Genomic DNA, 57352 nt, shown 5'->3' with positions numbered 1-57352 from the left:
CGTCTGGGTGAAGGTGCCCACGACGTTGTCGGTGTAGCCGGCGCCCGCGATCTCGGCGAACTTCTTGTCGACGCTGCCGTCGCCCACCAGGATCGGGCCGCTGTAGCCGGCGTCGATCAGCTGGCGGGTGATGAGCGCACCCTCCTGGTAGTAGCCGGTCCAGACGACGAAGTCGGGCTTGGAGGTGATCACGTTGTTGACGTTGGCCGAGTAGTCCTTCTCGCCCGGGGTCACCGACTGGTCGAGCACGACCTCGATGGTGCCGTCGGCCTTGGCCATCTCGACAAAGGTGCTGGCGAGGTCCTTGGAGTAGTCGGTGTTGTCGTTCAGCACGGCGACGCGGGTGGCGCCGGACTTCAGCGCGTACTTGAGCGTCGCGGCTGCCTGCTGGGTGCCGGTGCCGTTGATCAGGAACACGCCGTCGAGGCCCGCCTCCACCAACTTGTTGGAGTTCGCGGCGGGGATCACCATGGGGATGCCCGCATCGTTGAAGATCGGCAGCGTCGGCAGGGTGGCGCCGGAGCAGTACCCGCCGACCGAGGCGACGATGCCCGCGGTGACGAGCTTGTTGGCGGCGGCGACGGATGCCGTTGCATCACAGGCGTCGTCCTCGGTGATGAGCTCGAGCTGGCGCCCGTCGACCCCACCGTCGGCGTTGAGCTCGTCGACGGCCATCTGCGCGCCGTTCTCCATGTACACGCCGAACGCAGACTCGGAGCCGGAGAACGGGGCCAGCATGCCGATCTTGATGGGGCCGGAGCTGTCGCCGCCGGCCTCGCCGCCGCCGCCGAGCCCACCGGAACAGCCGGTGAGGACGAGGGCCGCGCTCGCGAACAGGGCCGCGGGAATCAGGACGCGTGAGATACCGCGTGAGCTGCGAAGAGTCATGAAGTTCCTTCCGGGATACAACTTTGGATCGTCGGATTCGATGGGCCCGAGGCACATCTACTGTGTGACATATTACATTTGTGGGCGCTTTCCGGCATCCCCCGTTCGCGCCTCATGGTCACGTTTCGATGACGTTCCCGACGAGCGCGCCCTGCTAGCCGACCCGGCCGGCCAGACGCCCGAACAGGCGCTCCGCCACGTCGTCGCCGTGCAGGCCGTCGTGCTCGAACTCGTTGGTGACCCAGGCGTTCAGGGCGCCGACCCGGCCGGCCGTCTGCAGCGAGAGGCCGGCATCCACGTACATGTCGTCGTGGTAGACCACGGCCTCGACCGGCACCTCGTTGGCCGCGAGCCGGGGCAGCGCGTACAGCTCGATCGGGTCCTCCCTGGCCATCAGCCGCTCGACCGCGGCCTGGAACGGGCGGAGCGCACGGATCTGCTCGAACATCCAGGGGTACATCATCTCGCCCGTGAAGTGCAGCGGCCGGGCGGACGGGTCGAGCTGCGGGTGCGCGGCGAGGGCACGCTGCGCGGCCCAGCGGGCCGGTTCCCCGCCGTAGATGCTCTCCTGCAGAACGGCGAAGAGCGGGTTGGTGTCGAAGGCCGTCCGCGCGCGGACGGCCGAGAGGAACGTCTCGGACAGCCGGGTCTCCGCCGTGTCCGACCACGCCTCGTCGAAGATCCAGTGCAGACGGTCGGCGCCCGGCTTCATGCCGAGGTCGAGCCCCAGGCTCTGCAGCCGCGGCACGGTGAGGGTGTCGCCGTCGGGCAGCAGCACGCCGCCGGCCGCGACGGCATCCGCGACCCTGGCCACCCGTTCCCGGTCGCCGGGGAAGCGGGCGTAGAAGCGCTCGTTCTTCTCGAGCACGCGCGGGTAGGTGCGCCGGTAGACCTCGTCGGCCGAGGGCTCAATGCTGGGCAGCCCGCCGGCCACGGCCGAGGCGATGATCGCCTCCGGCGCGGTGGAGAGGTAGTGCAGCGTCAGGAACCCGCCGTAGCTCTGGCCGAGGGTCCACCAGCGCTCGCCGCCGAACACCTGCGCGCGCAGCGCCTCGAGGTCGCGCACGATCGAGTCCGCGCGGAAGTGGCGCAGGTAGTCTGCGCCCTCCTCGCCGCCGGGGAACCGCTCCATGGTGTGCGCGGTGACGGCGCTGCTGCGCCCGGTTCCGCGCTGATCGGGGAGGATGACGCGGAAGCGGCCGAGCGCGGCCCGCAGGAACCCTTCCCTGCCGGTCGGCCGCGGAGACTTGCCGCCCGGCCCGCCCTGCAGGTACACCAGCAGCGGCAGCTTCTCGTGCCGCCTGGCACCGTCGACGAGCTCGCGGGCGAAGAACTCGATGCTCTCCCCCGACTCCGGGTTGCCCCAGTCCACCGGCACCGTGATGCGGTGGTCGCGCACGAGGATGCCGTCGGCGATCGTGTACTCGGCGGCTGTGGCCGCGGCCGTGGCGTGTGCTGCGGTGCTCATGCGTGCTCCGATCAGGCCCGGCCGGAGGTGCGCACGCGCGAGTCCATCAGGGCGTAGAGGGTGTCGATGATGATGTTGACGGTCACCACGAAGACGCCGCCGAGCAGCACGATCGCGATCACGACGGGTCGGTCCTGGTTGTTCACCGAGGTCACGGCCAGGCTGCCGAGCCCGAGCAGGCCGAAGACCTGCTCGATCACGATCACGCCGCCGAGCAGCAGCCCGATGTCGATGCCGAGCTGGGTGACCAGCGGGGGCATGGCGCTGCGGAAGGCGTGCCGGTAGATCACCCGGCGCTCGCTCAGCCCCTTGGCCCTGGCCGTGCGGATGTAGTCCTGGCCGAGCACCTCGAGCATCTGTCCCCGGGTGAGCCGGGCGTATACGGCCGCCACGACGAGCGCGAGCGTCGTCCACGGCAGGATCAGGTGCCACGCCCACTGCCCGACCCCCGCCGTGAGCGGCACGTAGCCGCTCGGCGGGAACAGCATGACGCCGAAGCGGGTGGGCAGGAAGTACAGCGTGTACAGCGCGACCATGCCGAGGACGAAGGTGGGGAAGCTGATGCCGATGATGGCGAACGACTGCCCGATGCGGTCGCGCAGGCTGCCGGGCCGCTTGGCCGAGCTGATGCCGATCGGGATGCCGATCGCCAGCCAGAGCACCATGCCGCCGAAGACGAGCGACAGCGTCGCCGGGATGCGCGCGACGATGAGGTCGGCGACGGGCACGTTGCTGCGGTAGGAGTAGCCGAGGTCGCCCTGCAACAGCCCGCCGACGAACTTCAGGTACTGCACGTAGATCGGCTGGTCGAGCCCGAGCTTCACGCGGATCTGCTCCATCAGCGCCTCGGTCGCCTTGTCTCCGGCGATGATGCGGGCCGGGTCGGACGGCGAGACGTAGAACAGCACGAACACGAAGATGCTGAGCAGGAACAGCACCAGCAGGCCGAAGCCGATGCGGGGCAGAAGGAAGCGGAACAGCATTACTTGCCGCCTCTCGCGCTGGTCGGGTCGAGGGCGTCGCGCAGCCCGTCGCCCAGGAGGTTGAAGGAGAGCGTCGTGACGAGAAGGGCCGTGCCGGGCACGATGACCATCCACCAGGCGACCAGGTAGAGCGAGTTGTTCGCGGCGTCCGCGAGCATGCCGCCCCAGCTGGGCGTCGGCGGCACGATGCCGAGCCCGAGGAAGGACAGCGTCGCCTCGAAGACGATCGCGCTCGGGATCATCAGGGTGGTGTAGATGAGGATCGGCACGATCAGGTTGGGCAGCACGTCGCGGTACATGATCGAGAACCCGCTGGCGCCGAGCGAGCGCGCCGCCTCGACGAACTCGCGGTGCTTGAGGGCGAGCACCTGGCCGCGGATGACGCGGCCGAGGCCGGTCCAGCTGAAGAAGACGATCACCGCGATGCTGAGCGTCAGGCTCGGCCCGAGCACCGAGACGAGCGCGATCGCGCAGAGCAGGAACGGGATGCTCATCACGAGGTCCATCACCCGGCTGAGCACGGTGTCCGTCGCCCCGCCGAAGAAGCCGGCGGTGAGCCCGACGGTGATGCCGATGCCGGCCGCGAAGAGCGAGGCGACCACGCCGACGAGCAGCGAGATCTGCGCGCCGTAGGCGAGTCGCACGAGCATGTCGCGGCCGAGCTGGTCGGTGCCGAGCAGGAACTCGCTGTTCGGGGCGACCGGGATCCCGGCCGGGCTCAGACCGGTCTCGCGGAACTGCTCGGTCGGGCCGTGGCCGGTGAGCTCGGCGATCAGCGGGGCGGCCAGCGCGAACGCGAAGATCAGCACGATGACGAGCATCGAGACGAGGCTCGCCGGGTCGCGCACGAGCCGGCGCAGCGTCAGCGAGGTCGAGCTGCGCTGGACGACGGCGGCCGCCTCCCGGGCGGCGCGGCTGGGCGTCTTCGGGAGGATCGTCATGCCGCCACCCGCTCTCCGGCCGGGATGCTCTCGACGAGGCTGCGCACTGTGCCCCGCTCCGGTGCCACCTCGCGGGCGGCGGCGGCGAGGAGCACCTTGGTGAACTCGTGCTGCGGCCGCTCGTAGATGCTCTGCGCGTCGCCGAGCTCGACGATCCGCCCGCCGTCCATGACCGCGATCCGGTCGCAGACGTGCCGCACGACGGAGAGGTCGTGGGAGATGAAGAGGTAGGTCAGGCCGAACTCCTTCTGCAGGTCGTCGAGCAGGTTCAGCACCTGCGCCTGGATCGACACGTCCAGCGCCGAGACGGGCTCGTCGAGGATGATCAGCTCGGGGTTCAGGGCGAGTGCGCGGGCGATCCCGATGCGCTGCCGCTGGCCGCCGGAGAACTGGGAGGGGAAGCGGTTGTAGTGCTCGGGGTTCAGGCCGACGAGCTCCATCAGCTGCTGCACGCTGCGCAGCCGCTCCTGCCCGGAGGAGACCTTGTGGATGCGGAACGGGTCGCCGATGATCGAGCCGACGCGGCGCCGGGGGTTCAGCGAGCCGAACGGGTCCTGGAACACCAGCTGCACCTGGGTGCGCAGCTGGCGCCACTCCCGCTTGGAGAGCGAGGAGACGTCCCGACCGTCGAAGGTGACGGTGCCGCCGGTCGGCAGTTCCAGCCCGGCGATGACGCGCGCCAGGGTGGTCTTGCCGCAGCCGCTCTCGCCGACCAGCCCGAGCGTCTCTCCCCGCCTGACCGTGAGGTCGATGCCCTTCAGCACGTGCGCCTCGGCGCGCTTGCCGACGGCGAAGCTGAGCTCGAGGCCCGAGACCTCCGCGATCGGCACCTCTGCCGGGGCCGCGGCGTGCCCGAGGTCGAGGTCGATGGCCGTCGAGATCGCGGATGCCGGTTCGGCGAGTTCGCTCGGGGCCTCCTCGAGCCAGCACTGTGCCTCGACGCCGTCGTCGTAGCGGCGGGTGGGCGGCGGCGCGGAGCACGCCGCCGACACGTCGGGGCAGCGCGCCGCGAACGGGCAGCCCGGCCCGGGAGCGAGCAGGCTCGGCGGTTTGCCCGCGATCGGGATGAGCCTCGTCCCCGGCTCCCGGTTGAACGAGGAGGAGCGGAGCAGGCCGGCCGTGTACGGGTGCGCCGGTGCGGCGAAGACGGCCTCGACCGCGCCGGTCTCCATCCGCCGCCCGGCGTACATGACCATCACCCGGTCGGCGACGCGCCGGAGCACGCCGAGGTCGTGGCTGATCATGAGGATGGTGGTGCCGAGCTCGCGCCGCATCTCGTCGAGCAGGTCGAGGATCTGGGCCTGCACCGTGGAGTCGAGCGCGGTCGTCGGCTCGTCGGCGATGACCAGCGCCGGCTTCAGGACGAGGGCCATCGCGATCATGACGCGTTGCCGCATGCCCCCCGAGAACTGGTGCGGGTAGGAGTCGAAGCGCTTCTCGGCGTTGGGGATCTTGACCTTCTTGAGCATCTCGATCGCGCGGGCCTTGGCATCCGCGTGGCTCACCTTCTCGTGCGCCTGGATCTGCTCGACGATCTGCCAGCCGATCGTGTACTGCGGGTGCAGGCTGCTCAGCGGGTCCTGGAACACCATGCTGATCGCGCGGCCGCGGATGCTGCGCAGGCCGTTGTCGTCGAGTGCGAGCAGGTCGACGCCGTCGAACAAGACCCGCCCGGACGTCTCGGCGGCCGGGACGAGGCCCATGACCGACTGCACCATGACGCTCTTGCCCGAGCCGGATTCGCCGACGATCCCGAAGAACTCGCCGGGCTCGACGCTGAACGACACGTCTTGGACGGCGTGCACCGTGCCGTCTTCCGTCGGGATCCGTACGGTCAGGTTCTGTACTTCGAGAATCGGCATCGCTAGCGGCCTCTTTGCTGATAGTGCGGTGCCGGGCGGGGGTCTCCCGCCCGGCACCAGGTGTACTCAGACGATCCGGTTCGACCGGGCTACTTCTTGAGCTGCACGTTCGTCCAGTCACCGTTCTGGCTGAGCGCGTACGGCGTGAAGCCGACGACCCGGTCGCTGTGGTAGTTCGCCTTGAGGCGCGACGCGATCGGCAGGATCACGGCGTCGGCGAGGACGCTCTCGTCGACCTTGTGCCAGAGCGCGGCAGCCTCCTCGGGGCTCGTCGCCAGCAGGGCCTGCTTGGCGTACTCGTTCGCCTCGTCGTTGTTGTAGTCGAGGTAGTTGTACGCCTGCGGGGTGCCGTTGAAGGTGAACTGCGGCTGGAAGACCGAGCGGGCCGCGCCGCCCTGCCAGTCCGGCGACCAGCCGACCAGTGCGATGTCCCACACGCCGTTGACGGCGTTGTCGTGGTTCGTCATGAGGTTGGCGTAGTAGTCGGTCGGCGGCACCGGGGTGAGCTCGATCGTGAAGCCGGCCTTCTCGAGGCTGGACTGCACGGTCTGGGCGATGTCGGGCTGCAGGCCGAGGTTGCGGTACGGGAACTTGAGCGTGAGGCCGTTCGGGTAGCCGGCCTCGGCGAGGAGGGCCTTCGCCTTCTCGGGGTCACCCTTGGACCCGGTGGTGGGGTACGGCTCGTACGGCAGGTAGCCGACGATGCCAGGCCCGAAGATGCCGTTGTTGACCGCGGCCAGCTCCTCGCCGCCCATGGTCTGGATGACGGCTGCCTTGTCGACCGCGTACTGCAGTGCCTGGCGCACGCGGATGTCCTGCAGCGCCCCGCCGTTGTTGGAGGTCTTGGTGTTGATCCACATGAACTGGTCGACGCCGCCGTTGGGCATCGTGCTCAGCTTCGTGTCGTTCACGGCCTTGAGCTGCTGGATGTTGGCCGGGCTCGGCTGGATGTCGAAGAGCAGGTCGGCGGAGCCGGCCTGCAGCTGCTGCATCGCGGAGTCGCCCTCGACGCCCATCGTCATCTCGATGCGGTCGACGTATGCCTTGCGGAGCGTGTCGGAGTCGGCGCTCCACGCGTCGTTGCGCTTCAGCACGAGGAGCGCGTCCGGGCTGTGGCTCTCGACCGTGTACGGGCCGCTCGCGACGAAGTTGGCGCGGTACTCCGGCGAGTCGGGCAGGTAGTCCAGCGCCTCGATCGGCGCGGGGGCCGCTGCGTCGAGCGAGACCATGTAAATGAAGTCGCTCGCCGGCTCGGTGAGCGTGACGACGATCGTCTTCTCGTCCGGCGACTCGATTCCGCTGATGTCGTTGTTCTCGATGTAGTCCTTCATCGAGGCGGCATCCGGTGCGACATCGGCGAAGCCGGTGCAGAAGGTGTCCATGCCCTCGATCAGGAACTGGAAGTAGCCGAGCATGGCGCCGGACATCAGCGGGTTGCACAGGCGCTTGATGCCCCGCTCGAAGTCGTTGGCGACGAGGGGGCGGGCGCCGTCAGGGGCACCCCAGCTCACGCCGTCGCGGAGGGTGAAGGTGTAGGTCAGGCCGTCTGCGCTGGCCTCGGGGAGCGCGGCGGCGAGGTCGCCCTCCGGCACGATGCGGGCGTCCGGGTCCTCGACCGTCGGGTATCCGATCAACGAGCGCGAGATCGCGTGCATGACGCCGGCCACGGGGACGTAGGCCGTGAGCTGCGGGTCGAGGTGGTCGACGTCGCCGTTGGCGAGGACCTTGAGCGTCCCGCCGGTCGCGCCCTGGCTGTCTGTGCCGCCGTCTCCAGGTGTCGAACAGGCCGCGGTGGAGAGAATCGCGACTGTGCCGACGATGGCAATTGCACTCTTGAAAAGCTTCGTCATCTTTCACCATGTTCATCGTTGAATATGGGCACCCGGTTGGCACCTGTAGTAAGTGACATGTTACATATTTGGACCGAGGCTGGCTAGCATCCGGGCCGAATCGTGACCTAGCCAGCCTGGGCGCGCCGCTACGAGGCGGAGCCCCAGCTGCGCGACTGCCCAGCGGGCGCGAAGGACTGCGGCACGTTCCAGGGGTTCGCGTCCTGCAGCGGCGCCGGCAGCAGCGCCTGCGGGGTGCCCTGGTAGGCGACGCCGCGCAGGAAGCGCGAGATGGCCGCAGTGCCCACCGAGGTGCTCGAGTCGTTCGTGGTGGCCGGCCACGGGCCGCCGTGCTGCATCGCGGGGGTGACGGCGACGCCGGTCGGCCAGCCGTCGAACAGCACCCGGCCGGCGTGGCCGCTCAGCACACGCACCAGCTCGCGCAGCTCGGCCGAGTCCTCCCCCGCCCCGATGTGCACCGTGGCGGTGAGGTTGCCCTCGAACAGCTCGGCGACGAGGCCGGCGAGGTCCGCGTCCGCCGGGTACTCGACGAGGATCGACAGCGGGCCGAAGGCCTCCTCGAGCAGCCGCTCGCGCTGCGCGCGCAGCGTCTCCGCCGAGACGGAGACGATCGTGACGGTGGCCCAGCCCTGCCCGTCCTGGTCCTCGTTCAGCTCGCCCTCGGCCAGCACGCTGACGCCCGGCGTCTGGAAGATCTCGGCGCGCCGTGCGCCGAAGCCGGCCGCGATGCGCGGGTTCAGCAGGCGGTGCGGGGCGACGGATTCCGCGGCATCCGAGAGGGCGGCGGCCAGGCCGTGCCCGGCCGGCACGAAGACGAAGCCGGGCTTGGTGCAGAGCTGCCCGGCCGAGCCGGCGACGCTCGCGACGTAGCCGGCGGCGATGGCCGCGCCCCGCTCGGCGATGGCGGCCGGCGTGACGAACACGGGGTTCAGGCTGCCGAGCTCGCCGAAGAACGGGATGGGAGCCGGGCGGGCGGCGGCGATGTCGGCGAGCAGGCGGCCGGCCGGGATCGAGCCGGTGAACGATCCGGCGCGCACGCGCGGGTCCTGCAGGATCGCGACGCCCTCCTGCTGGCCGAGGATGAACTGGAAGGTGCCGTCCGGCATCCCGGCGCCGTCGAGGGCGGCCGCGACGAGCTCGGCCGTGCGCGCGCCGAGGCGCGGGTGGCCGGAGTGCCCCTTGAGGATCACCGGGCAGCCGGCCGCCAGGGCCGCGGCCGTGTCGCCGCCGGCCACGGAGAACGCGAAGGGGAAGTTGCTCGCGGCGAAGTTGACGACGGGTCCGAGCGCGGTGAGCACCCGGCGCACATCGGGGCGCGCGCCGAGCACGAAGTCGCCGTCTGCCGCGTCGATGCGGGCGTCGAGGTAGCCGCCGTCTCTGACGACGTCGGCGAAGAGGCGCAGCTGCACCGCGGTGCGGGTGAGCTCGCCGTTCAGCCGCGCCTCGGTGAGGCCCGTCTCCGCCATGCCGAGCGCGACGAGCTCGGCGGCGTGCGCGGCGAGGGTGCCGGCCACGGCCACGAGCGCGGCGGCCCGCTCGCCCGGCGCGGTGGCGGCATAGGGCGCGGCCGCCGCGTCCGCGCGGGCGGCGACGGTGTCCAGTTCGGCGCGACGCGCCTCAGAGAGTGTGTTGGTCATGGGATTCTCCTAGAACTGGAAGCCGGTGGGGAAGGGGTCGCTGGGGTCGAGCATGTACTGGCCGATGCCGGTCACCCAGGCGCGGCCGGTGATCGTCGGGATGACGGCCGGGCGGCCGTCGACCTCGGTCTCGGCGATGAGCCGGCCGACGAAGCGGCTGCCGATGAAGGACTCGTTCGTGAAGTCCTGGCCGAGCGGCAGCTCGCCGCGCGCCCAGAGCTCGGCCATCCTGGCCGAGGTGCCCGTTCCGCACGGGGAGCGGTCGAACCAGCCGGGGTAGATCGACATGGCGTGCCGCGAGAGCGTCGCGTCAGAGCCGGGGGCGATGAACTCGACGTGGTGGCAGTGGTCGACGCCGTCGATGGACGGGTGCCGGGGCGGGTCCCCCGCGTTGATGGCCTCCATGATGGCGAGGCCGGCTGCGGTGACCTCCTGGTGCCTGCTCCGGTCGAAGGGGAGGCCGACGTCGTCGAGGTTGACCATGGCGTAGAAGTTGCCGCCGAAGGCGAGCGAGTACGGCACGGTGCCGAGGCCCGGCACCTCGATCGTGGCGTCGAGCCGGTCGACGTAGCTCGGCACGTTCTCGATCGTGACCGAGTCGGCGTGCCCGTCGCTGACCGCGACGCGGGCGATCACCAGGCCGGCCGGGGTGTCGAGGCGGATCGTCGTGACCGGCTCCTGCACCGCGACCATGCCGGTCTCCACGAGCACGGTGGCGACGCCGATCGTGCCGTGGCCGCACATCGGCAGGCAGCCGGAGACCTCGATGTAGACGACGCCCCAGTCGCAGTCCTCGCGCGTCGCGGGCTGCAGGATGGCCCCGCTCATGGCGGCGTGGCCGCGCGGCTCGTTCATCAGGAACTGCCGGATGTGGTCGAGGTGTTCCATGAAGTAGAGGCGTTTCTCGTTCATGGTCGCGCCCGGGATGACGCCGACGCCGCCGGTGACCACCCGGGTGGGCATGCCCTCCGTGTGCGAGTCGACGGCGCTGATCAGTCGAGTGGAACGCATGTGTCCTCCAGGGGCTGGTTCTGTTGCGGTGTGACGTCGGGGGCGGATGCCGGCCGGGCGCGTGCCCGGCCGGCATCCGTGTTGCTGGTGTTAGCGGCTGGCGATGTAGTCCAGTGCCTTCTGGGTGTCGGCACGCACCTGTGCCTCCTGCTCGGCGCTCAGCGGGCCGCGCGGCGGGCGGGTGACGCCGCCGTAGCTCTGCCCGGCGATGTCGATCGAGAGCTTGATGGCCTGGACGAACTCGATCTTGGTGTCCCAGCGGAACACCGTGATCAGGTGGCGGTACAGCTCGAGCGCCTCGGCGATGTTGCCGGCCTTGACCTGGTCGTAGATCTCGACGGCCTCCTTCGGGAAGGCGTTCGGGTAGCCGGCGAACCAGCCGTCCGCGCCGGCGACGAGCGACTCGAAGAGCAGGTCGTCGGCGCCGCAGATGACGTCGAGGTCGCAGAGTTCCTTGATCTCGAGCACGCGGCGGATGTCGGTGGAGAACTCCTTCACGGCGACGACGCCGGGGATGGTGGCGAGGCGCGCGATGAGCTGCGGCGACATGTCGACCTTCATCGAGAAGGGGTTGTTGTAGATCATGATCGGCAGGCCGACCTCCGCCACCTTCTTATAGTGCAGGAAGATCTCGTCGTCGTTGGACTTGTACATGGTCGGCGGCAGCAGCAGCACGCCGTCCGCGCCGTCCTCCTTGGCGTACTGGGCCCACTTGACGGCCTGGTGCCAGCCGACGCCGTGCACGCCGGCGACCACGACGCCGCGGCCGGCGACGGCCTCGACGGCGACCTGGATGACCTTGCGGCGCTCCTCATCGGTGAGGGCCTCGTACTCGCCGAGCGAGCCGTTCGGGCCGACGCCGCGGCATCCGTTCTCCATCAGGAAGTTGCAGTGCTCCGCGAACTTCTCCCAGTCGACGGCGAGGCCGGCGGGGGCAGAGGCGTCTTCCTTGAACGCGAGGGTCGTGGCGACGACGACGCCGCCCAGATCGATTGTTGTGTCGGTCATGGTTGTCCTTTCTACGGACGTTCTGTGCTGATGAGCGTGGGTGAAGAGGTCTGGTCCGCCGCCGCTGCGGCGAGCTCGCCGATGCGCACGGGGGCGACGATGGGGCGGCGGTCGGTGCTCGCCCCGTCGCGCATGCCGCCCGGCCGCTCGGCGGCGAGGATCTGCTCGACGGTGCGGCCGCACACCCGGCCCTGGCAGATGCCGAGCCCGGCCCGGCTGCTCAGCTTCTGCGAGCGCAGGCTGGCCGAGTCGGTGGCGCTGGCCGCGCTGCAGAGCCGGCCGTAGCTGACCTCCTCGCAGCGGCAGACGAGGGTGTCCTCGTGCAGCCAGGCGGTCCAGCCGGGGCGGATGCCGTGGGCGGCCTCGATCCGGGAGGCGAAGTCGGTGAAGGTGGCTCGCGCCGCTACCGCCGCCTTCACGACCGGGTCGCCTTGGTGCCCTCCCGCCGCGCAGTGCCCGGCGATCTGGCCCTCGGCGAGGGCGGCGTCGACGCCGCCGATGCCAGTGATCTCTCCGGCCGCGTAGACGCTCGCCGTCGTCGTGGCCTGGCGGCCGTCGACGGTCACGAAGCGGTCGGCGTCGAGGGCGCAGCCGGCAGCGATCGGCAGCTCGAGGCGCGGGGTGAAGCCGTGGCTGACGCAGACGGCGTCGGCGCTCACGCGCCTGGCCGTCGACGGGATCGGGCGCCACTCGGCGTCGAGTTTGGCGATGGTGACCGCCTCGACCCGGTCGGTGCCGTGCGCCGCGATGACGGCCTGGCCGGTGCGGTACGGGATCCGGTTGCCGAGGTGGTTGCGCAGGTAGCCCAGCGCCTCGCCGGCCTTCTTCGACGCGCCGAGCAGGCGCCAGGGCCGGGGCAGCCAGCCGCGCAGCAGCCGGCCGATGCCGTTGGCCTCGTAGACGCCGAGCACGCGGGCTCCGCTCTGCGTGAGCGACGCGGCGACGGGAAGCAGGAACGGCCCGGCTCCGGCGACGACGACGCGACTCCCGACGGCCACCCGCTCGCCCTTGGCGAAGGCCTGGGCGGCGCCGGCGGTGAAGACGCCGGGCAGGTCCCAGCCGGGGAACGGCAGGGTGCGGTCGTGTGCGCCCGTGGCGAGCACGAGCGCGTCGGCGGTGAAGCTGCGGCCAGAGCGGCGGATGCCGTCAACGGGGCCGATCAGGGCGTGGACGGTGGGTGCCTCGGCTCCGTGGGCGGTCTCGAGCGCCCAGACCTGCGCGCCCAGGACGATCTCGCAGCCGGCATCCGCCTCGAGCTCCCGGCGGAGCGCGGAAAACGTCGACCAGCCGTGGTGCAGCACCTTCTCGTTGCCGGCCGGGCGGGCCGCGGGCAGGTGCCGCCAGTACTGGCCGCCGAGGTAGTCGGAGGAGTCGAGCAGCGTGACGCTGGCGCCGGCCGCCCGCGCGGCGCGCGCTGCGGCCAGCCCGGCCGGGCCGGCACCGATGACGAGAACGCTGCGGTGGCTCATGCGCGCACCTCCGGCAGGGCGTCGTGTTGGCTCTGGACCACGTCGCCGTCTGCGGCGCGGCGCTGGCAGGCGCGCACGTCGCGCTCCCCGTTCACGGTGACGATGCAGTCGAAGCAGACGCCGATGCCGCAGAACAGCCCGCGCGGCTTGCCCTCGCTCGAGGTGCGCCGCCAGCTCAGCCGGCCGGACGCGAGAATGACGCCCGCGATGCTCTGCCCCTCGACGCCGTCGATGGGCTCGCCGTCGACGGAGAGGGAGAGGGCGCGCGTCGCGCCCGGGCGGATCGGGTCGTTGCCGGCCGGCAGCAGTCGGGCGGCCATCAGGCGGCGCTGCCGAGGTGGGGGGCGAGCGATGCCCGCGCCAGCGAGAACGGCGCGGCATCCGTCGGCGGTGTCGTGCCGAGCAGCTGGGCGGCGAGGATCTCGGCGGTCGCGAGGGAGAGGCCGATCCCGGCGCCCTCGTGGCCGCTGGCGTGCCAGAGGCCCGGGGCGCGGTGGTCGGCGCCGATCACCGGCAGGTGGTCGGGCATGAACGGCCGGAAGCCACCGTAGGTGCGCATGATGCTCGCATTCTCGAGAAAGGGGAACAGCCGCAGCGACTTGGCCGCGATGCCGCGCAGCACCTCGACCCGCAGGCGCTCGTCGAAGCCGATCTGCTCGCGGCTGGAGCCGATCAGCACGGTTCCGGCCGCGGTGGACTCGACGACGCTCGACGTCTGCAACGCGGCGTCGCTGGACTGCGTGGCCCCGAAGTAGTCGCCGTCGTAGACCTTGTGGAAGATGCGGTGCGGCATGCGCGTGGTCACGAGCACCATGCCGCGCCGCGGGCGCACAGGGAGGCTGACGCCGAGCGCCTCTGCGACCTCTCCGCTCCAGGGCCCGGCGGCCACGATGACGTGGGGGGCGTGGAACTCGCCGGCGGTGGTGCGCACGCCGGTGACCGTGTCCGGGTGGAGCTGGCTGCGGATCGCCCCGGTCACGCGGGCGTCGATGTGCACGGTGGCACCGGAGCGCCGGGCGGATGCCAGCAGCGCCTCGGTGGCCGCGACGGGCTGCACCTGGGCGTCATCCGGGTAGAAGACGGCGGCCGTGGCGGCCGGGTTGAGCTCGGGCTCCAGCTCGAGGGCCTCCTCGATGCCGACGGGGAGGGCGTCGACGCCCGCGGCACGCTGGCCGGCGGCGAATGCGAGCAGCGGCGCGGCTCCGGCATCCGTCGTCGCGACGACCAGGCCGCCCTTGCGCTCGTACTCGAGGCTGGGGAAGTCGGGGCCGAGCTCCGTGCGCAGCTCGGCGACGACGCTCGGCCAGAGCGAGCCGGCGTACTGGGCCAGGCGCAGCTCGGCGCCCGGGCCCTTGTCGGAGACGAGCAGGTTGCCCTCGCCCTTGGCGCTGGTGCCGCTGGCTGCGGCGGAGCGCTCGAGCACGATCACCGAGAGGCCGGAGCGGGCGAGAGAGCGAGCACAGGCGGCGCCGATGATCCCGGCACCGATGACGATGACGTCGGCGGAGCGCGCACCCGCGTGGTGGGCGGTGGCACGGAGGGTACCGAGCGGCATTGCGCCTCCTCTCTGAGGCTTGTCGTTCTCTGCGACCCGCTGCTGCGACTCGTTTTAGTAATATGTCACATATTGTTGATTTTGCCAATGGGGAACGTGAGAACGACCTGCTGTCCCTGGTATCCCGCCCAAAACGGCGGGCGGAATCGGTCTAGGAGCCCTGCTCTGACTCGGGGTTCCCCGACCACCAGCCGGTCGTGTGCGCGATGTGGCGGCGCATGAGATCGCGTGCGGCCTGGGCATCGCCGGAGGCCAGGTAGCCGAGCAGCTCGGCGTGTTCGGCGGCGGAGTCGCCGAGCTTCTTGCTCTCCAGCATCGAGGCCAGACCGAGCAAGCGGGTGCGCGAGCGCAGCTCCGCGACGGTGTCGACGAGCAGGGTGTTGCCGAGCAGCCGGGTGAGGTCGAGGTGGAACTGCATGTCGGCCTCCAGATAGGCGCGCAGATCGCCCGCCTCGGCACCGGCGGTGATCCGCTCGGCCAGCTCCTCGAAGGCGGCGAGCTGCTCGAGCGGGAAGCTGCCCGCGAGCCGCTCCATGGCCGGCGGCTCGAGCAACAGGCGCACCTCGGCCAGCTCGCGCAGCGCGTCCTCGCTCATCTCGGTGACGCGGAAGCCCTTGTTGCGGGCCGACTCCACGAAGCCGCGCCCCTCCAGATCGAGCATCGCCTCGCGCACCGGGGTCGCCGAGACGTCGAACTGCGCGGCCAGCGTCGGCACGGTCAGCATGGTGCCCGGCGCGAGCTCGCCCGAGATGATCGCAGAGGACAGCGCCTTCTCGACGTGCGCGCGGAGGCTGATTGGCTGGCCGACGGGCTCCATTGCTGGGATGCTCATCTGTGCTCCTTCGTCTCTCGGCTGGGGTGGATCACGCGAGTGCGCGCATCCACTGTTCAAGGCCAGACGCATCGATGGGCAATGCGTCAGAAAGAATATCGGAGCCGGAATCCGTCACCAAAATATCGTCCTCGATGCGCACCCCGATACCCCTCAACTCAGGGGGAACCGTCTCGTCCCAGGCGTGGAAGTACAGCCCGGGCTCGACGGTGAGCACCATGCCGGGCGCCATCGGCGCCCCCTGGTAGGCCTCGTAGCTGGACTGGGCGCAGTCGTGCACGTCCAGGCCGAGGTGGTGGCCGATGCCGCAGACGATGTAGCGCCGGTGCTGCTGCCCCTCGGCGCTGAGCGCCTCGTCGACCGAGACGGGGAGCAGGCCCCAGTCGTGCAGGCCGCGCGCGATGACCTCGAGCGACGCGGTGTGGAAGTCGCTGAACTGGCGACCAGGGCCGACCGCCGCCAGGCCGGCGCGGTGCGAGGCCTCGACGAGGTCGTGCACGGCGCGCTGGGCGGTGGAGAAGGTGCCGGATGCCGGCAGCGTGCGGGTGACGTCCGCAGTGTAGAACGAGCGCGCCTCGACCCCCATGTCGAGCAGCAGCGCCGCGTCGGGCAGCACGGGGCCGTCGCAGCGAACCCAGTGCAGGATCGGCGCGTGCGCGCCGCTGCCGACGATCGTCGAGTAGCCGGGGCCGTTGCCGACCGTGCGCGCGTGGCGGTCGAAGGTTCCCTGCAGCCAGCGCTCCCCGCCGAACGCGATGGCGTTCGGGATCTCGCGGGCGACGGCGGCGAAGCCGTCGACGCTGTCGTCGACGGCACGGCGCAGCTCGGCGAGCTCCCACGCGTCCTTGATCATTCGCAGCTCGGCGAGCGTGCGGCGCAGCGGCACCGAGACGGGGAACTCGGCGAGCTCGCGCGGCGCGGCCACCGTGTTGCCGGCGAGCAGCACCTCGGAGGCGCCGCGCAGCGCGGCGGCGAGCTGACTGAGCGGTTTGGTCTCGATGTCCAGCGCCGCACTCCACTCCGGCATGCCGGGTGCCGAGCCGACCCAGAGCTCGCCGTGGGCGGCGTCAGCGAAGAAGCCCGCCTCGCCGGGGTATGCCGGCGCCGGAACGTAGAGGGTCGCGTCGTGGCCGCTGGAGGCGGGCGTCATCACGACGACGGCGTCCTCGGCCGAGCAGCCGGTCAGCCAGAAGAAGTCGCTGTCCGGGCGGAAGTCGTAGTAGGTGTCGTTGGCCCGCACCGGGGCGCGGCCGGCGAGCACGACGATGGTGCTGCCCGCGCTGACCGCGCTCAGCCGCTGCCGGTGCGCCGCCGCCGCGCCGGCCACTCCCGGCACCGTCACCGGGGTGCGGTCCGGGGTTGCCCACCCGGTGCCCATGTACTCGATGAACCCGGCCGACTCGGCGAGGCGCGGCAGGCGGGGGTCCGGCTCACTCGGGCGCGGCATCGACGAGGCCGGTTGTTCGTGCGGGTGCGCGTCGGTGTGCGTGTGCATGAAGTGGCCTTTCTGGCGGGGCAACGGCGAGGATTCCAGAGTGGATCGTAGTGGGTGACATATTACCGCACGAGGCTCCAGATGCCCTGTATCCGCGCCGATTTCACAGACGAGCAGGTGCTGGCTTAGTCTCTGGTCATGAGCACCAATGCAGTTGCTGAAGCGATTATCCGCCCCGTCCGGGACGTGGACACCGAGGCCCTCGGCCGCGTTCACGCCCAGTGCTGGCACGAGACCTACGATCACCTGATCAGCGAGGCCACCCTCGCCAAGCTCTCCCCCCGCCGCATGGCCGAGCTCTGGACCCACTGGGTCAGCCAGGGACCGGACCACCACCTCTACGTCGCGCAGGTCGATGGCGAGATCGTCGGCTTCGTCGGCTCCGGCCCCGCCCGCGACGAGGACGCCCCCCGCGAGCGCGAGCTCTACTTCATCTACCTGCTCGAGGCCTTCCAGGGAACCGGCCTCGGCCAGCGCCTGTTCGACGCCGCCTGCGAGGCCCGACCCGGCTACCTCTGGGTCGCCGAGGACAACCCGCGCGCGCACGGCTTCTACAAGCGCAACGGGTTCGTGCCGGATGGCGCCACCCAGCTGCAGCCGTTCCTCGGCGAGGAGATCAAGGAAGTCCGGCTCGTCAGATAGGCCGAACGTCGCGGCCGCCTCGCAGCGAAAGCGTCGGCGCGGCGGCCGTATCCTTGCTAGATGCCTACGATCCCCGTCATCCTCGATGTCGACACCGGCGTCGACGACGCCCTCGCCATTCTGTTCGCCGTCAAGCACCCCGCGATCGAGGTGCTCGCCATCACGTGCGTGGCCGGCAACGCCTCACTCGAGCAGGTCGTCGAGAACACCCTCAAGATCCTGGATGCCGCGGACGCCCCGGCCATCCCCGTCGCCGCCGGAGCCACCCGCCCGCTGATCGAGCCGGCCCGCTCGGCCTCGCACGTGCACGGAGAGGACGGCCTCGGCGGCATCCAGCTGCCGCCCACCGACCGCGTCGCCGAGACGGTCAGCGCCGTCGAACTGATGCGCCGCACCATCATGGACGCCGAGCGCCCCGTCACGCTCGTGGCGCTGGCCCCGCAGACCAACCTGGCCCTGCTGCTGCGCACCCACCCCGAGGTGGCCGAGAAGCTCGAGCGCATCGTGTTCATGGGAGGCTCGGCCTCCGTCGGCAACGCCACCGCCGTCGCCGAGTTCAACGTCTGGCACGACCCGGAGGCCGCCGCCATCGTTCTCGACTCCGGCGTGCCGACGCTCATGTACGGCCTCGACGTGTTCAACCAGGTCGCTGTCGAGCAGGATGCCGCGGCCGCCCTGGCCGCCGGCGACGACCCGGTCGGCCGAGTCGTCGGCGCGCTGCTCGGCAACCGGATCGCGCTGAGCGAGGACTCGACGGCCGAGTACACCGGCCTGATCGGCGACGCCGGCGCCGTCTGCGCGCTCGTCGAGCCGGAGTCGCTGCGCATCGAGCACCGCCCGGTGCGGATCGAGCTCGGCGGCTACGGCCGCGGTCAGACCCTCGTCGACATGCGCCTGTTCGGTGGCGAGGACATCGTGCACGGCCTGGCCGACGAGTGGGCGACCATCGACATCGCACTCGACGTGGACGCCCCGCGCTACGCGGAACTGTTCCTGGAGACGCTCGGGCTCAAGTAGCCGGCTCCCCCGCCCGCCGCAGCCACGCCAGTTGCACCGGAACCGCGCCAGCTGAACTGGCGCGGTTCCACCGGAAGTGGCGTAGGACCCGATCGCGTGCACTCCGAGGCTTCGGGGGCTGCGCTGATCCTTCGTCGCGGCGCGGCCCCCTCCGGCCGGCGTGAATCCCCCGTTGGCTCGAGGGAGCGCCAGCGACCGAAGCCACCACCTCGCCGACCCCGCTGGTCGAGTAGCGAGGAACGAGCGTATCGAGACCTCGCACTGCGGACGGTTCCCAGCGGGGAGCCGGGTCTCGATACGGCCCTGGTGGGCCTACTCGACCAGCGCGGCTGCGCGCGCGCTCTCCACCGCGGCGAGCAGCCGCACACGCAGCGCGTCGCCGCGCTCGGCGAAGCCGCGCTGGGCGCGGACGTACTCCGCCTTGCCCTCCGCGGTCTCGATGGCGACGGCAGGCGCGCCCCACGTGCTCACGTCGTACGGCGAAGCCGCCATGTCGAGCCAGCGGATGTCGCGGGCCAGCTCGAAGGTGTCGAGCAGCAGCGCGCCCGGCACCAGCGGGCCGAGCTTCACGGCCCACTTGTAGAGGTCCATGCCGGCGTGCAGGCAGCCGGACTGCTCCAGCTCCGGCTGGTTCTCGCGCGTCGGCGTCAGCGCGTTGCGCGGCACGGCCGCCGGCGTGAAGAAACGGTACGCGTCGAAGTGCGTGCAGCTGATGTTGGCGGCCTCGACAACGGCGTCGGTGCCGGCCTGGCCGAGCCGGAGCGGCACCTCGTGCCGGTGCTCGCCCTGCTTGTAGACCATCGCCCACTCGTGCAGACCGAAGCAGCCGAAGCGCGCGGTGCGATCCGCCGTGCGGCCGAGCAGCCGCGCGATGAAGTCGACGGTGGCGCCGCGCGCGGCGAGGAGCCCGGCGGCATCCACCTCGAGGTCGCCGCCCGCCGCGCGGTACCAGCGCCACTCGGCGCGGTGCTCGGCGGCGGCGCCGCTCAGCACGGTGCCGGCCCCCGGGTGCCAGCGGCGCAGCGCCGACGGCTTGTTCGGGTAGTAGGTGAAGAGGAAGTCCTCGATCGGGTGCGTCTCGCGGCGCTGCACGCGCTCGCGCCGCCCGAGCGTCAGCGCATCGGCGCGCTCGACGTGCGCCGCCTCGAGGGCGCGCCACTCCGCGGCGGCGAGCACGACGGGAGCCGTGGCAGGCGCGGGGGCGAGGGTGGCGGGAACGGGCACCGTACGAGGGTACGCGCTTCTGCTGGGCGGCGAGCGCGCGAACCGGCACGAGGCACTGGCGCAACGCCGCCGACGCTCCTAGGCTCGATTCCGCGTCACACCCTCGCTCGACACGGAGGAGGCCGGCATGGCCGCGTTGATCTACACCAGCTTGTGCTCTCTCGACGGATTCACCGCCGATGCACACGGCAGCTTCGAATTCGCGATGCCGGATGAGGAGGTGCACCGCTTCGCGAATGACCTCGAGCGCTCCGTCGGCACCCACCTCTACGGGCGGCGCATGTACGAGGTGATGACCTGGTGGGAGACGACGAACGACCTCTCCGAGATGCCGGGTTTCATACAGGAGTACGCCGCAGTCTGGCAGGCGGCCGACAAGATCGTCTACAGCCGCACGCTCACCGAGCCGGCCGGGCCGCGCACCCGGATCGAGCGCCGCTTCGACGTGCCGACGATCCGGGAGCTGAAGGCGGCATCCGCCCGCGACATCAGCGTGAGCGGGCCGACCCTCGCCTCCCACGCCCTGCGCGCGGGTCTCGTCGATGAGATTCAGCTGCTGGTGTTCCCGTTCATCCTGGGCGGCGGTCTGCACATGTTCCCGGAGGCCGTGCAGAGCACGCTCGAACTCACCGACGAGCGCCGCTTCGACAGCGGCGTCGTCTACCTGAGCTACCGGGTGCGCCGCACCTAGACAGGAGACCGCCATGGCCGCGCTGATCTACCAGAGCTTCTGCTCGCTGGACGGGTTCACCGCCGACGCGCACGGAAACCTCGACTACTCGGATCCGGATGTCGAGGTGAGCCGTTTCGTGAACGAGTCCCTGCGCCCGATCCGCAGCTACCTCTTCGGCCGGCGCATGTACGAGGCGATGAAGGTGTGGGACTCCGCGGAGGACATCGCGGAGCTGCCCGACTACCAGCTGGAGTACGTCGCAATCTGGCAGGCCGCAGACAAGACCGTCTACTCGCGCACGCTGACGGAACCGGTCGGGCCACGCACCCGCGTCGAGCGCAGCTTCGGGGTGTCCGCCATCCGGGAGCTGAAGGAGACGTCCCCGCACGACATCCTCGTGGGCGGGGCGACGCTCGCCGCACACGCCCTGCGGGCGGGCCTCGTGGACGAGATTCGGATGCTGGTCGCGCCGGCCCTGCTGGGCGGCGGCCTGCGCATGTTCCCGGATTCCGTGCACAGCAGTCTCAAGCTGACCGACGAGCGCCGGTTCGACGGCGGGGTCGTCTACCTCGCCTACGCCGTCGCGCGCTGACGCTAGCGGAGCGCGCCGACCGAGGCGAGCGCCTGGCGCAGCAGCACCCCGCGGCCGCCCTCCATCTCGGCGCCGACGCCGGCGGACGACGCCTCCTCCGGCGTCATCCAGGTGATCTCGAGCGCGTCCTGCCGCGGCTCGCAGGTGCCCGTCACAGGCACGACGAAGACGAGCGAGACGGCGTGCTGCCGGTCGTCGTGGAAGGCGGAGAGGCCGGGCATCGGGAAGTACTCGGCCACGGTGAACGGCACCGGGCTGAGCGGCAGCTGCGGGAACGCCATCGGCCCGAGGTCCTTCTCGAGGTGCCGGAACAGCGCGTCGCGCACCGTCTCGCCGTACATCACCCGGCCGGAGACGAGGGTGCGGGTCATCTCGCCGACCGCGGTCGCCCGCAGCAGCACGCCGAGCTCGGTCACCTGGCCGAGCCCGTCCACCCGCACCGGCACGGCCTCGACGTAGAGCAGCGGCAGCCGGCCGCGGATCTCGGCGAGCTCGATGTCGCTGAGCCAGCCCGGCGTCACACTCTCCACGGGGCCGGGCGGATCGGAATCCGGGGTCCACTCCGGGTCGGGGTCGGGGGTGCGCACGCTCATGGCTCCATTGTTGCTCACCGATCGCGAGAACGGTGCAGCGCCGGGTGCGAAGATGGGATCAGCACCACCACCGCAGCCAGAGCCTTGTCGCGAGAGGACCCGATGCAGCCGAACCGCCCCGAACTGCGCAGCGCGCGCCTGCTGCTCCGACCGATCGAGGCCCGCGACGCCGACGCCATGCAGAGCTATCGGGGCCGCGAGGATGTCACGCGCTACCTGCTGCACGAGCCACTCAGCCCGGCGGCGACCCGCGCCCGCATCGCCCAGGCGCTGGAGCGCTGGGACGAGTACCCGGCCGAGTGGTTCAGCCTGAACTTCGCGGTCGAGCTGCTCGGGGCGTGGGAGGGCGACGGCGCCGCCGACGAGGACGGCGTCGAGGCCATCGGCGATCTGCGCGTCTGGAATCTGCTGCCGGACGGCAGCGGGCCGGCATCCGAGGAGCCGTCGATCTTCTGGCTCGGCTACGCCTTCCACCCAGACATGCAGGGCAAGGGCTACGCCCGCGAGGCGGCCGCCCGGCTGGTCGACTGGCTGTTCGACGAGCACGCCGCCAGCGAGGTGCGCGCCATCGCCTGGGCCCCGAACACGGCGTCGATCGGGCTGCTCGAGAAACTGGGCTTCCGTGCCTTCCTCACGCTCGACGCCGAGCAGGAGCCGCACCCGAAGAAGCTCCCGGCCGTTCACCTCCGCATCGACGCGGCCGCCTGGGCGGCCCGCGCCGCCCCGACCGCTCCCGCAGCTCCCACAGCTCCCACAGCTCCCACAGCTCCCACAGAATCAGAGGAATCATGACCGCACTCCCCCTCGACCCCGACGCCGTGCTCTGGTCGGCCAGCGAGCGCGACCGCGCCGGGCGCCCGCTGCTCGTGCTGCTGCACGGCTACGGCTCGAACGAGGCCGACCTGTTCGACCTCGCCCCGTACCTGCCGCTCTCCCCCGTCATCGCCTCGCTGCGCGCGCCGATCCCGATGGGGCCGGGGCACGCCTGGTTCGAGCTGGGCGCGCAGCCCGGCGTCCCCGACCCGCAGGGCGTGACGGATGCCGCCCGCAGCGTGCTCGACTGGCTGGGCGCGCTCACGGTGCAGCCGTCAAGCGTCGGCCTGCTCGGCTTCTCGCAGGGCGGCGCCATGGCGCTGCAACTGATGCGGCTGGAGCCGGCCCGCTTCGACTACGCCGTGGTGCTGGCCGGGTTCCTGGCGGGAGGCTCACAGGCCGGCGACACCGAGCTCGGCGCCCGCAAGCCGCCGGTGTTCTGGGGGCGCGGCACGGCGGACGCGGTGATCTCGGCGGTGGCCGTCGACCGCACGCAGGCCTGGCTGCCCGGACACACGAGCCTCACCGAGCGCATCTACGAGGGCCTCGGCCACGCGGTGTCGCAGGCCGAGCTGGCCGACACCGTCGCGTTCCTGAACGAGCAGTACGCGTAGGCCCGGCGCTCGGCTCCTCGTCGGCTGAGGGCGGACCAACCGAGGCCGGAACGACCGAAGCCCCGTCGCCACGACTCTCGTCGGGCGGCGGGGCTTCGGTCTGCGGCTCCTCGAGCCGGCTGAACAGCGGAACTCCGGTTACTTCTTGGCGCTCTTCTGCGCTTCCTTGGCCAGCGCTTCCTTGCCGGCCTGGGCGTTCTTGACGCGAATCTGCTCCTCGCGCACCTCGTGCTGGGTGGCGCGCTCGACGACGAGCCACTGCGGCTTGGTCTCGAGCAGGTGCTTGATCTCGGCGGTGGTCAGCGGCTCGGTCACCTCGGCGCGGATCAGTCCGGAGATCGACACGCCCAAGCGGGCGGCGACGACGGGGCGCGGGTGCGGGCCGTTGGCGCGCAGCTCGACGAGCCAGGCGGGCGGGTCGGCCAGGATGGCGTCGAGCTGCTCGCGGCTGATCGGCTCGGCGGTGAAGGATTCGGGGGCCGCGCTGAGCAAGATGCCCAATTTCTTGGCGGCCGTCTCGGCCTTCATGATCTGCGGCTTCTTGGTCTTGGGCTTGGGCTGCTGGCGCTTGTCTTCGCGGTAAACGGGTGCCTCGGCGTTGTCGGCAACGGGGTCGACTGGATTGCTCTCTACGGTACTCACCGACTCAGCGTATAGCCTGAACCTGAGGGCTCGGCATCCGTGCCCCACCGGCAGAAAGAACACCGTGACACTCAAGCTCGGCTTTGTTGAAGGGGTCACCCCCACCAAGTGGATCGGAATCTGGAAGGAACGATTCGCAGACGTCGGCATCGTCGCGTTCGGGATGGCCGAGAGCGAGCAGCTCGCCCCGTTGACCGCCGACCCTGAGACGGATGCCACGGCCGACGTGCTGCTGGTGCGCCTGCCGCTGGACACCCCCGCCGGTCTCGAGCTCAGCGTCATCCCGCTCTATCAGGAGGTCGCCGTCGTCGTCGTGCCCAAGGAGCACGCCATCGCCAAGCTCGACGAGCTCACCCTGGCCGAGCTGGCCGAGCTGGCCGGGCCGAGCAGCACCGGCTACGCCCCCGGCGACCCCGACCTCGGCATCGCCATGGAACTCATCGCTGCCGGCGTCGGCGTCGCGATCGTGCCGCACAGCATCGCCCGCCTGCACAGCCGCAAAGACCTCATCGCCAAGCCGGTGACGGATGCCGCGCCGACGCGCATCGCGATCGCCTGGCCGACGGAGCACACCACCGAGCACGTCGAGGAGTTCGTCGGCATCGTGCGCGGGCGCACCGCGCAGAGCTCGCGTGGCATCGCCCCAGAGACGAACGCCAACGGCAAGGTGCTCAGCCGGGCGGACAAGGCCAAGGCGGCGGCGCGCGCGCTCCGCGAGGCGAACGGCAAGCAGAAGAAGCCGGGCGAGGGCAAGAAGAAGGTCGCCGGAAACGGCCACCGGCCGAACCCGAACCCCGGCCGCCCGCACTCGAACAAGAAGAAGGGCAAGCGTCGATGAGCCGGAAACGGCCATTCCTCTTCCTCTCCGCCCGACCGGAGGACGACGCCGTCGGCCCCGAGTACCAGGCCATGCTCACCGCCACCGGGCTCGAGGCCGGCGAGCTGCAGCACCACCGGCTCGACCTCGAGCCGCTGCCGCCGTTACCGCTGGAGGGGTACTCCGGCGTGATCGTCGGCGGCAGCCCGTTCAACGTCACGAGCGATCCGGCGAGCAAGTCGGAGACGCAGCGGCGGGTCGAGAACGAGCTGTCGCTGCTGGCCGACTGGGCGGTCGACGCAGGGCTGCCCGCACTGTTCACCTGTTACGGCATCGGCCTGCTCACCGAGCGTCAGGGCGGCGTCGTCGGCACCGAGTACGGCGAGGAGGCCGGCCCGGTCACCGTCACGCTGACCGCGGAGGGCCGGGACGACCCGCTGCTGGCCGGGCTCAACCCCAGCTTCACGGCGCTCACCGGCCACAAAGAGGCGACCAGCGTGCTGCCGGAGTCGGCCACGCTGCTCGCCACGAGCGACTCCTGCCCGGTGCAGATCTACCGCGTCGGCAGCTCGGTCTACGCCACCCAGTTCCACCCGGAGGTGCTGCCGCAGGACTTCATCGCCCGCGCCCACGTGTACCGGGAGCACGGCTACTTCCCCGCGCACGAGCTCGAGGACGTCGTCGCACGACTGGCGGCATCCGTCGTCACCGAGCCGGCGCTGATCATGAGCCGCTTCGTGCAGCGCTTCGCCCGGCCGGCCGCGTAAACGGAACCCGCGCGGCGTCACGCGGCGTCACCGGCGGTAGCGCGCCGCAACACCAGGTGCGGATGCGCGGCGGCGCGGCTAGCGTCGAGGGATCGCGGCGTACCCAAGTGGTCCAAGGGAACGGTCTCATAGCCCGTCATTCGCAGGTTCGAATCCTGCCGTCGCGTCCAGGCATACCGCGGCCCTCCCGCAGGTCGAGTAGGCCCGCCAGGGCCGTACCGAGACCCGGTATCCAAGCGAAACCGTGTCGCGTGCGAGGTCTCGATACGCTCGTTCCTCGCTACTCGACCAACGGGGTATGGCTTCGGCCATCTGCACATCGGCTAGAGGGCGCCGCGCCGCGACGAAGGAGCAGCGCAGCGCCCGAAGCCCAGAGCGAGCCCGTGGACACTTCGGCCGGTGCGCGGTCTCGATACGCTCGTTCCTCGCTACTCGACCAACGGGGCATGGCTTCGGTCGCTGGCGCTCCCTCGAGCCACCGGGAGAATCCACGTCGGCTAGAGGGCGCCGCGCCGCGACGAAGGAGCAGCGCAGCGCCCGAAGCCCTGAGCGGGCCCGTGGACACTTCGGCCGGCGGGAGGTTGACAGCCTGACCGAGCGGGAGAGCGGGCGCTCGGGGCGGATGCCGTACGCTCACGTGGTGACCTCCTCGACCTCCCGCCGCTCCCGCCGTCGCGTCAACCCCTGGCTGCGCCTGCTCGTGCCGATCGTGCTTGTGCTCGCCGCGACCGCCGCGATCTGGGGGCCGAAGATCGGCTGGTTCGGGCTCGGCGACGCCGGCCTGGGCGGCGGATCCAGCACGGAACTCCTCCCCGAACAGGGAACTGAACCGGGCACCGCACCCGAGGGCAACCCCGCCCCCGACGCCTCGCCGGCCCGCCCGGCGGAGGCCGTGCCGGTCACCGTCGACTACGTGCACGACGGGGACACCCTCTTCGTCTACCCGGAGGACCCGAACGCCGACCGCATCAAGGTGCGCCTGCTCGGCATCGACACCCCGGAGGTCGGCGAGAACGCCGAGTGTTTCGGGGCCGAGGCCACCGAGGCGCTGCGCGCGCTGCTGCCGGAGGGCACCACCGCCTGGACGCTCAGCGACGTGAACCCGCGCGACAAGTACGACCGCAGCCTGCTGCTGATGTGGACGGACGACGGTCGCTTCGTCAACAACGAGCTGCTGCTCTCCGGCGCCGCCACCGTGCTGCAGATCGACCCGAACCGGGCACACACCGAGCTGTTCCGTTCCAGCGAGGCGAGCGCCCAGGCGGGCGGCGCCGGCCTCTGGGGCGCCTGCTAGGCCGCTGCTGAGCCGCCGCTGTTCCCCCGCTGATCGCCGCCGCGTCATCCGCCCGGCGAAAGCCGTTCCGGCATCGCCCGCGCGGGGCGATACTTGATCAGTCGCGGATCGCGGCGACGCCCGTCATTCGGAAGGACCCCGCTCGTGTCTGAGACTCCCCTCGCCGGTGCCGTGCCCGCCGCCGCCTCACCGGCGGTGCCCCGCCGGGCCTGGTTCGCCCTCATCGTGCTCATGCTCGGCATGTTCATGGCCCTGCTCGACACGACCATCGTCAACGTGGCCCTGCCCACCATCCGCACCAGCCTGGACGCCTCCGAGGCGACGCTGTCCTGGATCATCTCGGGCTACGCGCTCGCCTTCGGCCTCGCCCTCATCCCGGCCGGCCGGGTCGGCGACAGGATCGGGCACAAATGGGTGTTCTTTACCGGCCTCGCCCTCTTCACCGTGGCCAGCCTGGCCTGCGGGCTCGCGACGAACGACCTCCAGCTAGTCGTCGCGCGCGTCGTCCAGGGCTTCGCCGGCGGCATCTTCGTGCCGGCCGTCACGGCCACCATCCAGCTGCTTTTCCCGCTGAAGAGCCGCGGCAAGGCGTTCGCCATCATGGGCGCCGTCATCGGCGTCTCCACGGCGATCGGCCCGATCCTCGGCGGGCTGATCATCGAGGCGTTCGGCGACGAGAACGGCTGGCGGCTCGTGTTCTGGGTGAATCTGCCGATCGGCGTGATCGCACTGATCGCCGCGGCGGTCCTGCTGCCCGCGCACGAGCGCCAATTGGTCAGGACCGGCACGGACCCGGTCGGCCTGCTGCTGCTCACCGCCGGCCTCGTGGCGCTGCTCGTTCCGCTGATCGAGGGGCAGGACGAGGGCTGGCCGCTCTGGACCTTCGTCACCTTGGCAGCGGGCGCCCTCTTCATCGTGCTGTTCGCCCTCTGGGAGGTGCGGATCGCGAGGGCGGACAAGTCTCCGCTGGTGCCACCCCACCTGTTCAGCCATCCCGCGTTCAGCGGCGGTGTCATCCTCGCCCTCGTCTACTTCGCCTCGTTCACCGGAATCTTCTTCATCATCTCGCTGCTCTGGCAGGCGGGTCTCGGCCACACAGCGCTCGAGTCCGGCATCGTGTCGGTGCCCTTCGCCATCGGCAGCATCCTGGGCGCCGCTTTCAGCGACAGGCTGTCCCGAACGCTCGGGCGCACCATCCTCGTCATCGGCACCGGCCTGGTCAGCATCGGCCTGGTCTGGCTGTGGGTGATCCTTTTCGTCACACCGGCCAGCGACCTCACACACTGGCTGCTGCTGCCCCCGCTGTTCATAGCCGGCATCGGCAATGGCCTCTTCATCGCCCCGAACGCCCAGTTCATCGTCGCCACCGTCGACCGGTCGGAGGCGGGGGCGGCCAGCGGCGTCATCAGCGTGATGCAGCGCGTCGGCAGCGCCATCGGCATCGCCGTGGTCGGCAGCGTGCTGTTCGGCACCCTCAGCATCACCGGGCCGTCGGATGTCGCGGACGCCTTCGCCAGTAGTGCCACCTCCGCGCTCGCGGTGAGCGCTGGACTCAGCGTCGTCGCCTTCGTGCTGGTCTTCGCCCTGCCGAAGCGGGTCGACGCGCACGGCGCGGGCTAGGGCTGCGGTTCCCGCGGCCCTCCCTCGCCGGGCGGCTCGCCGTCATCGGGCGGCGTCTGAGTGTCGTCCTGCACCGTGTCCCGGTGCTTCGGATCGTGCACTCCGAATTCGTCAATGCCGCCCACGGGGAGGTCCTCCGCGTCTACCGCGGCGTCTTCGAGGCTCTCGCCCGCCTGAGCCAACTGCTCGACCTCCACCAGGATGTCGATGGCGGCCGTCGACGGCTCCGGGTCCGGCAGGCTCTCCGCCGTCGTGATCAGCACCTGTTCCGGCGGCAACGGGTCGCCCGGGCGTCCTTGCGCGCGTTTCCGCAGCGGCCATGTCCAGAACGCGGGTCCGGTCGTCGCCACGTCGTCGGCGGCCTCCTCCGGGTCCAAGCCGAAGAAGTCGCCGATGTTGTCGACGAGCTGCGCCCTCCGGGCGAGCACGTAGGCGCGGCGTTCCCGGCTGAAGGCGATCACGGTCGACCAACAGATCATGAGCATCACGATGCTGAACGGCAGCGCGATGATGATCGCCGCCGTCTGCAGCGCCTTCAGCCCGCCGGTGAGCAGGAGGGCGATCGCGAGCAGCGCGGTGATGGCGGTGAAGAAGATGCGAATCCAGCGTGCCGGGTGGATCTGCCCGCCGGTCGCGAGCATGCCCATCACGAGGGCGCCGGAGTCGGCGGAGGTGATGAAGAACAGGCCGATCAACAGGATGACGCCATAGGTGATCACCTGGCCGCCGGGGATCTGGGCGAGCATCGCGAAGAGTGCGCCCTCCAGGTTGACGGCGCCGTTGGCGCCGACCAGCGTGCCCGGGTTGGCCAGCTCCATGGCGATGGCCGTCCCGCCCAGCACGCTGAACCAGAGCACGCCGATGAGCGTCGGCACCAAGATCACGCCGGTCACGAACTGCCGCACCGTGCGCCCCCTCGAGACGCGGGCGATGAAGATGCCGACGAAGGGCGCCCAGGAGATCCACCAGCCCCAGTAGAACGACGTCCAGCTGGCCTGCCAGGACTCCCCGGCATCCCCGGTGAATGCGTTGACGTTGAAGGACAAGCTCACGAAGTTCTGGATGTACCCGCCGATCGACTGCACAAACTCGCGCAGCAGGAAGGTGGTCGGGCCGCTCACCAGCAGGTAGATCACGAGCAGGCCGGCGAGCACGAGGTTGGTATTGGACAGCCACTTCATGCCCTTCCCCACACCGGAGAGCACCGAGAACAGCACGAAGCACGAGATGACGAGGATGATCACGACCTGCAGGAGCTCCGTCGGCTTGCCGAGCCCGGCAGCCTCGAGCCCGGCGCCGATCTGCAACACCCCGAGGCCGAGGGATGTCGCGACGCCGAACAAGGTGCCGACCAGCGCGGTCACGTCGACCGCGTTGCCCCACGCGCCGCGCACCCGCTTGCCGAGAAGCGGCTCCAGGGCCCAGCGGATGGAGATGGGCCGGTTGCGGCGGTGGATCGCGTAGGCCAGGGCGAGCCCGACCACGACATAAATCGACCAGGCGTGCACACCCCAGTGCAAATAGGTCTGCGTGAGCGCCAGTTGGGCCAACTCCGGCGGCGTCCCCTCGACTCCGGGGCGCGGAGTGGCGAAGTGGCTGAGCGGCTCACTGACCCCGTAGAAGACGAGCCCGATGCCCATGCCCGCGGCGAAGAGCAGCGAGAACCAGGACATCAACGAGAATTCCGGTTCCTCGTCGTCCTTGCCGAGGCGGATGTCGCCGAAGCGGCTGAACCCGAGGAACAGGCAGAAGACCACGAAGAACGCGGCTATCAGCACGTAGTACCAGTTGAAGGTGTTGACGATGTTGCTCTGGATGGCGCCGAACAGGGCCTCGGCCGCGTTCGGCGCCAACAAGGCGAAGCCGACGAAGACCGTGACGATGACCGCGGCCGGCCAGAAAACCCACCGCTTCACTCCTGGCTGCTTGGACTTCTCCGCAGTTGCCATAACTTCGAGGCTAGTCACTTGAGGCTCGACTTCCCAGCCCCCATCACGGCCCATCACGCACTGTCTGCGTGAGCCCATCCGCGAGGAACGCTCGCCCGACCTGGGGTACAGCTGGCACTAGTCTGGTGCAGTGAAACGTGAGATGCGCCACAGATTGACGCTCCTCGGCACTGCGGCCGCGCTCCTCGCGCTCGGCGCCGGCGTGGCCGTTCAAGTCTCCGATGCCCTCGGCCTGAGCGCTCAGCCCGCGGTGGGGATCCCCGTGGAAGAGCTGACCGTGGCACCGGCCTCACCCGTCGTGCTGCCGCCAGAGCTCACGAGCATCGATGCCCCCGGCGACCTACGCACGAGCACCGCGCTCGACGCATTGCGGGAGGCCGCCGCCGGAGCCGGCGGCACGACGGGCACGGCGACGCTCACCGTGCGCTACGACGCCCTCGAGCCGGAGAGCGAGCAGAGCTACACGCTCTCGGGCACGGAGCAGGCGATCACCATCACCGCGCCCAGCCGCGCCGGCGCCGTGCTCGGTGTCTATGACCTGGCCGCCGCGGTGCGCGCCGGCCGCCCCATCACCGAGAACCTCGGCCGCACCGTCGACTCCGCCCTGCCGTTTCGCATGGTCGACCTCGGTGCCGTCGGTGTGAAGGCGGATGCCGCGGCGTACGCGACGGGCACCGACTACTCCCACAACTCCAACGCGTTCAAAGACGTGATGCTCGCCGAGGCGCCCTACATCGATGCCGAGGAGATGGCGCGGGCGACGAGCGAGTTCCACGCCTTCGTTCGCCACTCCCTCGCCCTCGGCTACAACGCGATCGCCGTTCCCGGCTTCATCGAGTACGTCACCTTCGACGGTGTCGAGGATGGCACGGCCGTGTACCCGGCCGGTGATCCGCACCGAGAGCGCGCGCTCGCGATGCAGCGGGCCTTCGGCCCGCTCTTCGACGACGCAGAGGAGCTGGGCATGAAGGTGTACATGCGCACCGACATGCTCGCGCTGAGCGATCCGCTGGCACGGTACTTCGAGCGCGACTTCGGCGGCCTCGCGACCGAAGACCCGGCGTTCTGGGACGTCTACCGGGCCGGGCTCGACGAACTCTACGCTGCCCTGCCCGCCGTCGACGGCGTGGTCGTGCGCATCGGCGAGGCCGGCCGGGTCTACGACTTGCCGGGGTGGGACTACTACTCCGACCTGGCGGTGACCTCGGTGGATGCGGTGCGCGCCATGCTCACCGCTTTCAGCGCGCAGGCCGAGTCGGCCGGGCGCGAGGTGATCTTCCGCTCCTGGAGTGTCGGCGTCGGCGCGGTCGGCGACATGCACACGAATCCCGACTCCTACGCCCAGGTGCTCGACGGCATCGACTCCCCCGCGCTCGTCGTCTCGACGAAATACACGCTCGGAGACTTCTACAGCTACCTGCCGTTGAACACCACGCTGGAGACCGGCAGTCAGCGGCGCATCGTCGAGTTTCAGAGCCGGCGCGAGTTCGAGGCCTTCGGCGCACTGCCGAACGACCTCGGCTCGCTCTACCAGAGCGCGCTCACCCACTTCATCGCCGCCAACCCGCAGGTCGAGGGCATCTGGACCTGGACCCAGGACGGTGGGCCGTGGCGTGCCGGGCCGATGACGCTCGAGCTGAAGGCCGGCTTCTGGCAGCTCTACGAGCTGAACACCGAGCTCGCGGTGCGGCTGGCCCGCGACCCCGGGCAGGATCCGGCGGCGATCACGGCCGATTGGATCCACGAGTGGTTCTCCGAGGATCCGGCCACCGCGCAGACCCTGGCGACGGCCATGTCCCAGTCCCGGGATGCCGTGACCGCCGGCCTCTACATCGGCCCGTTCGCCGAGCAACGGGTCGAGGCGCTCGGGCTCGAGCCGCCGCCCATGATGTGGATCTTCGAATGGGACATCCTCACCGGCGACAGCGCCGTGCTCTCGGTGATCTACGAGGTGAGTCGAGCAGAGCTCGAGACCGCCATCGCCGGCGGCGTCGACGCCGTGCGCACCGCCGTCGCGATGCGCGACGCCGTGGCGGCATCCGACCCGTCGACGTGGAAGGATCCAGCGCTGCACGCGCAGTTCGTCGACACCCTCGACTACCAGGTGAACCTGTTCGAGACGCTCGGTTCCTACCGCACCATGGTGTTGCGGCACAGCCAGTGGCTCGATACCGGTTCCACTGAGGCACGGGAGCAGTGGGCGGTCGCACGCACGGCGTTCGACGGCTTCGCGGCCGAGCACGAGGCCCGCTACGGCAACTCGATCGAGCTGCCCGCCTTCAACCTCACGGCGGCTCGGATCGGCGAGACCAGAGCGGCCCTCGACCTGCCGATGGCGTGGCTGGCCCGAGTGGCCGGCGCTCTGCTCGTGCTCTGGCTCGCGCTCGGCATGCTGGCCCGCTGGCCGCGCTGCGCGTCCTGGCCGGGCGCCGCGGCGGCGCGGGCGCTGTGGCTCGCCGGGACACGCCCGTGGCGCGCGGCGGATGCCGTCGCCGGCCTCTCCACCGGCTCGCGGGTGCTGCTCGTCGCCGTGCCGGCGGCCCTGCTGCTGCTCAGCCGCGGCATCTACACCTGGTTCCTGGCGCCGTCACACGTGTTGTTCACCACGGTTGCCTGGCTGCTGTTCGCCGCGGTCATCGCGCTCGCGCTGCGCCGGCGCTCGGCCTGGCCGATCATCGCGGCGGCCGGTGGGGCCGTGCTGCTGCGCACGCTGTTGCTGCTGGCGGTGCTCGCCGTGCGCGGGCCCGGCTACTACTGGTTCGGCTTCTGGACCGACCCGCTCGCACGGACGGCCTACATCACGCTCGGTTTCGCCCTGTTCCTCTGGGTGATCGTCGCCGCCGCGTGGGCGCTCGGCGGCCAGATCGGCGCACGCCGGGCAACGGGGACGGTTCTCGCCGCCTGCGGTTTCGTGCTCGCAGCCCTGGGCGGCTTCCTCGGCGCGGTCGGTCTGGAGCAGGCGCTCACCGCCTGGAATGACGAGATGTCACTGCTGCCGTGGGGGCTCTCGCGCATCCTCGGCCTGACGGTCTATCTCGAGATCCCCCTGGCGACGCCGTGGTACGCGACCGCGGCCGGCGGTGTGTTGATCCTGCTCGGGCTCCTGCTGGCGCTCTCCCGGACTCGCGGCTCGCGCCGGCCGGGGAATCGGGCGCAGACCCGTTCGGTGCCCGCGGAGTAGGGCCGCGGGGTAGGGCCACCCGGCGCGGGCCGGCGTCGTGCCCGACCCGGTGGTGCACGTCCCGGTTCTCCCAATCAACGGAATCACGAGTGCATTGGGTACTCAGCTCCGCGAACCTGAGTACGTCGAACCGCTCGCGCAGCCAGCGGCCGACAGGCCGCGTCATCGGCACGCGCCGCCTTTCTCAGACAAGGAAGTGGTATCCCATGGTTCTCGGCAACTTTCCCGATCAGTTCTTCTGGGGCGTGGCAACGGCAGGCCACCAGAGCGAGGGGGACAACCGCGACAGCGACACCTGGTTCCTCGAGAACGTCACCCCCACGATCTTCGTGGAGCCGTCCGGCCCCGCTTGCGACGGCTACCGGCGGTGGAGCGAGGATCTCGACCTCGTTGCCGGCATGGGGTTGAACGCCTACCGCTTCTCGGTGGAATGGGCCAGGATCGAGCCGGCCGAGGGCGAGTTCAATGAGGAGGCGCTGGCGCACTACGAGGCCATCGTCGACGGATGCCTCGAGCGTGGGCTCGCCCCGCTCGTCACCTTCAGCCACTTCACCTCGCCGCACTGGTTCGCGAAGCGCGGAGCGTGGATCGACGCCGAGTCCTCGGAGCTGTTTGCGCGATTCTGCGGCGTGGTGATGGACCGCTTCGGCGACCGCATCGCCGCGGCCGTCACCTTCAATGAGCCGAATCTGCCCCAGATGCTGGCGTGGGCAGGCCTGCCCGATTTCATCACCGCGCTCACCCAGGAGACTCTCGATGCCGCATCCGCCGCCGCAGGAGTCGAGGCGTACCGGGCGGGCAATGTGATGGTTCCAGCCGATTTCGCCGGCATGCAGACCGGCATGACGAACGCCCACCTGGCGGCCAAGGCGGCCATCAAGCAGCGCCGACCGGAGCTGCCGGTGGGCCTGTCGATCGCCATCTCCGATGATTGTGCCGCGGAGGGCGGCGAGGCAGCTCGCGACGCCAAGCGTGCCGATGTCTACGATCACTGGCTGCGTCTGGCGCGGGAGGACGATTTCATCGGCGTGCAGAACTACGAGCGCCTCTGGTTCGGCCCCGACGGGCAGCTGCCCCCTGCCGCGGGCTCCATCATCAACGAGATGGGATCCGCCGTGGATGCGGCCTCCCTCGGCGGCGCCGCTCGCTACGCCCACGCGGTGAGCGGCGTGCCGGTCTTCGTCACCGAGCATGGTGCGAGCACCCCCGACGACGCAGTGCGCGCTGCCTTCATCGAACCGTCGCTTGCGGGGCTCTTGGAGGCCATCTCCGACGGCGTGCCCGTGCTCGGCTACTGCCACTGGACCCTGATGGACAACTTCGAGTGGGTCTTCGGCTACGGCCACCAGCTCGGCCTGCACTCCGTGGACCGCACCACCTTCGAGCGCACGGCCAAGCCGAGCGCCGGCGTCTACGGCGCGATCGTCGCGGCACAGCGCGCTGCCGTGCCGGCCCGCGCCTAGCGGGACGGAACCGTGACGACGACGCCGTTGGAGACCGCCGGGCTGCTCCTCTCCGAGATCAGGATGCGCGACCCGTTCATCCTCGAGACCGAGCCGGGCGCCTACGTGCTCTTCGGCACGAGCGACGAGAATCTGTGGGGCGGGTCGGCCACCGGATTCGACTGCTACACCAGCACCGACCTGGAGCACTGGCACGGCCCGTTCGCGGCGTTCCGGCCGCCTGCCGACTTCTGGTCGGACACCCAGTATTGGGCGCCGGAGGTGTTCCGCCTCGCGGGGCGCTTCTACCTCTTCGCCACGTTCGCGTCGTCAGAGACGCGCGTGCGCGGCGTGGCCGTGCTGGTGTCGGAGCAGGCGACCGGCCCCTACCTCCCCTGGAGTGACGGGCCGGTCACCCCGCAGGAGTTCCCCTGCCTCGACGGCACCCTCTTCATCGACGACGCGGCCGAGCCCTGGCTCGTCTTCAGCCGCGGAGCTGAGGGCGGGCCGGATGGCGCAGCCGGGATCGCAGACGGCGAGATGTACGCGCAGCGGATGTCTGCGGACCTGCGCGCGCCGCTCGGCTCCCCCGAGCTGTTGTTCCGCGCATCCTCTGCGCCGTGGAGCAGGCCGCTCACGTTCCCGGAGGGGGTCGAACCGCCCGCGCAGCTCCGGCTGGCGAAGGACCCGCTCTTCACCGATGGGCCGTTCCTGCTCCGCTCGCCGGCCGGGCGCCTGCAGATGCTCTGGTCCAGCTTCGGCGAACAGGGATACGCGATGGGCGTCGCGACGTCGGACTCCGGCACGGTGCTCGGGCCGTGGTCCCAGGAGCCGGAGCCGCTCTGGCCGGTGAACGGCGGGCACGGGATGATCTTCACCCCGAGCGGCGGGAGCAGCCGCCTGGTCTTCCACTCGCCGAATGACAGCCCGGCCGAGCGCGTCACGCTGGTGCCGGTTGACTTCTCCGCGGACGAACTGCGGCTGGCGGACTGCGGCTGACGCGCTGAGCGGAGTCCGCAGCCGATGCGGGTGCTGGGCCCGGAGCCCGGGGCTTCCTAACCGCCCAGCACCCCATCGAGGAAGTCGAGCGCCTCGGTCACGAGAGGTTCCATGTCCACGCCGATCCAGACGTGGTCGGCGCCCGGGACGGAGTGGAAGTGCACCGGTGCGCCCGCGGCGCGCAGGCGCTCATGCAGGAGCACGCTCTGCCCGATGGGCACGAGCCCGTCTGAGTCACCGTGCACGAGGAGGAAGGGCGGCGCGGCCGCGGACACATGGCTCACGGGAGAGAAGTCCCGCTCTGCCGCCGCCCGGTCGACCACGCCCGCGAGCACGACGTCGATCGGTTCCTCGCCGTGCCAGCCGCCCTCCGCCTCGGCATCAGGGTCGGCATCCGGGAAGGCGGCGTCGGCGAAGGCGGGCATCGTCGCCACGTCGCTGACGCCGTACCAGTCGACGACGGCCGACACGGAGCTGTCGCCATCCGCGACCCCGACCGAGCCCTCGAGCTCTGGCCGGCCGGACACCAGGCCGACGAGGGCGGCGAGATGGCCACCGGCCGACTCGCCCCACACGGCGAAACGCGTCGGGTCGATGCCGAGCTCCTCGGCGAACTGTCGCAGGTAGCGGACGGCCGCCTTGGCGTCGTGCAGCTGGGCCGGGAAGCTCGCCTCACGGGCATGCCGGTAGTCGATGGTCGCGACGGCATAGCCGCGCGCGACGAGCCCGTCGAACACGATCCCCTCCGGCCAGATGTCGGGGAAGTAGCGGCGGTCGCCACTCAGCCAGGCCCCACCGTGGATCCAGATGACGCAGGGAACCGGGCCGGGGCGATCCGTCGGGACGTACAGGTCGAGGCCCAGCTCGCGATAGCCCTCCAGCAGCGCGTAGCTCAGGCCGAGATGTGCCGTCGTTCCGGCGGGAACTGGCGAGCGGCCCGCGGAGACCGGCGGGCGGAACTGCGGGAAGACGTAGCCGGTGTCGGGAATGGTGATGATGCTCATGCGTCGTCCTCGTCGATTCGATGGGTGGAGAAGCTGCTGATCGTGCCGCCGCGTGCTGCGGGCGAGAAACCGATGACGCGGCCGGTGAATCCGCCGGCGACCTCGGTGGAGACGTACCGGCCGTCCAGACTGGCCAGCTCGGCGAAGACGCCGGCCCGCACGGTGCCGAGGCGCAGGATGTCGGGGCCGCTGCGCACGCCGATGCCCGTCGGGGCATCGTCGGCCCGGATGGCGAGGACGACGCCCTCCGCGGGGCGCTCTGCCTGCCCGAGCGGGATGTCGAGGTCGCCGATGCGGGCGGAAGCACGAATGCTGCCGGCGTCCGTCTCGACCCGCACCAGGTGGGCCGCGTCGAGGCGCAGCACGAGGGCGGCGTCACCGGCGGCGACGGTGAGCTCGGCTTGCCAGCGCTCGTCGCGGGTGCGCACGCCGAGGAACGCGTCGGGCGCCTCACCAAGCGGCGGCACCGTCACTCCGCCGCCCACGCCCCGCGTGAGGAGCGCCTCGGGCGGGCCGCCGGGCGAGATCCAGCGCGGATCCAGTTCTGCGGTATCGAATCGATCGACGAAGCCCGTCTGCGCGGGCGGCGCCAGATGGCGTGACTCGTCGACGACGGGCCAGTCGTCGACCCAGTCGATGCCGGCCAGGAAGGTCTCCCGACCGTTCACGTGGAAGCCCGGGGTCATGCCGCGCGGGCGCACACCGAGGTAGACCATCGCCCAGTCGCCGCTCGGCAGCTGCACGAGGTCGGCGTGGCCGGTGTTCTGCACGGGGTGGTCGGTGCTGCGGTGGGAGAGGATCGGGTTCGCCGGGTTCGACTCGAACGGCCCGTCGATCGAGCGGGACCGGGCGATCGAGACGGCGTGGCCGCGCTCCGTGCCGCCCTCGGCGATGAGCAGGTACCACCAGTCACCGCGGCGGTGCAGGTGCGGAGCCTCGGCGTGCGCCAGCCCGGTGCCGTTCCAGAGCGGCTTCGGCGGGGAGAGCAGGGCTCCGGATTCCGGGTCGAGGCGGGCCTGGACGATCTCACTGCCAGTAGGCGAGAACCTCGTCCAGCTCAGGTGGCAGACTCCGTCATCGTCCCAGGCCAGATCGGGGTCAATGCCGAGCGTGCCCGTCGTGAAGACCGGCTCGGACCACGGCCCGGCCGGGTCGGTGGCCGTGACGATGAGGTGGCCATCCGCAATGCGGTCGATCTGGGTGGTGATCATCCAGAAGCGGCCGTCGTGGTGTCGCAGCGTCGGCGCGAAGATTCCGCCGGACTGCGCGGTCAATGGCAGCTGGGATGGTCGGTCCAGCACGTTCCCGAGCTGCGTCCAGGTGAGCAGGTCGGTGCTGTGGAAGAGCGGGACACCCGGAAAGTACTCGAAACTCGACGTGGCAAGGTAGAAGTCGTCCCCGACGCGGCAGATCGTGGGGTCCGGGTGGAAGCCCGGCAGGATTGGACGGCTCACTTGCCCGCCCTCGCACGCGCGCGGGCCGCATTGAGCGCTGCGATGGCCGCGGTGACGCTCTGCCCGACCGGGCCCTGCAGGAAGAAGGAGACGTCGCCGAGGCTGGTGTCCCCGCGCCATTTCGTCTCGCGGTGGAACGCCCGCGCCCGGTCCGCGTCCACGGACTCGATGGCGTCGATGATGGCGCTGAACGCCTGCTCGTCATCGATGATCTCGGCCAGCGGCGTCTGCGAACCGAGCTCGTGGTTCGGGAGTTGCCCAGACTCCTCGTGTCCGTCCAGCCGCCACTCGTGCCTCCCGGATCCGACCTCGAACGGCCTGGCCGCCCCGGGCAGGAGCACCTCGGCGCGAGTGTTCGGCGGGATGACCGCGGTCACGACGAGGCCGGCCGCGGTGCGCTCCCAGCCGGATGCCGCCCGCCCGTATGGCGTGTCGTGCTCCGTCTGCGCGTGCTGCAACTGCGGAACCGGTCGCGGCGCGATCCGGATTCGCCGGTAGCCGGGCTCCAAGGGCGAGAGCCCGCCGAGCTCACGGTGCATCCAGTCGGCGACGGAGCCCAGCGAGTAGTGGTTGAAGCTGGTCATCTGGCCCGGGTTGATCGAGCCGTCCTCGAGCATGCTGTCCCAGCGCTCCCAGACCGTCGTGGCCCCCATCCGCACCTGGTAGAGCCAGGAGGGGCACTGCTTCTGGAACAGGAGCCGGGCGGCTGCATCGTGGTGGCCGGTGCTGCTCAGGGCGTCGGTGACGAGCGGTGTGCCGAGAAAACCAGTGCTGATCAGGTAGCCGGAGGAGCGCACGAGTGTGGCGAGTCGATCGCCGAACTGCTGCCGTTGGGTATCGTCCCTGGCCAAGCCGAAGACGATCGCGAGGCCGTAGGGTGTCGCGGAGTCTGAGACGAGACGGCCGGCATCCGTCGCGTACTCCCGCAGGAAGGCCGTGCGGACCCGCTCGGCGAGCTCGCGGTAGCGGGTGGCATCCGCGGTGTGGCCGAGCACGGCCGCGGCCTTGGCCAGGATGTCGGAGCTGCGCCAGAGATAGGCGGTCGCGACGATGTCTGGGTCGGCCTTCGCTTTCGCCGGGCTCTCCGGCGGGGCGTCAGGGTCGAGCCAGTCGCCGAACTGGAAGCCGCCCTCCCAGAGGTGGCGTTGCCCGGCGAGCGCCGCGATGGTGTCCACCCACGACGACATGCTCTCGTATTGCTCGGCCAGCACGCCGGCGTCGCCGAAGCGCTCGTACAGGGCCCACGGCACGACCGTCGCCGCGTCGCCCCACCCGGCCGCCGCGGCAACGGCGGGGTCGTAGGAGGGCACGAAGAACGGCACGACACCGTTGGAGGCCTGCTGCTCGATGGCGAGGTCCTCGAGCCAGGATGCCAGCATCGACCGGCAATCGTAGAGGTAGCTCGCGGTGGGGGCGAAGACCCCGATGTCGCCCGTCCAGCCGAGGCGCTCGTTGCGCTGCGGGCAGTCGGTCGGGATGGAGAGGAAGTTGCCGCGCATGCCCCACACCACGTTTTCGTGGAAGCGGTCGAGGGTGGCATCCGAGCTGTGGAACCAGCCGGTGCGGGCCATGTCGGTGTGCAGCACGACGGCCACGACGTCGGCCGGGTCGAAGTCGCCCGGCCAGCCGCTCACCTCGGCGTAGCGGAATCCGTGAAAGGTGAACTCGGGCTGCCACTCCTGCGGGCCGGAGCCGTCGCAGACGAAGCTGTCCGTCGCCTGCGCCTCGCGCAGCGGACGGGTGCCCAGCTCGCCGTTCTCCAACACCTCCGCATGGCGCAGCGTGACGGTGTCGCCGGCCGCGCCGTTCACGCTGATGCGCAGCACTCCGACGAGGTTCTGGCCGAAGTCCAGGATGACGGCGCCGCTCGGCGCGGTGATCACCTGTTGCACCGGCACCTCCTCGATGGCCCGCACCGGCGGCTGCGTGCTCATCCGCGGCACGATGCTCGCACCGTCCACCCGCACGGGCAGCCAGCCCGTCTCCACGCCGGATGCCGGCGCGCGCCGGGAGTCGACGTGCTCGCCCGCGTAGAGGCCGCTGGCGCGCAGCGGCCCGTCGAGGGTGGACTCCCAGGAGCCGTCGGTGACGAGGGTCTCGGTGCGCCCGTCGGTGTACTCGATGACGAGTTGTGCCGCGACGGCCGGCTGCTCTCCGTAGAAGGCCTTCGGCGGGCCGAACAGCCGCAGCCGCTCCGCGTACCAGCCGGCGGCCACCCGCACGGTGATCTCGTTGGCGCCCGGCCGGAGGAGCGCCGTCACGTCGCTCGTCTCGTGGGTCAGCCGGCGGGTGTAGCCGGTCCAGCCCGGCTTCATCACGTGGTCGTCGACGTCGCGGCCGTTGACCGCGGCCTGGTAGACGCCGTGGCCGGCAGCGTAGAGCGTGGCCCGCGCGATGGCGCCCGTCACGGTGAGCGTGCGGCGGGCGAGGAAGGGGGCGCCCGGCTCTGCGGCATCCGCTGCGCCGATCATCTGCGCACGCCAGTCCCCCGCCGGCAGGAAGCCGCCGACGAGTTCGAGTGGGCTGCTCCACGGCGAGCTGGCGCCGTCGGTGCCAGTCACACGCACACGCACGATCACCTGCTCCCTGGGCTCGATGGGTGCGAATGGCCAGTTGACGAGACTCGAGTCGCCGCTCTCCTGCACAGCCAGGTGTGTCTCGCCGCCCCGCTGGATCTCCAGTTGCGCGCTGCGCTGCAGCCAGTCGGCGGCGTCGCTCCGGGTGCGCCAGGAAAGCCTCGGCGTCGCCCCGCCGACGAAGGGGCCGCTCGGTGCGAGGTCGGCGGTGAGGCTCGCGACGGTTGTCGAGGACGAAAGTGACACTGGGGCTCCTTGGCGTTGCTCGGGGTGTGGTCAGTGTGGCGCTGCGCCGGTCACGCGTAGTGGCAGGCCGCCAGCGACGCGGCGGCCGGCCGCAGTGCGGGACGCTCCGTGCGGCACAGCTCGGTCGCCATCGGGCAGCGCGCCGCGAACGGGCAGCCGGTCGCCGAGATGGATGACGCCGACGCGCCGTCGACCAGGCGGGACTCCCGCAGCCGGCGGCGCTCGGCCTGCGCGATCGGGTCGGGTACAGGCGAGGCGGCCAGAAGCGCCTGGGTGAAGGGGTGGCGCGCGTCATCCATCACGGCGGCCGTGGAACCTTCCTCCATCACCTGCCCGCGGTAGAGCACGATCACGCGTTGCGCGAGCATGCGCACGACCGCCATGTCATGGGCGATGAACAGGTAGCTGAGCCCGAGCTCATCCCGCAGATCGGCCAACAGGTTGAGCACCTGGGCCTGGGTGGAGAGGTCGAGTGCGCTCACCGGCTCATCGCAGACCACGAGGCTGGGCCGGGTGATGAGCGCGCGGGCCACCGCGATGCGCTGGCGTTGGCCGCCGGAGAACTGGCGCGGCAGCCGGGTGACCGCGTCCCGCGGCAGCCCGACCTGCTCGAGCATGTCCTCGGCGCGCAGCAGCGCCTCCTCGCGGCGCACCCCGCTGACCAGCAGCGGTTCGGCCAGCGAGTCGCCGATGGACAGGCGGGGGTTCAGTGAGGAGTACGGGTCTTGGAACACCGCCCGGAGCTTGGTGGCGAGCACCCGTCGCGCCTTCGGCTTCAACCCGTCGATCTGTTGGCCTTCGAAGCGGATCGAGCCGGAGGTGACGGCTTGCAGGCCGAGGATGGCCTTGCCGATCGTCGTCTTGCCCGAGCCTGATTCGCCGACCAGGCCCAGGGTCTCGCCCGGCCGGATAGTGAAGCTGACGCCGTCGACGGCCGCCGGTCCGGTCGGGCGGCGGGTCGGCCGGCCGTAGCGGATGACGAGATTCTCGACCTCGAGGACGGGCTGGGCCGCGGCATCCGCCGCCAGGCTCTGCGGGCTGAGGAGAGTCATCAGTCGACCTGCTCTTTCAAGGCGGCGGCGTGCGCCGGGAGGCTGGAGGTTGGGCGGGCGAAGAGCTCCTCGGCGCGGATGCAGCGGCTGAGGCCGGCCCCGCTCGGCCGCGGGGTCAACGGCACGCTGCCCGAGCAGGCCGCCGTGGCGAAGTCGCAGCGCTGGGCGAAGCGGCACGAGCTCGGCCAGTCGCGGGGCGCGGGAACCTGGCCGGGGATCGACACCAGCCGGCGCTTCGGGCCGCCGGCGCCGGTGGCGTGCGGGTCGGCGCCGAGCAGCGCCTTCGTGTACGGGTGCGCCGGTTCGAGAAGCACGGAGCGCACGGCCCCGGTCTCCACGATCTGCCCGGCGTACATCACCGCGACGTCGTCGCAGATGTCGGCGACGACGCCGAGGTCGTGCGTGACCATGACCATCGTCATGCCCTCCTCTGCAATGATCTGGCGGAGCAGGGAGAGGATCTCGGCCTGCACCGTGACGTCGAGCGAGGTGGTCGGCTCGTCGGCGATGAGCAGTCGTGGCCGCCCGGCCAGGGCGATGGCGATGGCGACGCGCTGGGCCATGCCGCCGGAGATCTCGTGCGGGTAGGAGGTGAGCACGCGCGCGGCGTCGACGATGCCGACCTGTTCGAGCAGCGCGGTCGCGATGGCCCCGGCCTCCCGCTTGGGAACAGAGCGCAGTCGCTGCACGGCCCCGGTCAGCTGCGAGCCGATGGAGAACATCGGGTCGAGGGCGCGCATGGGCTCCTGGGCGATGAACGCGATCTCGCGCCCGCGCACCCGGAACAGCTCCTGCTCGCTGAGGGCGGCGATGTCCCGGCCGTTCCACAGGATCGAGCCGGCCGTGGTGGCCACCGAGGTCGGCAGCAGGCCGATCAGCGAGAGCGAGGTCAGCGTCTTGCCGCAGCCGGACTCCCCGACCAGGCCGAGCACCCGCCCGGCACTGACAGCGAACGACACATCGCTGACAAGGGTCGTCCCGTCGTCCAGCCCCACGTGCAGGCCCTGCACGCTCAGCGCGGGTTCCGTCGCAGACGGCGCGGCGACGGGGGAGCTGCCTGTTGGTTCCGTGTTGCCGGCGGATGCCGCGGCCCGCCGGGCGCGCAGGCTGCGCGTGTTGCTGCGCACCGGCGCCTTCTCCCGCGGCCCGCTCAGCGCGTCGCCGATGGAGTTGGCAGCGAACACCGTGAGGATCAGCACCACGCCGGTCGGCACCATCAGCCAGGGGGCGTCGTAGATGTGCGTTGAGGCGTTCTGGATCATGCCACCCCAGCTCGGGGCGGGAACGGGCGGCCCGAAGCCGATGAAGGCGAGCCCGGTCTGGATCATCAGCCCGATGGAGAAGACCAGGGCGAACTGCACCATGATCGTGGTCGTGAGCCCGGGGAGCACATGCCGCCCGCTCACCCGGGGTGCGGTGAGGCCGTCGACGAAGGCCGCGTCGACGTAGAGCTGGGACTGCAACGACTTCGCCTGCCCGAGCAGCACGCGGTACATGCCGGTGGAGATCACCAGGCCGAGGATCACCATGATCAGCGGCAGGTTGGTGCCGACGATCCCGACCACGGTCAACATGATGATGATGACGGGGATCGACATGGCGATCTCGGTGACCCGGTTGATCACGGTCTCGGTGCCTCGTCCGCGCGAGGCCGCCCAGAGGGCGAGCGGGATGGCGACGGCCAGCGCGACGGCGGCTCCGAGGGCCGAGGTGGCGATGGCATCCGCCCCCGCGGTGAAGATGCGGGTGAGCACGTCGCGCCCGAGGTCATCTGTGCCGAGCCAGTGTGCGGCGCTCGGACCGGCCAGCGCCACACTGCCGGTCTGCTCGTTCGGGCCGTACGGCGACCACAGCGGGGCGGTGAAGGAGGCGACGACGATCAGCAGCAGCCAACTGATTCCGAAGATGCCCCCGGGGGTGGAGAGCGACCGGCGGATGGCCCGCAGCCTCGAGGGTCGCACGGTGCGCGGCGGTGCGGTCGCGATGGCGACGGTCGAGTCGTTTCGAGTGGTCATGAGGTCCTCAGCTTGGGATCGAGGAAGCGGTTGGAGAGCTCCAGCAGGAGGTTGACGATGACGACGACGACCGTCGTCGTCACCACGATCCCGAGCACCAGCGGTGCGTCGTTGGAGGCGGCCGCGCCTTGGATCGACTGACCGAGGCCCGGCATCGCGAAGATCTGCTCGATGATGACCGAACCGCCGAACAGGGCGATGAACTGCAGGCCGACGCCAGCGACGATGGGCAGGCTGGCGTAGCGCAGCGCGTGCACGTAGCGGATGCGCCATTCCGGCATCGCGGTGGCGCGCAGGGTGCGCATGTGGTCTTGGGCGAGCGCGTCGATCATGGAGGCGCGCGTCTGGCGGGCGACGAAGGCGGCCCCGCCGAGGGCGAGGGTGGCGACGGGGAGGATCAGCGACTGCAGCCAGAGTGCGGGGTCTTGCGCGAACGGCACGTAGCCGGTGGCCGGGAGGAGACCGGTCTGCACCGAGAACACGAACACGAACACGATTCCGATCCAGAAGCCGGGGATGGCCGCCCCGAGGGCGGAGAACGCGTTCACGATGCGGTCGACGACCCCGCCGCGCACCGCGGCGATGACGCCGAGCAGGACGCCGACGACGGCGCTCATCACGGTGCCGGCGAGCGCCAGCGAGAAGGTCACGGGGAGGCGGGCTGCGATGTCGGCGTTGACCTGGCGTCCGTCCAGCAGGCTGACCCCGAAGTTGCCGCGCAGGGCCTCTCCGAGCCAGGTGAGGTACTGCACGGCGAGCGGGTCGTGCCAGCCGATGGAGGTGTCGTAGGCGAGGATTTCGTCGTCGGTGGCCCCGAGCCCGAGCACTATGGCCCCCGGGCTGCCGGGCATCAGCCGCACGAGCAGGAAGGCGACAACGGATACGACGAAGATCGTCAGGATGCCGAATAGTATGCGCTTCGTGATGAAGCCGGCCATGTCGCCTCCAGGGGCTGATGGTGTGAAAAGGGGGAAGGGTGGCGGCCGCGAGCGGCCGCCACCCTTGGGGGTGTTACTCGGCCTTGTCCACCGGGGTGAACGCGGAGAGCAGCGGGATGCTCTGCTGGCCCGGGAACTCAACCGGGTTCAGCTTCTTGGGGTTGTAGCCGATGTTCAGCAGCGGCTCGTAGAGCGGGTAGAGCCAGCCGGCCTCGACCAGGCGGGCGTTCAGCGTCTGCAGGGCCTCCGCACGGGCGTCATCGGTCTGTGCCCCGGCCAGCGCGCCGGTTGCGGCGCGCAGCTGCTCGTCGTCGCCGCCCTGGCTGTTGGCGAAGCCGAACACGACGCCGTACATGATGCCGACCGGGTTGGACCAGTCGAGCGGGATGACGCCGATGGCGGTGGTCTTCACCGCGTCAAACGCCTCCTGGGTCGAAGCGGCCGGACGGATCTCCAGCGTGATGCCTGCCTCGGCGAGGTCGGTCTGGATGGCCTCCAGGTCGGCCTGCGTGTCGGGGCTGGAGAGGATCTCGAAGCTGAAGCCGTTGGGGTAGCCGGCTTCGGTGAGCAGTGCCTTGGCCTTCTTCACGTCGCGCTTCCACAGGGCGTCCACGTCCTTCGACCAGCCACCGGATGCCGACGGCAGGGCGTTGCGCTGGGCGGTGTCGCCCACGTGCAGCAGCTCGACGAGGCGGTCGCGGTCGATGGAGAGCTGGATTGCCTGGCGCACGCGCTCGTCGGCCATCTCGGGCACGGAGGTGCCGTTCTTGTCGAACTGGATCATCGAGACCATCGTTCCGCCGATCTGGGCGACCCCGATGTCCTTGGACTCGAGGAGGTCAACGCTCGAGGACTTCATCACACCGGCGTCCACCTGGCCGGAGATCAGGGCGTTGGCCCGGGCCTGCGGGTCGAGAATCGGGCGGAAGACGATCGTGTCGAAGGGGTAGTCCGCCGTCTCTGTGCTGGCCTCGTTGCGCACGAAGGTGTACGTGCTGGCCTTGACCGTCTTGGCGGTGTCGAGCACGTACGGGCCGGAGCCGACCGGAGCCGCCTTGAGCAGTGTCGGGTCGTCGAGGGCGGTCTGGCCGAGGATCATGCCCGACACGTTCGCCAGCGTAGAGACGACGGCGAACTGCGGGGCGGCGAAGGTGATGACGACCGTCCCGGCGTCCGCGGCCTCGACAGAGACCATCTCGGCGTCGCCGCCGGCCGCGAAACCGCTGTATGCCTGGAGTGCCGGGTCACTGCGGCGCTCCAGGTTGGCCACAACGAGGTCGGCCGTCAGGGCGCTCTCGTCGCTGAAGGTCACGCCGTCGGCCAGCGTGAGGGTGAGCACGGTGCCGTCCTCGTTGAACTCCCAGGCGGATGCCAGGCCCGGCCCGACGGAGCCGTCCGGCTGGATCGACAGGAGCGAGTTGTAGGCGGCAGAGAACATCTGCTGCTGGCCGGCGGAATAGGCGATCGGGTCGAAACCGCTCGGCGCCATGTCTGCTTCTTGGGCGATCGTCAGCGTGCTGGAGTCGGCCACTGTGCCGGCCCCGCCCGCTGTGCTGCACCCGGCGAGTGCGACGACGAGTGTTCCTGTGACGGCGACTGCTGCCGCCCGTCGCACCCAGTCGAAAGTTGATTTGTTCACGTTCGGCCTCCATCTACGCTGATTGATTGCACTGGCTGTTTGTTGAAGTGCGTGTATTGACTGCATTGTCTTGATGCTGTGAGACGTTTCAGCGGGCACCGGAGCGCCATCGCTCGGCCCACTGTGCGCGAAACCCCGACCCCGAATCCAAGGCAATTCCATTGATTGGACATATTCGTCCGGTTCAGACAGGATCGGCGGCATGGACATGCCCGCCGAAGTGCAGCCGCCCAGCCCCGCCCCGACCCGCGGCAAGCGGCCGCCGCGCGGCGAGCCGGTGATCGATCGCACGCTCTCGCTGCTCAACTGTTTCAGCGATGACCGCCGCGAGCTCAGCCTCGGCGAGCTCTCGGCTCTCTCCGGGATCCCGCTCTCCTCGACGCTCCGGCTGGCCCAGGGCCTGCTCAAGTGGGGAGCCCTCGAACGGCTGCCGAGTGGCGAGTTCGTGATCGGCGTCCGGCTCTGGGAGGTGGCCTCGCTCGCACCGCGCGGGCACGGTGTGCGCGAGATTGCGCTGCCCTTCCTGGAGGACCTCTATGAGGTGAGCCGCCATCATGTGCTGTTGGCCGTGTTGGACGGGCGGGAGGCGATCCTGATCGAGCGACTCTCCTCACGACGCGCTCCAGCAGTGGCCTACCGGCTGGGCGGGCGGCTTCCGCTGCGAAGCACCGCGGTCGGCCGTGTGCTGTTGGCCGCGCAGTCGGAGCCCTCGCGCGAGGAGACCCTCGCCCTGCCGCTCGACCAGGATTTCCGGGTCGAGGATCTCGGCTCCATCGAGTCGCTGCGGCTCGAGTTGAAGCACGTCGCCCGGCTCGGCTACTCCGTCGTTCGTCGCACCCAGCCCTCGCACACCATCTCTGTGGCCGCACCGGTCTTCGGCGCCAATCGCTCGGTGGCCGCGGCGGTGTCCATCCTGGCCCCCGACGGGGCGTTCACCCCGGAGGTGGCCCTGCCCGCCCTGCGAGCGACGGCACGGTCGATCTCTCGCGCACTCGGCTACCACCCGCCGGGCATCGACGGGATCCGCTCGCAGCCGGACCGCGAGGGCCGCTGAGCACGAGACACGCTTCCATTCAGTGGAAGGCGCGTATTCTGCGTGCGCCCGTCTCGGGAACAATGAAGGCTGCTGCCCTCTCTGCTGGGGGCGCACAGACGACTCAATGAGGAGACACCGATGGCATCCACCCTGCTCGAGCCTGGCGCCCACGTCCCGATCGCGAACGCGCTCCCCGGGGCGCAGCTGCCCTACGTCATGGCGGCGGGGCACGGCGATCGGTTCCTGCTCAACGGGCAGCTGCTCACGGTGATCGCCCGCCCGGTCGACACCGGCGACCTGTTCGGTGCCGCCTACCTCTCCGGCGGGCGCGGGGCAGAGCTGCCGGCGACGACGGATGCCGCGGAGCACCGCACCGTCATCGTCTTCGACGGCCTCGTGCAGGTCTGGCTCGGCTCCGAGACGAGCGTGCTCTCCCCCGGCGACGAGGTCGTCATCCCGGCCGGCACGCCCTTCGCCTACCGGATGCTCGCCGGCGAGAACCGGCTGCTGCTCTGGTCCTCGCCCGGTCACTCGCTCGAGCTGCTCAGCCGCCTCGGCACCCCGACGGCCTCGCACGTGCGCCCGGCCCGGGCCGAGCGGCTCGTCTCGCTCGACGAGTTTCGCGCCGTCGGCGAGGAGTTCGGCATCGACGTCGCCGCGGTGCCGCTCGTCGACGCCGCCCTGCAGCCGCGCGCCGGGGCGCGCCACTCCGGCCTGCCGTCCGCGGAGGAGGCGTTCTTCCTGAGCGCCGGCGAGGGTGAGCGCTACCTCGGCGCCGACGAGATGCACAGCTACATGTCCCGCGGGGCGAACACCGGAGGGCGCTATTTCGCGGTCGAGTCCAGCGGCGCCCGCTCCGGCTACATCCCGCTGCACTTCCACCAACAGCACACCGAGAACTTCATCTGCCTCGACGGCCGCGTGCGCCTGCACGTGAACGGGCGCGAGGTGCTACTCAGCAAGGGCGACTTCGTGCACGCCCCGGCGGGCACGATCCACTCCTACGCCTACGACTCCGCCTACGCGCGGATGGTCGGCGTGCTGGCCCCCTCGATCTTCGAGCCGTTCTTCGAGTACGTCTTCAGCCCCACCGAGGAGTCGATCTACACGGAGGGCGCCGTGCCCGGCTTCAACGGCCCCGGCTTCGGCCGCGCCCAGGCCGAGCTCGACCTGGTCGTCGTCGGACCGCCGCCGGAGCGCGTCGCCGGGCTCAACATCTAGTCCCCGTCCGGCCGCGCTGGCCGGGCAACGACGAACGCCGCTGCGGAGGAATCCGCAGCGGCGTTCGTCGTCGGTCACAAGCCGGCGGCCGCGACGGAGTAACTGTGGGTTCCGCCGCCGACCCCGCTCACGCGCGAGCCGTCGGGCAGTCGGATCTCGGCGGTGACGCCGGCGGGGATCGTGGCGGTGAGCCGGAACGCGCCGCCCTCGATCCGCCAGTCGGCGCCGACGGTTCCGCGCCGGGTGTGCACGCTCGCAGCAGCCGCGCTCAGACCGCCGCCCGGCTGTGGGGCGATGACGACGGCGCCGTACGCCTCCGCGCCCGGCTCGGGGCTCTCGGCCAGCCGGATGCCGGCGACGTGCGTGTAGAGGAAGGAGGCGACGGCCCCCTTGCTGTAGTGGTTGAGGGAGCCGCGCACCCCGCTCGGGGTCACGCCGTCCCACCACTCCCACATCGTGGTGGCGCCCCGGTCGATCATGCCGAGCCAGGACGGGATGTCGCGGGCGAAGAGCAGCTCGTAGGCGAGGTCGAGGTGTCCGGCATCCGCCAGGGTGGGCAGCAGCAGGCCGGTCGCCAGGAAGCCGGTGCCCAGTCGGGTGCCGTTCTCGCGGATCAGCGCGGCCAGCCGGTCGGCGACTGGCTGCCGGCGCCCCTCTGGAACGAGGCCGAAGGCGAGCGCGCGCACATAGTGGCCCTGCGATTCCTCGCTGAGCGTGTTGTCGGCGGCCAGGTACTCGGCACACCAGGCGGCGCGCACGTTTGCGGCGAGCCGGCTGTAGCGCTCGGCGTCGGCCGGCCGGCCGGCGGCGGCCTCGGCCAGCGCGAGCGTGTGGGCCGATCGATGCAGGAAGGCGGTCGCGACGATGCCGTGGTCGACGGTGGGGTCGGGCGCCGGCGGGGTGTCTGGCTCCAGCCACTCGCCGAAGTGGAATCCGGTGTCCCAGAGGTAGCGCTCGTGCGGCTGTTCGAGCGGGCGCTCTGCTTCCCGCCCCGGGTGCCGGCCGGCGGCGGCCGAGCGCGCGGCGTAGTCGACCCAGGCCCGCATCGACGGCAGTGCGCGCTCGAGTGCAGCCCGGTCGCCGTAGGCGCGCCACATCGACCACGGCACGAGCACCGCGGCATCCCCCCACCCGGCAGAGCCGGCGGCCATGTCCTCGAACGCGCTGCCGGATGGCCCGTTGCCCGCCGGGTTGGGCACCACGGTGGGCACCCGGCCGTCGGCCCACTGGTCGGCGGCCAGGTCTGTCGACCAGCTCTCACTGAACGCGGCCACGTCGTAGAGCAGGGCGGCGGTGTCGGCGAAGACCTGCCAGTCGCCGGTGAACCCGGAGCGCTCCCGTTGCGGGCAGTCGGTCGGCACCGCGCAGGCGTTGCCGCGGAAACTCCAGTCGACGACGTCGTGCAGGGTGTTCAGCAGCGGGTCGCTGGCGGTGAATGTTCCGGTGCGCGCCAGCTCGCTGTGCACGACGACGGCCACGATGTCGCCCATGCCGATCGGGCCGGCGGCGCCCTCGATCTGCACGTAGCGGAAGCCGTGGGTCGTGTGTCGGGGCTCGAAGACGTCACCGGCCCGGCCGGCCGAGATGACCTCGTCGACCTGGCCGGCCGGCAGCACCGCGCGGGTGGCGAAGTCGAAGGCCTGGATGTTCTCCACGAGCAGCAGGCCCGCCTCGTCCACGGCCTCGCCGTGGCGGAGCACCGTGCGGGTGCCGGCCGGGCCGAGCTCGTGCAGGCGCACCCAGCCGTTGATGTTCTGTCCGAAGTCGACGACGGTGACGCCCTCACCGGGCGTGCTGATCTGTGTCGGGCGCAGCTCCTGGATGCGGCGCACCGCGGGGGCCTCGGCCGGCACGAGCCGGGTGCGGTCAGCGCAGAGCGGGTCGGTCGAGAGCACCGCGGCAGGGGGCCGCCCTGGCCTTTCCAGTCCTTCCAACCGGAGGTCGACGCTCTGCCCGTCCATCAGGTCGGCACGGGTGATGTGGCTCGGGCGGGACTCCCAGTGGGCGCCGGTCGCCAGCAGCGGCCGGGCCGCGCCCGCGCTCGGCTCCAGCAGCACGGCGGCGAGGAACGCCGTGTCGGTGCCGAAGCCGTCCGGCCGCCGCACGAAGCCGTGCCGGCCGCGGAACCAGCCGTCGGAGAGCAACACCGTGACGGTGTTCTCGCCGGCCTGCAGCAGCGCCGTGATCTCCCAGCGCTGCACCTGCAGCCGGCTGCGGTAGGAGCTGAAGCCGGGCGAGAGTTCCTCGTCGCCGACGCGGACGCCGTTGACGAAGAGCTCGTAGACGCCGTGCGCGGTCGCGTAGACGACGGCCTCGGCGCCGGTCTCGGCGCCCTCTGCCGGGTGTGTGGCAGCGCCGTCCCAGTGGAACCGGCCGGTCAGCTCGTGGGCCGGCCGTTGCCCGGCCGGGTGCGGCACGGGCTCGTGCGGCGAGATCCACTGCGCGGATGCCAGGGCGGCGGTGAGGGCATCCTGCGTGCTCACCGTGCTCACGCCTCGTCCCCGGCTGCCGGGCCGCCGAGGTTCTCGCGGAAGAACTCTTCGATGACGCCGAAGGAGGCCGACGCCGGCCAGGCCCGGCCGCTCGTGCTGCGCAGTTTGGCCGTGGCCGAGGGGTCGGACTCGAGCCGGCCGGAGTCCAGGCGGGGGCCGGGCGCCACCTCGTCGAGGCCGGCCGGGTTGAGGAAGCCGTGGCCGAAGCCGTCGATCAGGTAGAGCGTGGCATCCGTGCCGCCGGCGGCGAGCGCCTCGTAGAGCGCGATGCTCTGGCTGGCCGGCACGAGGTCGTCTGCGGCGCCGTGCATGATGAGGAACGGCGGGGCACTCGCCACATCGGTGCGCGCAGGGCTCGCCAACGTTGCCAGCTCGCGCCGCTCGCCGGGCGAGCCGCCGAGCAGGCCGGCCGTGGGCGGGTTGTCCTGGTCGGGTGCGAGCAGGTCGCCCGCGCCGTAGCCGTCCATGACCGCCTGCACTGCGGCGCTGCCCGCGCCCTCCGGCTCGCCGAGGATCGCCCGGGCCCCGCCGTGCAGCCCGGCCAGGGCGGCGAGGTGCCCGCCGGCCGAGGAGCCCCAGAGCCCGATCGAGTCTGCCAGGATGCCGTGCTCTGACGCGTGCTCACGCACCCACCGGATGCCGGCGCGCACGTCGAGGAGCTGCCGCGGGAAGACGGCGTCGCCGGAGAGCGTGTAGTCGATGCTGATCATGACGAAGCCGGAGCGGGCGAAGTACCGGGCGAAGTCGGGCCGCCAGCTGCGGTCGCCCATCCGCCAGGCGCCGCCGTGCAGCCAGATGATCGCCGGCAGCGCCCGGTCGTCTGCGGGGCGCACGATGTCCAGGAGCAATCCGCGGGCGAACTCGATCGCCAGGTGCTCGCGCAAGGCCTGGCCGTCGGTGTGCGGGGCGTTGACTGTCTCCGGTGCCATCTGCTGGCCTCCACTCTCTCTGCTGCTGACATTCACGCCGGTGCTGACGTTCATGTTGCTGCTGACGTTCCTGCTGGTGCGGTTGGTGACGCTGTGCTGCTGTGGCTGATGAGCCTGTTGTTGTTCTTCACCGACGGTGTCCCGTCATGAGTCTGCCGCTTGCCCGGGCATACGCACCAACGCGCGGTAGCGGCCCCGGCGTCGGCGCAGCCGCTCGGCGGGCGTGGCCGCGGCCAGATCGAGCAGCTGCCGCTCGATCACCCGGCCGATCCTCCGGCTGAACTCGGTGGGCTCCAGCGCGGCATCCGGGCGTTCCGGCACCACCCAGTCCACGATCCCGGCCGTGCGCAGCGCCACCGCGCCGATGCCCTGGGCCTCGGCCATGGCGGCGGCGTGCGCCGTGTCGCCGTGCATGATGACGCTGGCGCCCTCTGGCGGCAGCGGGGCCAGCCAGGCGTGCTGGGCGGCGATCGTCACGTCGCTGGGCAGCAGTGCGAGTGCGCCGCCGCCGGTCCCCTCGCCGAGCAGCACGGCGACCGTGGCCTGCTCGTGGCCGACCAGGCTCTCCAGGGTGCGCGCGATCTCGCCGGCGAGCCCGCCCTCCTCCGCCTCCCGGGAGAGGGCGGCGCCCGGGGTGTCGATGATCGTCACCAGGGGCAGGCCGAGCTCGGCCGAGAGCCGCTGGCCGCGCTGGGCCTGCCGCAGCGCGGCCGGGCCCCACGGCGCCCCCGCGCGCTGGGCATAGCGGTCCTGTGCGATCACGACGCAGGGCACGGCGCCGAAGCGGGCGATGGCCAGGAGCAGGCCCTCGCTGGCCTCACCCTGCCCGGTGCCGCTCAACGGCACGACGTCGCGTGCGGCGTGGCGCAGGATGGTGCGCGCGCCGGGGCGCGCCCGCGCCCGCGAGGCGGCGATGGAGGCCAGGGCGCTGATCGCGGGGCCGTCGTACTGACCGTCGCGCTGACCATCGCGCCAATCGTCGTACTGCCCGTCGTCTCCGCCGAGGCCGCTCGGACCCTTCGCGGGCGCGAGCACCGAGAGCAGCCGGGCGACCAGCCGGGGCAGCTGGGCGGGTGCGATCACGCCGTCGATCACGCCGTTGCGGTAGAGGTTCTCGGCCGTCTGCACCCCGTCGGGGAACGGCTCTCCGTAGAGGGCCGCGTAGACGCGTGGCCCGAGGAAGCCGAGCAGCGCCCCGGGCTCCGCCACGGTCACGTGGCCGAGCGAGCCCCAGCTCGCCATCACCCCGCCCGTGGTCGGATGCCGCAGGTAGACGAGGTACGGCAGGCCGGCGCTCTTGTGCTCGGCGATCGCGGCGGCGATGCCGACCATCGCCACGAACGCGGCCGTGCCCTCTTGCATCCGGGTGCCGCCGGATGCCGGTCCGGCCAGCAGCGGCAGCCGCTCCCGCGTCGCCCGCTCGATGGCGGCGATGAGCCTGCCGGCGGCGTCGACGCCGATCGAGCCGCCGAGGAAGCCGAACTCGCTGACCAGCACGGCGACGCGGCGCCCGTCGATGCGGAGCTCGCCGGTCAGCACCGACTCGTCGCATCCGCTCCGGGCGCGGGCCCGATCCAGGTCGTCGGCGTAGCCGGGCTGCACGTCCCGGGGCGGCACGGCCACGTCCCACGAGCGGAAGCTGCCCGCGTCGGCGACGAGGTCGAGCAGCTCGCGAGCGGTGAGAGAGTGGGCCGAGAGCGACCGGGCGCGCGGGGAACTCACAGCACGCCGGCGCGCTGCTTTTCGGGGAGCTGGCGCTCCGCGATCCAGGAGCGGATCGCCTGGCCGTGCTGGTCGAGCGTCGGCGGGGCGCGGTGCCCGCGGAACGTCACCTCGTCGTCGGTGCCGAAGAAGCGCAGCGGCGGGCCTGGCAGGGTGAGCGAGCCGAGGCTGGAGTGTTCGACATCCAGCAGCAGCCCCTGGGAGGCGACCTGATCCCAGGCGTAGACCTCGTCGAGGGTGCGCACCCGGCCGGCCGGGATCCCGGCCGCCTCGAGCTGGCCGAGCAGATCCGTCGCCTCGAAGGGCGCGAACGCCTCCTCGACGATCTCGATCAGCGCGTCACGGTTCGCCACCCGCAGGGCGTTGCTGGCGAAGCGGGCTGCGCCGGCGTCCAGCCCGAAGCGCTCGCAGAAGCGCTCCCAGAGCGCCGTGCTGCCGACGCTGATCTGCACGGCGCCCCCCGCACAGCGGAACAGCCCGTACGGGGCGATCGAGGGGTGGTGGTTGCCCTGGGCCAGCGGAGTCTCCCCCGCGACGGTCTGTCTGGTGCCTTGGAAGGCGTGCACGCCGACGAGTGCGGAGAGCAGCGAGGTGCGCACGACGCCGCCGGCGCCAGTCTCTGCGCGTTCGAGCAGCGCGGCGACGACCCCGTAGGCGCCGTAGATGCCGCTGAGCAGGTCTCCGATCGGCACGCCGACCCGCTGCGGGTCGTCCGGGCCGGAGCCCGTCATCGACATGAGCCCGGCCTCGCCCTGGGCGATCTGGTCGTAGCCGGCGCGGCCGCCCTCCGGCCCGTCGTGCCCGAAGCCGGTGATCGAGAGGATGACGAGGCGCGGGTTCAGCTCGAGCAACCGTGCGCTCGAGTAGCCGAGGCGGTCCATCACCCCGGTGCGGAAGTTCTCGATCAGCACGTCCGACTCGAGGATCAGGCCGTCCAGCACCCGCCGGTCGTCCGGGTGCTTGAGGTCGAGCGCGATCGACTCCTTGTTGCGGTTGCAGGAGAGGAAGTAGCTCGACTCCTCCGCGTCGGGCTCGCCGAGGAACGGCGGCCCCCAGCCGCGAGTGTCATCGCCGCTGCCCGGCGCCTCCACCTTGATCACCCGGGCGCCGAGGTCGCCGAGCATCATGCCGGCGTGCGGCCCGGCGAGGGCGCGGCTGAGGTCGAGCACGACGGTGCCGGCGAGCGCACCGGCCTGCCCGCTCACGGCTGTCCGCCCGCTGGCGCGCGCAGGAGCCCGCCGTAGTCGCCGCCGTTGGGCGTGCGGATGCCGGTGTGCACGTGGAACTGCGCCGGGGTGCGGTTGCTGAGGAAGACGCCGCAGTGGTGGTCCAGTTCCAGCATCACGACGGGGCTCTGGATCCGGAAGTAGAACGCGTCCTCAGTGCCCCAGCCGCCGATCCAGGAGAACCAGGTCTCGTCGTAGCGCGACTCGATCTCGCGCAGCCGGGCCGCGGCGACGCCGGCGGGCAGGTGGTCGAGGAATGCGGCTGCGACCGCGCTGACCTCCGCGCGCGTCGGCTCGTCGAGGTCGCCGACGAGGATCCCCTCGAACGGCACGATGCGGTTGTCCTGGAAGCAGCCGCCGAGGTGGCGTTCATCGCCAGGGTGCAGCCGGCCGAGCGGCATCGCCGGGTCGACCATCTCGGGGTAGCTGAGCGTCTCGGCCTGCTCGGCCGGTGTCAGCCCCGCCATCAGTGCCCTGGCGTGGGCGATGCGCGCCCCGAAGACGTCGACGGGCCCGATCGGGCTCTCCAGGATCAGCGAGGGCTCCGCTCCGAGGAACGCGGGCGAGACCGTCATCCGCTCGCCGTCGACGACGCAGTTGAGCGCCAGGTGGTGGCCGAAGAGCTGCCACCCCCACGGCTCGCTCGTCGAGGGCGTCCCGTAGATGGCCACGTTGTAGCTGGCGTCGTTCATGACATTGGCGAGGTCGATCGTCTCGCCCAGGTAGCCGTTGACCCACATCAGTGTTTTCACGGACTCGAAGCCCTGCTCACTGAGGCTGGCGCGCACGAGCTCGAGCGCGCGGTGCCGCGAGACGTGGTCGAGGTCCTCCAGGCGCAGGCCGGTGTCGTGCTGCAAGAACTCCGGGTTGGCCCAGCTGCGCCACTGGTTGGCGCGCAGCGGGTAGCAGATGTCGGCCCGTTGCCGCGCGGAGAGCCCGGCCAGCAGCAACTCGGCGGCCGCGACCATGGCCGCGTTGGGGGCGGCCTCGCCGGCACGCAGCTCCGCCAGCGGCTGCGCGGTGATGTTGCCGTCGTGGCTGACGCCGCGGTAGGGCACCGGGTAGCGGGTGGCCCAGTCCACGATCATCGGCCCGGCGAACGGATCGCTCTTGATCACCTCCGCGTACTCGCGATAGCTGAGCCCGCGGAACGCGCTGATCCGGGGGTCGTCAACAGGGAAGAGGTGTGCGCGGAAGTCGTCATCGGCCACGGTGGGTGCCCTCCAGCTCGTCCAGGGTGTCGGATGTCGCCGAGGCGCGTCCGACGGCGACCGCGACCGCCTGCGCCACCGCTGCCGGCTCGTCGCCGCGCCAGGCGACATGCTGATCCGGACGCACGAGGATGGCGGCCGCCTGCCACGGGATCTCAGGGTGGGCGGAGAAGTCCAGCGGCAGAAGCGTGACGGGCACGCCGGTCTGCCCGCGCACCGCGTCCACGGCCTGCGCGAACTCGGCCAGGCGCGGCTCGGCCGCGTCGACCAGCAGCGTGAACCACTGGCCGAGGGCGTCATAGAGCGACTCCTCGCCGACCCAGACGTGCGGCAGCAGGCTGCCGGGCCGGGTCGACGGGGTGTAGTGGATCGGGTGCTCGGGGATCTGCTCCGAACCGTCGTCGACGACGATGGGCGAGCCGGGGTACTGGTAGCCGAGCACGAGGCCGAGCGAGCTGAACTCGCTGCGCTTGACCTCGAGGTTCTGCGCCATCAGCCGGCGGGCCTCGGCCCCGGCGTCCGTGTCGTCGTCGAGCACGCTGTGGGCGAAGTCGGAGGCCAGGCTGCGGCCGTTCGATGCGGCATCCGCGATGGTGCGCGCCGCGATCGGGCGGCGCTCGTGCTCGTAGCTGGCCAGCAGGCCCTCACCTGCCCACCCGGCCAGGCTGGCCGCGAGCTTCCAAGAGAGGTTGGCCGCGTCACCGACGCAGGTG

The 57352-nt window shown here is 71.0% G+C and carries 46 protein-coding genes and 1 tRNA gene (1 of these 47 cut by a window edge); 16 read left to right on the top strand and 31 right to left on the bottom strand.

The features are described 5' to 3' along the window. From GY24_RS07500 to GY24_RS07435, 14 genes are all read right to left on the bottom strand, one after another. Nucleotides 1-888, bottom strand: partial view of a branched-chain amino acid ABC transporter substrate-binding protein gene (locus GY24_RS07500; RefSeq protein ID WP_083363000.1) — the 5' portion only. It extends 303 nt beyond the left edge of the window; the window shows 888 of its 1191 coding nt (coding positions 1-888); its start codon is at nt 886-888; the stop codon falls past the left edge of the window. A 154-nt stretch (nt 889-1042) separates the two neighbouring features. Further along, nucleotides 1043-2356, bottom strand: coding sequence for an alpha/beta fold hydrolase (locus tag GY24_RS07495; protein ID WP_104475070.1), 1314 nt, complete (start codon nt 2354-2356; stop codon nt 1043-1045). A gap of 11 nt (nt 2357-2367) precedes the next feature. Continuing rightward, nucleotides 2368-3339 carry an ABC transporter permease gene (locus GY24_RS07490; protein ID WP_233279252.1) on the bottom strand — a complete coding sequence of 324 codons (972 nt, stop codon included), beginning with the start codon at nt 3337-3339 and terminating at the stop codon, nt 2368-2370. Beyond that, nucleotides 3339-4280, bottom strand: coding sequence for an ABC transporter permease (locus GY24_RS07485; RefSeq protein WP_104475069.1), 942 nt, complete (start codon nt 4278-4280; stop codon nt 3339-3341). Before GY24_RS07485 ends, GY24_RS07490 begins: the two co-directional genes overlap by 1 nt. Continuing rightward, the gene (locus GY24_RS07480) at nt 4277-6142 is read right to left on the bottom strand and encodes an ABC transporter ATP-binding protein (RefSeq protein WP_104475068.1); all 1866 of its coding nucleotides are present in this window, start codon (nt 6140-6142) and stop codon (nt 4277-4279) included. The genes GY24_RS07485 and GY24_RS07480 overlap by 4 nt, the downstream gene beginning before the upstream one ends. 89 nt (nt 6143-6231) lie before the next feature. Then, nucleotides 6232-7992 (bottom strand): ABC transporter substrate-binding protein, encoded by a 1761-nt coding sequence (locus GY24_RS07475; RefSeq protein WP_104475067.1) that lies wholly within the window; start codon nt 7990-7992, stop codon nt 6232-6234. A 128-nt stretch (nt 7993-8120) separates the two neighbouring features. Further along, on the bottom strand, nt 8121-9629 hold the full coding sequence (locus GY24_RS07470) for an aldehyde dehydrogenase (NADP(+)) (protein ID WP_104475066.1): 1509 nt from the start codon (nt 9627-9629) through the stop codon (nt 8121-8123). Between the two features lie 9 nt (nt 9630-9638). After that, nucleotides 9639-10640: a proline racemase family protein gene (locus tag GY24_RS07465; RefSeq protein WP_104475065.1), complete on the bottom strand. Its 1002-nt coding sequence runs from the start codon at nt 10638-10640 to the stop codon at nt 9639-9641. A gap of 90 nt (nt 10641-10730) precedes the next feature. After that, nucleotides 10731-11648, bottom strand: coding sequence for a dihydrodipicolinate synthase family protein (locus tag GY24_RS07460; protein WP_104475064.1), 918 nt, complete (start codon nt 11646-11648; stop codon nt 10731-10733). Nucleotides 11649-11659: 11 nt separating this feature from the next. Continuing rightward, nucleotides 11660-13117 (bottom strand): NAD(P)/FAD-dependent oxidoreductase, encoded by a 1458-nt coding sequence (locus GY24_RS07455; RefSeq protein ID WP_104475063.1) that lies wholly within the window; start codon nt 13115-13117, stop codon nt 11660-11662. Further along, the gene (locus tag GY24_RS07450) at nt 13114-13437 is read right to left on the bottom strand and encodes a (2Fe-2S)-binding protein (RefSeq protein WP_104475062.1); all 324 of its coding nucleotides are present in this window, start codon (nt 13435-13437) and stop codon (nt 13114-13116) included. The genes GY24_RS07455 and GY24_RS07450 overlap by 4 nt, the downstream gene beginning before the upstream one ends. After that, the gene (locus GY24_RS07445; protein WP_104475061.1) at nt 13437-14672 is read right to left on the bottom strand and encodes an NAD(P)/FAD-dependent oxidoreductase; all 1236 of its coding nucleotides are present in this window, start codon (nt 14670-14672) and stop codon (nt 13437-13439) included. The genes GY24_RS07450 and GY24_RS07445 overlap by 1 nt, the downstream gene beginning before the upstream one ends. 151 nt (nt 14673-14823) lie before the next feature. Next, on the bottom strand, nt 14824-15504 hold the full coding sequence (locus GY24_RS07440; RefSeq protein ID WP_104475060.1) for a GntR family transcriptional regulator: 681 nt from the start codon (nt 15502-15504) through the stop codon (nt 14824-14826). 31 nt (nt 15505-15535) lie between these two features. Next, the gene (locus tag GY24_RS07435; protein ID WP_202972926.1) at nt 15536-16999 is read right to left on the bottom strand and encodes an aminopeptidase P family protein; all 1464 of its coding nucleotides are present in this window, start codon (nt 16997-16999) and stop codon (nt 15536-15538) included. A gap of 138 nt (nt 17000-17137) precedes the next feature. On the opposite strand from GY24_RS07435, the gene GY24_RS07430 reads away from it, so the two are divergent. Both GY24_RS07430 and GY24_RS07425 read left to right on the top strand, forming a co-directional pair. Next, nucleotides 17138-17641: a GNAT family N-acetyltransferase gene (locus tag GY24_RS07430; RefSeq protein WP_104475059.1), complete on the top strand. Its 504-nt coding sequence runs from the start codon at nt 17138-17140 to the stop codon at nt 17639-17641. A gap of 60 nt (nt 17642-17701) precedes the next feature. Further along, on the top strand, nt 17702-18658 hold the full coding sequence (locus GY24_RS07425; RefSeq protein ID WP_104475058.1) for a nucleoside hydrolase: 957 nt from the start codon (nt 17702-17704) through the stop codon (nt 18656-18658). Nucleotides 18659-18970: 312 nt separating this feature from the next. Here GY24_RS07425 and GY24_RS07420 read toward each other — a convergent pair whose 3' ends face one another. After that, a complete protein-coding gene (locus tag GY24_RS07420) occupies nt 18971-19882 on the bottom strand; it encodes a 3-methyladenine DNA glycosylase (RefSeq protein ID WP_104475057.1) in 912 nt (303 codons plus the stop codon). 127 nt (nt 19883-20009) lie between these two features. Here GY24_RS07420 and GY24_RS07415 point away from each other — a divergent pair, with 127 nt between their 5' ends. Both GY24_RS07415 and GY24_RS07410 read left to right on the top strand, forming a co-directional pair. Beyond that, entirely contained in the window at nt 20010-20573 is a 564-nt protein-coding gene (locus tag GY24_RS07415; RefSeq protein ID WP_104475056.1) for a dihydrofolate reductase family protein, read from the top strand. Nucleotides 20574-20586: 13 nt separating this feature from the next. Further along, nucleotides 20587-21147, top strand: a complete 561-nt coding sequence (locus GY24_RS07410; RefSeq protein WP_104475055.1) for a dihydrofolate reductase family protein — start codon at nt 20587-20589, stop codon at nt 21145-21147. Nucleotides 21148-21149: 2 nt separating this feature from the next. Here GY24_RS07410 and GY24_RS07405 read toward each other — a convergent pair whose 3' ends face one another. Next, nucleotides 21150-21740, bottom strand: a complete 591-nt coding sequence (locus GY24_RS07405) for an NUDIX hydrolase family protein (RefSeq protein WP_083362984.1) — start codon at nt 21738-21740, stop codon at nt 21150-21152. A 102-nt stretch (nt 21741-21842) separates the two neighbouring features. Here GY24_RS07405 and GY24_RS07400 point away from each other — a divergent pair, with 102 nt between their 5' ends. Together GY24_RS07400 and GY24_RS07395 are read left to right on the top strand one after the other, a co-directional pair. Continuing rightward, nucleotides 21843-22532 (top strand): GNAT family N-acetyltransferase, encoded by a 690-nt coding sequence (locus GY24_RS07400; RefSeq protein WP_104475054.1) that lies wholly within the window; start codon nt 21843-21845, stop codon nt 22530-22532. Next, on the top strand, nt 22529-23167 hold the full coding sequence (locus GY24_RS07395) for an alpha/beta hydrolase (RefSeq protein ID WP_104475053.1): 639 nt from the start codon (nt 22529-22531) through the stop codon (nt 23165-23167). Before GY24_RS07400 ends, GY24_RS07395 begins: the two co-directional genes overlap by 4 nt. A gap of 138 nt (nt 23168-23305) precedes the next feature. On the opposite strand, the gene GY24_RS07390 is transcribed toward GY24_RS07395, so the two are convergent. Then, the gene (locus GY24_RS07390; RefSeq protein WP_083365302.1) at nt 23306-23695 is read right to left on the bottom strand and encodes a DUF5997 family protein; all 390 of its coding nucleotides are present in this window, start codon (nt 23693-23695) and stop codon (nt 23306-23308) included. Between the two features lie 178 nt (nt 23696-23873). On the opposite strand from GY24_RS07390, the gene GY24_RS07385 reads away from it, so the two are divergent. From GY24_RS07385 to GY24_RS07365, 5 genes are all read left to right on the top strand, one after another. After that, nucleotides 23874-24647 carry a LysR family substrate-binding domain-containing protein gene (locus GY24_RS07385; RefSeq protein ID WP_104475052.1) on the top strand — a complete coding sequence of 258 codons (774 nt, stop codon included), beginning with the start codon at nt 23874-23876 and terminating at the stop codon, nt 24645-24647. Beyond that, a complete protein-coding gene (locus tag GY24_RS07380) occupies nt 24644-25393 on the top strand; it encodes a glutamine amidotransferase (RefSeq protein ID WP_083362980.1) in 750 nt (249 codons plus the stop codon). Before GY24_RS07385 ends, GY24_RS07380 begins: the two co-directional genes overlap by 4 nt. Before the next feature lie 93 nt (nt 25394-25486). After that, a tRNA-Met gene (locus GY24_RS07375) sits at nt 25487-25563 on the top strand. 470 nt (nt 25564-26033) lie between these two features. Further along, nucleotides 26034-26687 (top strand): thermonuclease family protein, encoded by a 654-nt coding sequence (locus GY24_RS07370; RefSeq protein WP_161498703.1) that lies wholly within the window; start codon nt 26034-26036, stop codon nt 26685-26687. A 144-nt stretch (nt 26688-26831) separates the two neighbouring features. After that, the gene (locus GY24_RS07365) at nt 26832-28307 is read left to right on the top strand and encodes a DHA2 family efflux MFS transporter permease subunit (RefSeq protein ID WP_233279251.1); all 1476 of its coding nucleotides are present in this window, start codon (nt 26832-26834) and stop codon (nt 28305-28307) included. On the opposite strand, the gene GY24_RS07360 is transcribed toward GY24_RS07365, so the two are convergent. Then, on the bottom strand, nt 28304-30256 hold the full coding sequence (locus GY24_RS07360) for a BCCT family transporter (protein ID WP_104475050.1): 1953 nt from the start codon (nt 30254-30256) through the stop codon (nt 28304-28306). The two genes, GY24_RS07365 and GY24_RS07360, sit on opposite strands and share 4 nt — an antisense overlap. A 142-nt stretch (nt 30257-30398) precedes the next feature. Here GY24_RS07360 and GY24_RS07355 point away from each other — a divergent pair, with 142 nt between their 5' ends. The 3 genes from GY24_RS07355 to GY24_RS07345 all read left to right on the top strand — a co-directional run bounded on the left by GY24_RS07355 (nt 30399) and on the right by GY24_RS07345 (nt 35878). Then, on the top strand, nt 30399-33437 hold the full coding sequence (locus GY24_RS07355; protein ID WP_193953528.1) for a hypothetical protein: 3039 nt from the start codon (nt 30399-30401) through the stop codon (nt 33435-33437). A 206-nt stretch (nt 33438-33643) separates the two neighbouring features. Continuing rightward, the gene (locus GY24_RS07350) at nt 33644-34900 is read left to right on the top strand and encodes a glycoside hydrolase family 1 protein (protein ID WP_104475049.1); all 1257 of its coding nucleotides are present in this window, start codon (nt 33644-33646) and stop codon (nt 34898-34900) included. A 12-nt stretch (nt 34901-34912) separates the two neighbouring features. Further along, a complete protein-coding gene (locus GY24_RS07345; protein ID WP_233279250.1) occupies nt 34913-35878 on the top strand; it encodes a glycoside hydrolase family 43 protein in 966 nt (321 codons plus the stop codon). Nucleotides 35879-35934: 56 nt separating this feature from the next. Here GY24_RS07345 and GY24_RS07340 read toward each other — a convergent pair whose 3' ends face one another. The 7 genes from GY24_RS07340 to GY24_RS07310 all read right to left on the bottom strand — a co-directional run bounded on the left by GY24_RS07340 (nt 35935) and on the right by GY24_RS07310 (nt 46802). Beyond that, nucleotides 35935-36882, bottom strand: coding sequence for an alpha/beta hydrolase (locus tag GY24_RS07340; protein WP_104475048.1), 948 nt, complete (start codon nt 36880-36882; stop codon nt 35935-35937). Then, the gene (locus GY24_RS07335; protein ID WP_162496161.1) at nt 36879-38336 is read right to left on the bottom strand and encodes a glycoside hydrolase family 43 protein; all 1458 of its coding nucleotides are present in this window, start codon (nt 38334-38336) and stop codon (nt 36879-36881) included. The genes GY24_RS07340 and GY24_RS07335 overlap by 4 nt, the downstream gene beginning before the upstream one ends. Continuing rightward, nucleotides 38333-41158, bottom strand: coding sequence for a family 78 glycoside hydrolase catalytic domain (locus GY24_RS07330; protein ID WP_104475046.1), 2826 nt, complete (start codon nt 41156-41158; stop codon nt 38333-38335). Before GY24_RS07330 ends, GY24_RS07335 begins: the two co-directional genes overlap by 4 nt. Nucleotides 41159-41208: 50 nt before the next feature. Further along, the gene (locus tag GY24_RS07325) at nt 41209-42210 is read right to left on the bottom strand and encodes an oligopeptide/dipeptide ABC transporter ATP-binding protein (protein WP_104475045.1); all 1002 of its coding nucleotides are present in this window, start codon (nt 42208-42210) and stop codon (nt 41209-41211) included. Next, a complete protein-coding gene (locus GY24_RS07320; protein ID WP_104475044.1) occupies nt 42210-44225 on the bottom strand; it encodes a dipeptide/oligopeptide/nickel ABC transporter permease/ATP-binding protein in 2016 nt (671 codons plus the stop codon). Before GY24_RS07320 ends, GY24_RS07325 begins: the two co-directional genes overlap by 1 nt. Beyond that, on the bottom strand, nt 44222-45163 hold the full coding sequence (locus GY24_RS07315; RefSeq protein WP_104475043.1) for an ABC transporter permease: 942 nt from the start codon (nt 45161-45163) through the stop codon (nt 44222-44224). The genes GY24_RS07320 and GY24_RS07315 overlap by 4 nt, the downstream gene beginning before the upstream one ends. A gap of 73 nt (nt 45164-45236) precedes the next feature. Further along, on the bottom strand, nt 45237-46802 hold the full coding sequence (locus GY24_RS07310; RefSeq protein WP_161498702.1) for an ABC transporter substrate-binding protein: 1566 nt from the start codon (nt 46800-46802) through the stop codon (nt 45237-45239). Nucleotides 46803-47004: 202 nt separating this feature from the next. Here GY24_RS07310 and GY24_RS07305 point away from each other — a divergent pair, with 202 nt between their 5' ends. Next, nucleotides 47005-47856 (top strand): IclR family transcriptional regulator, encoded by an 852-nt coding sequence (locus tag GY24_RS07305; RefSeq protein WP_104475075.1) that lies wholly within the window; start codon nt 47005-47007, stop codon nt 47854-47856. Between the two features lie 120 nt (nt 47857-47976). Next, nucleotides 47977-49059: a quercetin 2,3-dioxygenase gene (locus tag GY24_RS07300; protein WP_104475041.1), complete on the top strand. Its 1083-nt coding sequence runs from the start codon at nt 47977-47979 to the stop codon at nt 49057-49059. A 74-nt stretch (nt 49060-49133) separates the two neighbouring features. On the opposite strand, the gene GY24_RS07295 is transcribed toward GY24_RS07300, so the two are convergent. The 6 genes from GY24_RS07295 to GY24_RS18070 all read right to left on the bottom strand — a co-directional run. Next, the gene (locus tag GY24_RS07295; RefSeq protein WP_233279249.1) at nt 49134-51542 is read right to left on the bottom strand and encodes an alpha-L-rhamnosidase; all 2409 of its coding nucleotides are present in this window, start codon (nt 51540-51542) and stop codon (nt 49134-49136) included. Between the two features lie 5 nt (nt 51543-51547). Then, nucleotides 51548-52480 (bottom strand): alpha/beta hydrolase, encoded by a 933-nt coding sequence (locus GY24_RS07290; RefSeq protein WP_104475074.1) that lies wholly within the window; start codon nt 52478-52480, stop codon nt 51548-51550. Between the two features lie 144 nt (nt 52481-52624). Continuing rightward, nucleotides 52625-54202 carry a carboxyl transferase domain-containing protein gene (locus GY24_RS07285; protein ID WP_104475039.1) on the bottom strand — a complete coding sequence of 526 codons (1578 nt, stop codon included), beginning with the start codon at nt 54200-54202 and terminating at the stop codon, nt 52625-52627. Continuing rightward, nucleotides 54199-55407, bottom strand: a complete 1209-nt coding sequence (locus tag GY24_RS07280) for a CaiB/BaiF CoA transferase family protein (RefSeq protein ID WP_104475038.1) — start codon at nt 55405-55407, stop codon at nt 54199-54201. The genes GY24_RS07285 and GY24_RS07280 overlap by 4 nt, the downstream gene beginning before the upstream one ends. After that, complete coding sequence (locus tag GY24_RS07275) at nt 55404-56639, bottom strand: DUF3500 domain-containing protein (RefSeq protein ID WP_233279248.1); 1236 nt, start codon at nt 56637-56639, stop codon at nt 55404-55406. Before GY24_RS07275 ends, GY24_RS07280 begins: the two co-directional genes overlap by 4 nt. Then, the coding region (locus tag GY24_RS18070; RefSeq protein WP_233279247.1) for an aromatic-ring hydroxylase C-terminal domain-containing protein at nt 56629-57352 on the bottom strand (724 nt) is incomplete at its 5' end. The genes GY24_RS18070 and GY24_RS07275, both read right to left, overlap by 11 nt.

The sequence above is a fragment of the Microterricola pindariensis genome, from assembly GCF_002936985.1.
Taxonomy (GTDB): Bacteria; Actinomycetota; Actinomycetes; order Actinomycetales; family Microbacteriaceae; genus Microterricola; species Microterricola pindariensis.
The sequence above is the reverse complement of the archived record's forward strand: the minus strand, read 5'-3'. Positions and strand labels throughout refer to the sequence as shown.

What these genes read in the sequence shown, in the direction of transcription:
- GY24_RS07495 (WP_104475070.1), bottom strand. Translation starts at nt 2,356, where the DNA reads ATGAGCACCGCAGCACACGCCACGGCCGCGGCCACAGCCGCCGAGTAC.
- GY24_RS07490 (WP_233279252.1), bottom strand. Translation starts at nt 3,339, where the DNA reads ATGCTGTTCCGCTTCCTTCTGCCCCGCATCGGCTTCGGCCTGCTGGTG.
- GY24_RS07485 (WP_104475069.1), bottom strand. Translation starts at nt 4,280, where the DNA reads ATGACGATCCTCCCGAAGACGCCCAGCCGCGCCGCCCGGGAGGCGGCC.
- GY24_RS07480 (WP_104475068.1), bottom strand. Translation starts at nt 6,142, where the DNA reads ATGCCGATTCTCGAAGTACAGAACCTGACCGTACGGATCCCGACGGAA.
- GY24_RS07475 (WP_104475067.1), bottom strand. Translation starts at nt 7,992, where the DNA reads ATGACGAAGCTTTTCAAGAGTGCAATTGCCATCGTCGGCACAGTCGCG.
- GY24_RS07470 (WP_104475066.1), bottom strand. Translation starts at nt 9,629, where the DNA reads ATGACCAACACACTCTCTGAGGCGCGTCGCGCCGAACTGGACACCGTC.
- GY24_RS07465 (WP_104475065.1), bottom strand. Translation starts at nt 10,640, where the DNA reads ATGCGTTCCACTCGACTGATCAGCGCCGTCGACTCGCACACGGAGGGC.
- GY24_RS07460 (WP_104475064.1), bottom strand. Translation starts at nt 11,648, where the DNA reads ATGACCGACACAACAATCGATCTGGGCGGCGTCGTCGTCGCCACGACC.
- GY24_RS07455 (WP_104475063.1), bottom strand. Translation starts at nt 13,117, where the DNA reads ATGAGCCACCGCAGCGTTCTCGTCATCGGTGCCGGCCCGGCCGGGCTG.
- GY24_RS07450 (WP_104475062.1), bottom strand. Translation starts at nt 13,437, where the DNA reads ATGGCCGCCCGACTGCTGCCGGCCGGCAACGACCCGATCCGCCCGGGC.
- GY24_RS07445 (WP_104475061.1), bottom strand. Translation starts at nt 14,672, where the DNA reads ATGCCGCTCGGTACCCTCCGTGCCACCGCCCACCACGCGGGTGCGCGC.
- GY24_RS07440 (WP_104475060.1), bottom strand. Translation starts at nt 15,504, where the DNA reads ATGAGCATCCCAGCAATGGAGCCCGTCGGCCAGCCAATCAGCCTCCGC.
- GY24_RS07435 (WP_202972926.1), bottom strand. Translation starts at nt 16,999, where the DNA reads ATGCACACGCACACCGACGCGCACCCGCACGAACAACCGGCCTCGTCG.
- GY24_RS07430 (WP_104475059.1), top strand. Translation starts at nt 17,138, where the DNA reads ATGAGCACCAATGCAGTTGCTGAAGCGATTATCCGCCCCGTCCGGGAC.
- GY24_RS07425 (WP_104475058.1), top strand. Translation starts at nt 17,702, where the DNA reads ATGCCTACGATCCCCGTCATCCTCGATGTCGACACCGGCGTCGACGAC.
- GY24_RS07415 (WP_104475056.1), top strand. Translation starts at nt 20,010, where the DNA reads ATGGCCGCGTTGATCTACACCAGCTTGTGCTCTCTCGACGGATTCACC.
- GY24_RS07410 (WP_104475055.1), top strand. Translation starts at nt 20,587, where the DNA reads ATGGCCGCGCTGATCTACCAGAGCTTCTGCTCGCTGGACGGGTTCACC.
- GY24_RS07405 (WP_083362984.1), bottom strand. Translation starts at nt 21,740, where the DNA reads ATGAGCGTGCGCACCCCCGACCCCGACCCGGAGTGGACCCCGGATTCC.
- GY24_RS07400 (WP_104475054.1), top strand. Translation starts at nt 21,843, where the DNA reads ATGCAGCCGAACCGCCCCGAACTGCGCAGCGCGCGCCTGCTGCTCCGA.
- GY24_RS07395 (WP_104475053.1), top strand. Translation starts at nt 22,529, where the DNA reads ATGACCGCACTCCCCCTCGACCCCGACGCCGTGCTCTGGTCGGCCAGC.
- GY24_RS07390 (WP_083365302.1), bottom strand. Translation starts at nt 23,695, where the DNA reads ATGAAGGCCGAGACGGCCGCCAAGAAATTGGGCATCTTGCTCAGCGCG.
- GY24_RS07380 (WP_083362980.1), top strand. Translation starts at nt 24,644, where the DNA reads ATGAGCCGGAAACGGCCATTCCTCTTCCTCTCCGCCCGACCGGAGGAC.
- GY24_RS07360 (WP_104475050.1), bottom strand. Translation starts at nt 30,256, where the DNA reads ATGGCAACTGCGGAGAAGTCCAAGCAGCCAGGAGTGAAGCGGTGGGTT.
- GY24_RS07355 (WP_193953528.1), top strand. Translation starts at nt 30,399, where the DNA reads ATGCGCCACAGATTGACGCTCCTCGGCACTGCGGCCGCGCTCCTCGCG.
- GY24_RS07350 (WP_104475049.1), top strand. Translation starts at nt 33,644, where the DNA reads ATGGTTCTCGGCAACTTTCCCGATCAGTTCTTCTGGGGCGTGGCAACG.
- GY24_RS07340 (WP_104475048.1), bottom strand. Translation starts at nt 36,882, where the DNA reads ATGAGCATCATCACCATTCCCGACACCGGCTACGTCTTCCCGCAGTTC.
- GY24_RS07325 (WP_104475045.1), bottom strand. Translation starts at nt 42,210, where the DNA reads ATGACTCTCCTCAGCCCGCAGAGCCTGGCGGCGGATGCCGCGGCCCAG.
- GY24_RS07320 (WP_104475044.1), bottom strand. Translation starts at nt 44,225, where the DNA reads ATGACCACTCGAAACGACTCGACCGTCGCCATCGCGACCGCACCGCCG.
- GY24_RS07315 (WP_104475043.1), bottom strand. Translation starts at nt 45,163, where the DNA reads ATGGCCGGCTTCATCACGAAGCGCATACTATTCGGCATCCTGACGATC.
- GY24_RS07305 (WP_104475075.1), top strand. Translation starts at nt 47,005, where the DNA reads ATGGACATGCCCGCCGAAGTGCAGCCGCCCAGCCCCGCCCCGACCCGC.
- GY24_RS07300 (WP_104475041.1), top strand. Translation starts at nt 47,977, where the DNA reads ATGGCATCCACCCTGCTCGAGCCTGGCGCCCACGTCCCGATCGCGAAC.
- GY24_RS07290 (WP_104475074.1), bottom strand. Translation starts at nt 52,480, where the DNA reads ATGGCACCGGAGACAGTCAACGCCCCGCACACCGACGGCCAGGCCTTG.